Here is a 56,906-nt window from a genome sequence, read left to right as displayed (position 1 = left end):
CCTGGCGGCCGACCGGGCCGTTGGAGACCGGGTCGCGCATGACGCGCCAGGCGGCGACCAGCACGAGCATCGGCACGAACCAGCCGACCTTGCCGACCGTGCCGGCGACCGCTGCTCGCGAGAAGTCCATGACGCCGCCGGGCACCTCGAACCACACGGCGGCTGCGATGACGAAGGCGAGGCCGACCAGGAGCAGGGCCGCCCCGTCGCGGCGCTGCTCGGGCTCGATGTCCTTGGCCCCGCCGACGATGCTGCGCACGACGGCGCCGACACCGTGGGCGATGCCGAGCCAGATCGCGACGAGCGCGCGCGCCAGCGCCGTGAAGCCCTTCGAGACCGGACCGGGCCCGCTGCGGACAGCGCGGGGCGCCGGCCGTCGGCTCGCGGTGCTCTTCTTGGCCGCGCTCTTCTTTGCGGTCGGCTTCTTCGCTGTACTACGTGGTCGCGAGCTGGTGCTTGTCTTTGTTCCGCTGCTGCGGCTGGTGGACGTGCTCCGGCTTCGCGACCGCGTCGGGGAAGACGTACGGGTCGCCATGCTCATGACCCTACTCATTCGTCACATCTGCCACACGGATCACGGGAGCGTGTCGCAGTCCCAAACGTCCCTCTGATTTCGCGGCTCACCACGACCCTCCGAGCAATCGTTATCGCCCGGTGACCATGTGACCCCGGTCACTGGGCACTGGGGGGTAGACCGGCGCCGGACGCGCTCCTAAGGTGCCGGATGGTGCGAGTGGTTTCCCGCTCCCGCCCGGCAATTCATCCGCTTGAAGGGATTCCTCGGTGAAAAATCTCCCCCGGGGCCGCGCAACAGCGCTTGGCCTCGCCCTCATCGCCGCCGGCTTCGCGGCACCCCCGGCGCTCAGCGCCGCGGCCGCTCCAGCGGCCAAGCCCGACCCATCCGTCATCAGCCAGATGCGCTCCACCGCTTCAGGCGGGCTCTCGCTGCGCTCCAACCCCGCCACGGGCGTCGTCGGCTTCGCCAGCGCGACCGGCACCAACCCCGATCTGCTCCCCGGCGTGGCCGCTGAAGGCCGCCAGGGCGCGATCGACAAGGCGACGCACTACCTCGAGCGGTTCGGCAGCGCCTTCGGTGCTCGCCCGAGCGAGCTCAAGCAGTCCAGCGTCTACGGCAACAAGGCCGGCTGGGCCGTCACCTTCAAGCAGTCCTACAAGGGGCTGCCGGTCTACGGTGCCGAGCTCAACGCCCACGTCGACCGCGAGGGCGACCTGACCTCGGTCAACGGCTTCGCCGCCCCGATCGGCTCGCTCAACACCACGCCGCGGGTCACCAAGGAGCAGGCCTCGGCCGCCGCCCTGCGGATGTCGCGGCACCACACGGACAAGAGCGGCGACGGCCTGCCGTCGTACACGAAGGGTGTGAAGGTCCGCTCGATCCAGCTCTCGGTCTACCGGATGGGCTCGACCCGCGGCATCACGGGCGACGCCAAGCTGGCGTGGGTCATCGAGATCTGGAACAAGGCCACGATCCGCGACACGATCATCCTGGACGCGCAGACGGGCAAGTACCTCAACCGCTGGTCGATGATGGCCGACGCGCTCGACCGCGACCTCTACGAGGCCTACATCGACGACAACGGGACGCCCGACGACGACTCGGACGACTTCCTCAACTTCGACCACGTGTGGACCGAGGGTGCGGCCTTCCCGGGTGGTCTCGACGAGGACCAGCAAAACGAGGTGCTCGGCACGGGTGAGGCCTACTGGCTCTTCCGCAACACCTTCGGCTACAACTCCTGGGACGGCAACGGCGGCCGGATGATCACGGTCAACAACGACCCGCGGATCTCCTGCCCCAACGCCAACTGGAACGGCGTCACGACCAACTACTGCAGTGGCGTGACCGGTGACGACACCGTCGCCCACGAGTGGGGCCACGCCTACACCGAGTCGACCTCGGGCCTGATCTACCAGTGGCAGTCCGGCGCGATGAACGAGGCTTACTCCGACATCTGGGGCGAGACCGTCGACATGATCAACCACCGCCAGAACGAGTCGGGCGAGGCACCGGGTGACGTCATCAAGCGCACCGAGGGCTTGTGCTCGGAGTTCACGCGCAGCGACGTCACGATGCAGATCACCGCTCCGGCGGGCGTCGCAGGGCCGTGCACGGCCGCTCCGGCCTCGTTCGGTCCGGTCATCACCCAGTCCGGTGTCGACGGCACCGCGATCGTCGGCAACGACGACGACAGCGACGGCGGTACGACGACCGACGGTTGCTCGCCGTTCGACAACGCCGACATCATCTCCGGCCAGTGGGTCTACGTCGACCGAGGCCTCTGCAGCTTCGCCCAGAAGACGCAGAACGCAGTGGACGCTGGTGCCCTCGGCATCGTCGTCGGTGACCACACCGCCGGCCGTCCCCCGATCTCGATGTCGGGCTCGGCAGAGATCTACGGCGTCATGGTGACCGTCGAGGACGGCGCCAAGTTCAAGTCGGCCGGCGAGCCGGTCTCCTTCCACATCGCCGCAGTGCCCGCTCCCGCCGACAACAGCCACCGTTGGCTGTCGGGCGAGAACGACCCGGCCTTCGGTGGCGCGATCCGCGACATGTGGAACCCCAACTGCTACGGCGACCCGGGCAAGGTGTCCGACGTCGAGTACCAGTGCGCCGAGGACGACCACGGCGGCGTGCACACCAACTCCGGTGTCGTGAACCGCACGTTCGCCATCCTCGTCGACGGTCTGCCGGGCAAGGTCACCTCGATCGGGCTCGACAAGGCGGCGTGGCTGTTCTGGCAGGCCCAGACCAACTACCTCACCCCGACGTCCTACTTCCCCGACCTGGCCGACGCTCTCGTCCAGTCGTGTGAGGACCTCCAGGGCGTGGCGCTGGAGCGGGTGACGGTCGGCAACCCGAGCGACCCCGACGGGTCCGACGGTGGCGTCAACAACCCCGCGGTCATCGACGGCGGCATGACCGCTGCCGACTGTGGCCGGGTGAAGTCGGCGATCCAGGAGACCGAGCTCAAGCTCAACCCGACGGAGCAGTGCGCCTTCCAGCCGCTCCTTCAGCCGGGTGCGCCGAAGCTCGACTGCGGCGACGGCACGGTCACCGAGACCACGTGGTCGGAGGACTTCGAGTCCGGTCTGGACGGATGGACCCAGGACGAGGAGCTCACCTTCCCCGAGGGCTTCGGCTTCGCGTGGGAGACCTCGACGGCACCGAAGCACAGCGGCACGGCCGCCTTCGGCCCCGACCCGGCGGATGCAGGTGACTGCGGCGGCGGCGCCGACGACGTCTCGAGCCGCAACGGCCTCATCACCCCGGACATCACGGTGCCCGCCGGTGACTCGGCACGGCTCTCGTTCGACCACTACGTGGCGACCGAGGCCGGGTTCGACGGTGCCAACGTCAAGGTGAGCGTCAACGGCGGCACCTTCGAGCAGGTCGACAACGCGGCCTACCTCTTCAACGCCCCGGGTGGTGAGCTCGAGACCGCGGCTGGTGGCAACACCAACCCGATGGAGGGCCAGCCGGCCTTCACCGGCACCGACGGCGGCCAGCCGGACGGCTCGTGGGGCACGTCGATCATCGACCTGACCGCGATCGCGTCGGAGGGTGACACCGTCAACTTCCGGTTCGACCTGGGTCGTGACGGCTGCGGCGGTGTCGAGGGCTGGTACCTCGACAACGTCAAGGTCCAGACCTGTGTCGCAGCGCCCGCCGCGACGACCACCGAGGTCGTGAAGATCGACCCCGACCCGGTCATCAAGGGCTCTGCCTTCACGGTGAAGATCAAGGTCTCCGCCGACGGTGGCACCCCGACCGGTGACGTCGTGGTCAAGTTCCACGGCGAGAAGCTCGGGATCGACGACCTCAACGCCCGCGGTGTGGCGAAGATCAAGGTGTTGCGGATCTTCGGCAAGGGCGACCACGACCTGGTCGCGAAGTACCTGGGTGGCGACGACTTCCTGAAGAGCAAGACCGGCTTCACGATCACCGTCGTCCGAGGCTGATCACCTAGCACCACAGCAACAGCCCCCGCTCTCCGCAAGGAGAACGGGGGCTGTTGTCGTTGCCGGTGGTTGAGGTGCGAGCGGAGCGAGCCTCGAAACCAAGGCTCCGATCAGGCCTCGACGACCACCGGGATGATCATCGGGCGCCGCTTGTGGGTGCTGCTGACCCAGCGGCCGATCGTGCGTCGCACGATCTGCTGGAGCTGGTAGGTGTCGTCGTTGCCGTCGCTGAGGAGCTCGTTGACCGCGTCGATGATGGGCTGCTTGATGTCCTCGAACATCGAGTCGTCCCAGGCATGGCCGCGCGCGTGGATCTCGGGACCGGCCGACACCTTCCCGGAGACCGAGTCGACGACCACGATCACCGAGATGAAGCCCTCCTCACCGAGGATCCGACGGTCCTTGAGCTCGGACTCGGTCACGTCGCCGATCGACTGGCCGTCGACGAAGACGTAGCCGACCGGGACCTTGCCGGTCACCGAGGCGACTCCGTCGACGAGGTCGACGACGACGCCGTCCTCGGCATAGACGACGTTCTCGACGCCGGTCTCCTTGGCGAGCGCACCGTTGGCGAGCATGTGCCGGATCTCGCCGTGCACCGGCAAGACGTTGCGCGGGCGCACGATGTTGTAGCAGTAGAGCAGCTCGCCGGCACTGGCGTGACCGCTGACGTGGACGAGCGCATTGCCCTTGTGGACCACGCGGGCGCCCCAGCGGGACAAGCCGTTGATCACCCGGTAGACGGCGTTCTCGTTGCCGGGGATCAGGCTCGAGGCGAGGACGACGGTGTCGCCCTCCTCGAGGTGCACGAAGTGGTGGCTGCGGTTGGCGATGCGGGCCAGGGCGCTCATCGGCTCACCCTGCGATCCGGTGGAGATCAGCACCTGCCGCTCCGGCGGCAGCTCGGCGAGCGCCTTCGCGTCGACCATCACGCCCGGCGGGACCGTCAGGTAGCCGAGGTCGCGGGCGACCGCCATGTTGCGGACCATGGAGCGCCCGACGTAGGCGACCTTGCGGTCGTGCTTCGCCGCGGTGTCGAGGATCTGCTGCACCCGGTGCACGTGGGAGGCGAAGCACGCCACGATGATGCGCTGCTCGGACTCGCGGAAGACGGTGTCGAGGACCGGGGTGATCTTCTTCTCCGCCGTCGTGAAGCCCGGCACCTCGGCGTTGGTCGAGTCGGTGAGGAAGAGGTCGACGCCCTCCTCCCCCAGCCGTGCGAACGCCCGCAGGTCGGTGATCCGGCCGTCGAGCGGCAGCTGGTCCATCTTGAAGTCGCCGGTGTGGAGCACCAGCCCCGCGCCGGTGCGGATCGCGACCGCAAGTGCGTCGGGGATCGAGTGGTTGACCGCCACGAACTCGAGGTCGAAGGGACCGAAGCTGATCCGCTCGCCCTCCTTGACCGTGTGGAACACGGTCTGCTTCAACCGGTGCTCGCGGATCTTCCCGTTGAGCAGCGCCAACGTGAGCTCCGAGCCGACGAGCGGGATGTCCTCCCGCTCCCGCAGGAGGTACGGCGTCGCCCCGATGTGGTCCTCGTGGCCGTGCGTCAGCACCAGCGCCTCGATGTCGTCGAGGCGCTCCCGGATCGGCGTGAAGTCCGGGAGGATCAGGTCGACGCCGGGGTGGTGCTCGTCAGGGAAGAGGACGCCGCAGTCGACGATGAGCAGCCGGCCGTCGTACTCGAACACGGTCATGTTGCGGCCGACCTCGCCAAGGCCGCCCAGCGGGATCACGCGGAGTCCGCCGGCGGGCAGCTCCGGAGGAGCGCCGAGCTCGGGGTGTGGGTGGCTCAACCGAGGACTCCCGCCGCCTCGAGGCCGACGCGGAGGGCAGCGACCTCCGTGTCGTCGAGTGCCACGAGGGGCGAGCGCACCCGGCGGTTGTCGAGGACTCCGATGAGCTCGAGGGCCGCCTTGGCAGCCGTCGCGCCGTAGTTGGGCACGTCCATGATGGCGTCGAGCGCCGGGAGCATGCCGGTGAAGATGTCGAGGGCCGCGGCGGGGTCGCCGTGGTGGTAGGCGTCGTACATCGCGCGGAGGCGATCACCGACCACGTGCCCGGCGACCGACACGAACCCGACGGCACCGTGGGCCAGCCATGCGAGGTTGGCGTGGTCGTCGCCGGAGTAGACGGCGTAGCCCATCTCCTTGATGCGGACCCCGCGGACTACGTCGCCGACGGCGTCCTTGACGGCGACCACCGGCTCCCAGCCGGCGATCTCCTCGTAGGTCTCCAGGGCGATCGTGCTGCCGGTGCGACCCGGCACGTCGTAGAGCATGACGGGCAGCTCGGCCGCGTCGACGACCTGGCGGAAGTGGTGCACGATGCCGCGCTGTCCGGGCTTGTTGTAGTAGGGCGTCACGAGCAGCACGCCGTCGGCGCCGGTCTTGGCGGCCTGCTGGGCCAGCCAGATCGAAGTGCTCGTGTCGTTGGTGCCGACGCCGGCCACCAGCTTGGCCCGGTCGCCGACCGCGTCCTTGACCGCGGCGAGGACCTCTCCGTCCTCCTCCTTGGTGGTCGTGGGCGACTCACCGGTGGTGCCGGAAACCACGAGGCCGTCGTGACCGTGGTCGACGAGGTGACGGGCGACGCGCTGGACGCCGTCGAGGTCCACCGACCCGTCCTCGCGGAAGGGGGTGACCATCGCGGTCAGCACGGTGCCGAAGGGAGCTGAGCTCATGACCCCAGGCTATCGCCTCCCGCCTCGCACTCAGACGTGCGGCATGACCTCCTCGGCAACCAGGTGCAGCTGCTCGTGGTCGGAGAGGTCGAGGGTCTGGAGGTAGATCCGCTGCGCGCCGAGCTCGCCGTAGCGCCCGATCTTGTCGATGACCTCCTGGACAGTCCCGCCCAGGGCGTGCTCTCGCAGGTCGGTGACACTGCGACCAATCACCTCGGCGCGGCGAGCCAGGTCGTCCTCGTCGCGTCCGACGCAGAGGGTCAGGGCGTTGGACCACGTCATCGTGGCCGGATCCCGGCCGATCGCCTCGCAGGACGCGCGGACCCGCGCGAACTGCTCCGCGGTCGTCACCTCGTCCACGAACGGGAGGTTGAACTCGTCGGCGTACTTCGCCGCCAGGGCCGGGGTCCGCACCTTGCCGCGGCCGCCGATGATGATCGGCGGACCGCCACGGCGGCCGCTCTGCTGCACCGGTTTGGGAAGGGCGGGCGAGTCGGAGAGCTGGTAGTGGTGGCCGTCGAAGGCGTACCTCTCCCCCATCGGTGTCGACCAGAGCCCGGTGATGATCTCGAGCTGCTCGGCGTAGCGCTCGAAGCGTTCGACGGCGTCAGGGAAGGGAATGCCGTAGGCGGCGTGCTCCTGGACGAACCAGCCGGCCCCGAGCCCCAGCTCGACCCGGCCCGCGCTCATGGCGTCGACCTGGGCGACCTGGATCGCGAGGATGCCGGGGAGCCGGAAGGTCGCGCTCGTGACGAGGGTGCCGAGGCGGATGTCACGGGTGTCGCGGGCCAGTGCCGCGAGCGTCACCCACGAGTCCGTCGGGCCCGGGAGTCCGCCGCCCGGTCCGATGGCGCGGTAGTGGTCGGAGCGGAAGAACGCACCGAACCCGAGCTCCTCAGCGGTCTGGGCGACGCGCCGGAGGTCGTCGTAGGACGCCCCCTCCTGGGGTTCGGTGAAGACGCGGAGTTCCATGCCCCTACTTAACCGCAGGCGAAAACCCGCTCCCAGGTGACGATGTCGAAGCCTTCACGCGGCTCGCGAGCGACCTCGCGCCACTTCTTGGGGCTGAAAGCCGGGTAGTGCGTATCGCCCTCCGGCGTGGCGTGCACCTCGCTGATGATCTGTACGTCGGCGTAGGGCATCGCCGCGTCGTAGACCGCCGCTCCCCCGCCGATCATGACCTCGCCGTCGAGCGTGTCGGCGAGCTCGAGCGCCTCCAGGACGGTGCGGCAGACGTGGACGCCGTCGGCGTGCCAGTCGGGGTCGCGCGTCAGCACGATCGTGGTCCGGTTGGGCAGCGGCTTGCCGATTCCCTCGTGGGTCGTGCGGCCCAGGATCAGGACGTGGCCCGACGTCGTCGCCTTGAAGTGGGCGAAGTCCTCGGGCAGGTGCCACGGGATGTTGCCCGCGAGCCCGATCACGCCGTTCTCGGCCACGGCGGCGACCATCGTCACCGTCTTGCCACCGGGGCTCATACGGCGATCGGGGCCTTGATGCCGGGGTGCGGGTCGTAGCCCTCGACGGCGATGTCCTCGAGGTCGAACCCGCCGATCTCGGTGATCGCCGAGTTGAGGACCAGCGTCGGCAGCGGGCGAGGGTCGCGGCTCAGCTGCAGCCGCGCCTGCTCGAGGTGGTTGGAGTAGAGGTGCGCGTCGCCGAGCGTGTGCACGAAGTCGCCCACCTGCAGGCCGGTCACCTGGGCGACCATGTGCGTGAGCAGCGCGTAGGACGCGATGTTGAACGGCACGCCGAGGAAGACGTCGGCCGAGCGCTGGTAGAGCTGGCAGCTGAGCCGCCCATCAGCGACGTAGAACTGGAAGAACGCGTGGCACGGGGCCAGCGCCATGTCGGGGATGTCCGCGGGGTTCCACGCGGAGACGATGTGGCGCCGGCTGTCGGGGTTGCTCCGGATCTCCTCGATCACCTGCGCGAGCTGGTCGATGTGGCGACCGTCAGGCGCCGGCCACGAGCGCCACTGGGCGCCGTAGACCGGGCCGAGGTCACCGTTGTCATCGGCCCACTCGTCCCAGATCGTGATGCCGCGGTCCTGCAGCCACTTCACATTGGTGTCGCCGCGGAGGAACCACAGCAGCTCCCCGAAGACCGACCGCGTGTGGATCTTCTTGGTCGTGACCAGCGGGAAGCCGGCGTTGAGGTCGAACCGCATCTGGTGCCCGAACACGCTCAGCGTGCCGGTGCCCGTGCGGTCACCCTTCTCCGTGCCCTCGTCGAGGATCCGTTGGACGAGGTCGAGGTAAGCCTGCACGACGCTCAGACTAGTCCGGCAGGTTCAGGCGCTGAGGGACATCGGGCCGTAGACGGACCGGTCGAGCTCGAAGAGCGTCACCTGGGCGACGCCGGACTCCTTGAGGCCCTCCCAGATCTCACCGATCCAGGACTCGGCGTCGGCCTGGCTGGCGAAGCGCTGGTCGGCGTAGTCCTCGTCGGCGAGGTCGACCTCGGCGCCGGTGGCGTCCTCGAAGCGCCACCACCACGGCCGCTCGGACGGCGTGGGCTGGCGGAAGGCCGGAGGCGGCTCGGGGAGGTTCATCACGACTCCCTCACGGAGGTGTCGACGAAGGGTGGCTTGACGATGGTGAAGACCTCGCGGCGACCGCGGACATCGACCGCCACCTCGGCGTCGTCGTCGACGACGGTCGAGACGAGCGCCATGCCGATGCCCCGCTTGAGGCTCGGCGAGAACGTGCCGGAGGTGACCTCGCCGAGCAGCACGTCGGGGACGAGCGAGATCGACATGTGCGGACGCGGGATCGCGCGGCCGGTGGACTTGATGCCGACGAGCTTGCGCTTGGCGCCGCGCTCCTTCTCGGCGACGACCGCGTCGCGGCCCCAGAACTCGGGCTTCTTCCAGCCGACGGCCCAGCCGAGGCGGGCCTCGTTGGGCGTCACGGTCGGGCCGATGTCCTGACCGTGCAGCGGGTAGCCCATCTCGGTGCGCAGCGTGTCGCGAGCACCGAGGCCGCACGGGAGGATGCCGTGCTCGGCGCCGGCCGCGACGACCGCGTCCCACACCTGGAGGGCGACGCTGCTCGGGGCGATGAGCTCGTAGCCGCGCTCACCGGTGTAGCCGGTGCGGCAGACGATGACGGGCTGGCCCTCGAAGTCGGCCTCGACGAAGGTCAGGTAGTCGTGGCCGGTGGCGAAGCCGGCCGCTGCGAGCACGTCGTCGGACTTGGTGCCCTGCACCGCGAGGACCGCGAAGTCGGCGTGGTGGTTGACGACCTCGACCCCATCAGGGGCGGCTGCGACGAGCCGGTTGAAGACCTCGGTGTTGTTGGCCGCGTTGGGCACCAGCAGCACGTGGTCGTGGTCGCGGTAGTAGCTGAAGATGTCGTCGATGATGCCGCCGGTCTCGGCATCGAGGCAGAGCGTGTACTGCGCCCGACCGGGCCCGATCCGACCGAGGTCGTTGCTGAGCGTGGCGTTGACGAAGTCGGCCGCGCCCGGACCCCGGACGACGATCTTGCCGAGGTGGCTGACGTCGAAGATGCCGACGGCCGATCGCACCGCGTTGTGCTCCTCGACGATGCCGGAATACTGCAGCGGCATCTCCCAGCCGCCGAACTCGGCGAACTTCGCGCCGAGCGCCTCGTGCCGGTCGTGCAACGGCGAGCGCAACAGGGTGGTCGACGGGGCGGCCGACGGGGTGGCGTGCATGTCCTGAACCCTACCCACGACCGCCCGTCTACTCTCCGCCGTATGACGTCCTTCGCCCTCCGCACCGCCAGCCCCGCTCGGACGAAGGCCGAGGCCGTCGTCGTCGGGCTGGTGCCGGGCAGCGGCAAGCGGGCCGGGACCGCGGTCGTCGCCCCGGGCGGCGAGGAGGTCGCGGAGGCCTACGGCCGCAAGCTCGCGCCCCTGCTCGCGACCCTCGGGCTCGGTGGCCGGGCGGGCGAGGTCGCGAAGGTTCCCACCAACGGCACGATCGGCTCGCCGCTCCTAGTGCTGGTCGGGCTGGGCGGCGATCCCGACGAGCTCGCCGTACGACGGGCGGCCGGCGCCGCTGCCCGCGCGGTCACCAACGCCGCCTCGGTCGCCCTAGCCCTCCCGGCCGAGACCCCGGAACTGGTCCGCGCCGTGCTCGAGGGCTACCGGCTGGGCGGCTACTCGTTCACCCGCTACAAGTCCGGCAACGCTCCCAGCGGACCGGCCGAGATCGTGGTGCTGTCCTCGGTCGCCCGCCGCAAGGAGGCCATCGCGGCCTTCGACGACGCCCAGCTCGTCGCCGACGCGGTCGCCGCGGCGAGGGACTGGATCAACACCCCGCCTGCGGACCTGACGCCGGCCCTCTTCGCCGACGCGATCACGACCGCCGTTGCCGACGTGCCCGGTGTCGAGGTCAAGGTCCACGACGAGAAGCAGCTGAAGAAGCTCGGCTGCGGCGGCATCCTGGCCGTCGGCCAGGGGTCGGCTGCTCCCCCGCGCCTCGTGGAGCTCGACTACAACCCCGAGGGCGCGACCGCCCACCTCGCGCTCGTGGGCAAGGGCATCACGTTCGACTCCGGCGGCCTCTGGATCAAGCCCGCCGCGAGCATGCCCACCATGAAGGAGGACATGGCCGGCGCCGCCGCGGTCATCCAGGCCACGCTCACCATCGCGCGACTCGGCCTCCCCGTCCGCGTCACCGCCTACGCCGCGCTCGCGGAGAACATGATCGGCGAGGCAGCCATGCGGCCGGGCGACGTGCTGACGACGTACGACGGCACGACCGTCGAGGTCTCCAACACCGATGCCGAGGGTCGGCTCGTGCTCGCCGACGCCCTCGGGCGGGCGGCCGAGGCGAAGCCCGACCTCCTGGTCGACGTCGCGACCCTGACCGCGCACATGACGATGTCCCTGGGCGACCGCATGTGCGGCGTGATGGGAGACGACGAGGTCGTCGCGCGGGTGCTCGCGGCCGCGACCGCCGGTGGCGAGGAGGCTTGGCCGATGCCGCTGCCCGAGCACATGACCGAGCGGATCCGATCCTCGAAGGTCGCCGACCTCGCGCACTACGACGGCATCCGCTGGGGCGGTGCGCTCTTCGCGGGCGCGTTCCTTCGCGAGTTTACCGGCGGCCTCCCGTGGGCCCACCTCGACATGGCCGGACCGGCGTTCAACAAGGGCGGCCCGTCGGGCCACTGGACCCCGGGCGCGACCGGCTACGGCGTCGCGACCCTGGTGGAGCTGGCGCGCGGACTCGTCTGACCCTGCGGCCCGTCAGTCGCGCGGCTTGTACTGCTCGTAGTCCGCGGCCTTCTGGGCCTTGCGCACCCGCGAGTTGTAGTCGCGCATCCGCTGCGGCACGCCGACGACCGCGGCGTCGTAGGACGGGACCTGGTGCTTGTTGCAGAAGTCGTGCGCCCATTTGACCCCCGGCACTCGCCGACGGGTCCACTCACCATCGTGAGCGACGAGGAGGAGCGTCACCTCGCTCACCGCGGTGCGGGGCTCGACGAAGCCCTCGACGCCGCGACGGGCCGTCACCCACTCGTACAGGTGCGCCTCGTCGACCTTGTCGGACGCACGCACACGGGTCGACCCGGTGCGGGCGGCGTCACGCGCCGGCCCGCTCATCTTGGGTCCCTTGCGGAACCGGTCGAACAACCCCATGCGACCAAGTCTGCAGCATGGGTCCAGCGGCCGAGCGCAGGACCGGCGCTTGTCTACTGACGAGTACGCGGGCCGTTGCGCTCTGCAGGCGGGGTGGTGCAAGGATGGGCGCCTCATCCAAGGAGAGGGAGGACGAGCGGTGGCCGAGGCCGGACGCGACGACGAGGTCGACGTTCTGATCCTGGGCGCGGGGTCAGGCGGATATGCCTGTGCTCTTCGCGCCGCCCAGCTCGGCTTGAGCGTTGCGCTCGTCGAGCAGGGAAAGCTCGGAGGCACCTGCCTCCACGTCGGCTGCATCCCGACCAAGGCGCTGCTTCACGCGGCCGAGGTCGCGGATTCCGCACGGGAGGCCGAGACGTTCGGTGTCCTCGCGAAATACGACGGCATCGACGCCGTTGCGGTGCGCAACTACGCCGACGGCGTCGTTAGCCGGCTCTTCAAGGGCCTCACCGGCCTGATCAAGAGCCGCGGCATCCGCGTCGTCGAGGGTCGTGGTCAGGTGACCGGCCCGCGCCAGGTCACCGTCGATACCGCCGAGGGGCCGGTCGTGCTGACCGGTCGCAACCTGGTCCTCGCGACCGGCTCTGAACCCCGAGCGCTCCCCGGCATCGAGATCGACGGCGACAAGGTCCTGACCTCCGACGACGCGCTGCGACTCGAGCGGGTGCCGCAGACGGCCATCGTGCTCGGCGGCGGCGTGATCGGTTGCGAGTTCGCCAGCGTGTGGCGCTCGTTCGGCGCCGACGTCACCATCGTCGAGGCGCTGCCCCGGCTGCTGCCGCCCGAGGACGCCGCGTCCTCCACTGCGCTCGAGCGGGCCTTCCGCCGCCGCGGCATCACCGCGAAGACGGGCACCTCGGTCACCGCCGTCGCAACCACGGACGAGGGCGTCGTCGTGACGTTGTCCGACGAGAGCGAGCTGCGGGCCGACGTACTCCTGGTGGCGGTGGGTCGCGTGCCGCGCACCGCGGGTCTCGGCTACGAGGAGCAGGGCATCCCGCTCGACCGTGGCTACGTCACGGCCGACGAGCGCTGCCGCACCGGCGTCGAGGGCGTCTACGCCGTCGGCGACATCGTCCCGGGCCTCCAACTCGCGCACCGCGGCTTCCAGCAGGGCATCTTCGTCGCCGAGGAGATCGCCGGCCTCGCGCCGCAAGCGATCGACGAGCGGGGCATCCCGCGGGTCACCTACTCCCGCCCCGAGGTCGCGTCCGTCGGCCTCACCGAGGAGCAGGCCAAGGCAGAATACGGCGACACCGTCACCTCGCTGACCTACGACCTCGCCGGCAACGGCAAGTCCCAGATCCTGCGCACGCAGGGCTTCGTCAAGCTGGTCCGCCAGGCCGACGGACCCGTCGTCGGGGTCCACCTTGTCGGCGAGCGCGTCGGCGAGCTCATCGGTGAGGCCCAGCTGGTCTACGGCTGGGAGGCCTTCCCCGACGACGTCGCGCCGCTGGTCCACGCGCACCCCACCCAGAACGAGGCTCTCGGCGAGGCGTTCCTCGCCCTGGCCGGCAAGCCCCTGCACGCACACAGCTGACCCCCGCAACGAACAACAGAGCGAAGTCGAGGATTTCATGGCCACCGAAGTCACCCTCCCGGCACTCGGCGAGTCCGTCACCGAAGGCACCGTCACCCGCTGGCTCAAGCAGGTCGGCGACGCGATCGCGGTCGACGAGCCGCTGCTCGAGGTCAGCACGGACAAGGTCGACACCGAGATCCCCTCGCCCGTCGCGGGCACGCTGCTGGAGATCCGGGCGTCGGAGGACGACACGGTCGAGGTCGGCGCTGTGCTCGCGGTGATCGGTGAGGCCGGCGAAGGTGGCGGCGCCCCTGCCGCTGAGGCGCCCGCAGCGGAGGCCGCACCGGAGCCCGAGCCCGAGCCGGAGCCGCAGGCCGAGGAGCCCGCTCCCGTCGAGGAGCCCGCCGCGCCCGAGCCCGCCCCGGCTGCCCCCGCCGCGTCCGGTGGTGCCGCCACCGGCACCGCCGTCACGCTCCCCGCGCTGGGCGAGTCCGTGACCGAGGGCACCGTGACCCGCTGGCTCAAGCAGGTCGGCGACGCCGTTGCGGTCGACGAGCCGCTGCTCGAGGTCAGCACCGACAAGGTCGACACCGAGATCCCCTCGCCCGTCGCCGGCACACTGCTGGAGATCAAGGCCGCCGAGGACGAGACCGTCGAGGTGGGCGCCGAGCTCGCCATCATCGGTTCCGGCTCCCCCGCTCCGGCTGCTCCGGCCGCTCCCCCCGCGCCGGCTCCCGAGCCCGTCGCTGCTCCGGAGCCCGAGCCCGAGCCGGCCCCGGCTCCCCCGGCTCCCCCGGCTCCTGCCGCAGCGGCCCCCGCGCCCGCCGCCCCGCCAGCCCCGCCCGCGCCTGCTGCTCCGGCCGCACCCGCCCCGGTCGCCGCCTCGACCGACGGCCCCGGCTACGTCACCCCGCTGGTCCGCAAGCTCGCGGCCCAGCACGGGGTCGACCTCGGCTCGCTGCGCGGTTCCGGTGTCGGTGGTCGGATCCGCAAGCAGGACGTGCTCGACGCGGCTGCTGCCCAGAAGCCCGCTGCTGCGCCTGCCGCTGCGGCCCCCGCGGCTGCCGCCGGAGCGCCCGCTCCGAGCGTCAGCCCCTCGCCGCTGCGCGGCCAGACCGTGGCGGTCAGCCGCCTGCGCAAGATCATCGCCCAGCGGATGGTCGAGTCGGTGCAGATCTCCGCACAGCTCACCCAGGTCGTCGAGGTCGACGTCACCAACATCGCGCGACTGCGCGAGGCGTCGAAGGCTGACTTCCTCGCCCGCGAGGGTGTGAAGCTGTCGTTCCTGCCGTTCTTCGCCAAGGCGTCGATCGACGCCCTGAAGCAGCACCCGTCGCTCAACGCCACGCTCGACATGGACAAGGGTGAGGTCACCTACCACGACCGCGAGAACATCGCGTTCGCCGTCGACACCGAGAAGGGGCTGCTGACCCCGGTGGTCAAGGACGCGGGCGACCTGTCGATCTCCGGCCTGGCCAAGAAGATCGCCGACGTCGCCGGTCGCACCCGCGACAACAAGATCGGCCCCGACGAGCTGTCGGGCGGCACCTTCACGATCACCAACCTCGGCAGCGTCGGCGCCCTCTGGGACACGCCGATCATCAACCAGCCGCAGGTCGCGATCCTCGGGCCCGGTGCCGTCGTGAAGCGCGCGGTCGTCATGGACGACCCCGACCTCGGCGAGACGATCGCGATCCGGCACATGTGCTACCTCGCGCTGACCTACGACCACCGCCTGGTCGACGGTGCCGACGCGGGCCGCTTCCTGCAGGACGTCAAGGCGCGCCTGGAGGCCGCTCAGTTCGAGGTCTGAGCACCCCCACCACGACGCCGACGGCGGCCGTTCCCACTCGGGGACGGCCGCCGTCGGCGTTCGTCAGTCGGTCTCGGTCGTCATCTCGATGTCGATGGTGGTCGTCATCCGGATGCGCTGTCCTGCCGCCTCCATGCCCATCCTGGTGACCCCGTGTGTCGACGCCTTCAGCGGGAGGACCTGCGTCAGCGAGCCCTCGAACCGACCGGTGTTGGTCATCGATCCGTTCGCGAACGTGACGATGCTGCCCGCGTCCGGCGCCTCCAACGTGCCGGTCGTCTCGAGGCTGACCCGGTAGTCCAGGCCGTCGAGCTCGTCGAGGTGATAGGTCGTCGTCTGGACCATCGATGCGCCCGACACATCCGTCGTGCCCACCTTGCGCCAGGTCGCACCCTCGCCGATCGGCTCGTCGGGGAAGGCCATCCCGATCTCGGTCATGCTGCCGGTGAGCTGTTCGAGCATCTGGCGGGTCGTCGGCGGCGCGTCGTCGGGCAGGTCGAAGTCCGTGTCCAGGACCTCGCCCGTGGGTCCGTATTCGAACGTCATGCTCATGCCGTCCAGGCCGCTCATCGCCGACCTCATCGGGTCGACCATTTCGGCGGGCAGGCCCGCGTCGTCGATCTCGATCCCCGCGTAGACGGACTGCACGGTGAAGACGTCGTCCGCGACGTCGACGACCTCCGACGACATGGTCATGGTCATCGGGATCGGCGGGACGGGCACGCCAGGTGCACGCATCGTCAACGTCATCTGCATCGTGGTGGTCGCATGGTCGCCCTCGGTCAGCTGCAGGGCGAGCAACACTCGGTCGCCGTCACCATGGTCCAGGATCGCGACCTCACCCTCAGGGGCGTCGTCGTCGACGGGATCATCGATGCTGGGGTCGGTGGTCGGCGTCGCGCTGGTCGAGGACGGTGTCGCAGGCGCATCCATCGGCGGCGCTGCCTTCCCGCTGGTCGGCTTGCCATCGCAGGCGGCGAGCGCCAACGCGCAGGTGGTGGCGAGTAGGACGGCGCGCAGCCGTGCCCCCCAGTGGTGCTTCACGTTCCAGGTCCTCCCGATGCGGCCCGGCACTCCGAGCGGGCCACAGGTTCTCATATCCGCTCGCGTGGCAGGGTAGGAGCCATGGGTGCACTGACGATCGTCATGGCTGGCGGCTCCGGTTTCCTGGGCACGCACCTCCGGACCGAGCTCGAGCAGCGCGGGCATCAGGTGACAGCTTTGGTGCGACGCCCGACCCAGCAGCCCGACGAGTCGCCATGGGATCCCTACAGTGACCAGGTCGACCGCGAACTGGTGGCGGCGGCCGACGTCGTGATCAACCTGGCGGGCTCACCGACCCTGGGCAACCCGCACTCCAAGAAGTGGTCGCAGTCGCTGCACGACTCACGGGTGCGGACGACCGCGGTCCTCGCCGAGGCGATCGCAGCCGCACCCCAGCCGCCGCTCTTCCTCGCCGGCAACGCCATCGCCTGGTACGGCGACCACGGCGCCACCACCCTGACCGAAGACGCCGACACGCGCGGCCACAGCCTGATGACCAACGTGTGCCGCGACTGGCAGGCCGCGGCACGGCCGGCCGTCGACGCCGGTGCGCGCGTGGCCTACCTCCGCACCACACCCGTCATGGACAAGTCGAGCGCACCGCTGCAGCAGCTGCGCCTGCTCTTCAAGGCCGGGCTCGGCGGCAAGCTGGGCAACGGACGGCAGTACATGCCGATGATCTCGCTGCGCGACTGGGTCGGTGCCGTTGCCTACCTCGCCGAGCACCCCACGGCTGACGGCCCGGTCAACCTCTGCTGCGTCGAGACGCCGACCAACGCGGAGTTCACCCGGGCGCTGGCCGACGCTCTCCACCGACCGGCCTTCGCCGCCGTACCTGGTCCGTTCATCAAGGCCGCCGCCGGCCGCGTCTCGACGGAGCTGCTCGGCTCGCTGAACACGCGACCGCAGGCGCTGCTCGACCTCGGCTATCAGTTCGCCGACCCCGACGTGGCCGCGGTGCTGGCCAGCGGCCTGGCGTAGACCGACGCCACCACCCACCCTCCAGCAGTACGGCGGAACGCCACCCGCCGCGTCGTCAACCCGTCGCTCGGGAGGCTCCGGGCCGGTCCACCGCTGACCGGCACCGCGACCGCATCGGCCAGTCGGTCGGTCACCAGCACCACCAGGCGCCCCGGGGTCCGGACGCGCACGTCGTAGGCGACCACCTGCATCGACATCCGCCGCACCCGGAAGCCGCGGTTCTTCCAGTCGCGAAGCATCGCCACGTCGCGCTCCCCTGCCCGCGCGCCACGCAGGTAGAGCCCTCGCAACGCCGCCACGTCGCCGCGGGCCCAGGCTGCCGAGCGCTCCCTGTCCCACGCGTGCAGCACGGCCAGCGGGTCGGTCGCGCGGGCGCTGACAACGACCTCGTCCGGATCGTCGGGACCGGCCGCGTGACGGGCGAGCGTGGTCGTGACCGTCGCGAGGATCGCAACCACGACGGCGAGGCCGACCATCACGCGCAGCATGCCCCAGTCCTACCGACGATGCCGCCGGAGCGCATCCGGTCATCCACAGGCCGGCGGGTACCCTCGACCCGTGACGGATCTGGACTTCCGGGAGGCCGGCCTCGGGGCCGACGCGATCGACTACCTCGCGGCCTGGGACCTCCAGCGGGAGATCCACGCGGAGGTCGTCGCAGGCGATCGGCCCGCCACCGTGCTGCTCCTCGAGCACCCACCTGTCTTCACCGCTGGCAAGCGCACCGACCCGCACGAGCGCCCGGCTGATCCGGGCGGCGCCCAGGTCATCGACGTCGACCGCGGCGGCAAGATCACGTTCCACGGTCCGGGTCAGCTGGTCGGCTACCCGATCGTCCGGCTGCCCGACCACGTGAAGGTCGTCGACTACGTCCGCCGCGTCGAGGAGGCGCTGATCGCGGTCTGCGCCGACTTCGGCGTCACCACCGCGCGCGTCCCGGGCCGCAGCGGCGTCTGGCTGCAGGCCGACGCCCGCGGACCGGAGCGCAAGATCGCGGCCCTCGGCATCCGGGTCAGCCGCGGCGTCACCATGCACGGCTTCGCGATCAACTGCGACGTGGACCTCGGCTGGTACGACCGCTTCGTCCCCTGCGGCATCGCCGACGCCGGCGTGACGAGCCTCAGCACCGAGCTGGGCCGCGACGTGACCGTGGCCGAGGTGCTGCCGTCGGTGCGCCAGCACCTCAACGAGCTCCTGGCCTGGCAGGCCTACGACGCGACGCCCGACTACGAGGCCCGTCCCGAACCGGGCCATGCCCCGAAGATTCACCTGCTGTCCCCGAGCGCCTGACGGCCACCCAACCTTTTCCGTGGTCAGATCGTCTGGTTGTTCGTGATCGGACGGAAAGAAGGAGTTCTCGGGTGAGCGACCTGGTCATCGAGACCACTGGCCTGCGCAAGGAGTTCCGCAGCGTGCGCGGAGGAAGTCGGGTCGCGGTTCATGGCCTCGACCTCGCCGTGCCGGCGGGCGGCGTCCACGGCTTCCTCGGGCCCAACGGGTCCGGCAAGACGACGACGATCCGGATGCTCCTGGGCCTCGCACGTCCCACGCGCGGCACGATGCGCCTCTTCGGCGAGCCGGTGCCGCAGCGGCTCCCCCAGGTCATCGGCCGGGTCGGCGCGGTGGTGGAGTCGCCGAAGTTCTCCCCCAACTTCAGCGGCCGTCGCAACCTGCAGCTGCTCGCCGGCGCGATCGGCGTGCCGACCACGCGGGTGGACGCCGCCATCGAGACCGTCAAGCTCACCGGCCGCGACAAGGACCGCTACAAGTCCTACTCGCTCGGCATGAAGCAGCGGCTCGCCATCGCGGCGACCCTGCTCAAGGAGCCCGACCTGTTGATCCTCGACGAGCCGACCAACGGCCTCGACCCGGCCGGCATCCGCGAGATCCGCGAGACGATCCGCGACCTCGGCGAGTCCGGCGTGACCGTGCTCCTGAGCTCGCACATTCTCGCCGAGGTGCAGCAGGTCTGTACGTCAGCGACGATCATCGGCAACGGACGCCTGCTCGCCTCGGGGAAGGTCGACGAGCTCCTCGGCGGCGGGTCCTCCTACCGGGTCGTCGTCCCCGACCTGGCCGCGGCGATCCCGGTGCTCACTGCCGCGGGCTACGCGCCCGCGGCGATCGACGGAGTGCTCCACGTCGACTCCGACGAGCCGGCGTCCCTCACGCGCGTCCTCGCCGAGGCCGGCATCTGGTTGTCGGAGCTCACGCCGCTGCGCGCTGACCTCGAGTCCTACTTCCTCCAGCTGACCGAGGCCGACGAGCTCGGCCACGACGTCGCGAGCGAGACGGAGGCGGTGGCATGAGCAGGCTCTTCCGGGTCGAGCTGATCCGTTTCCTCAGCCGCCGGGCGGTGCTGGTCATCCTGGTCCTCGCCGTGGCGATCCCGATGGTCATCGGCGTCGCGACCATCCTCAACACCCGACCGCCGTCCGACGACGCCCTCGCCTCGGCCCAGGCGCAGGCCGACGCGGAGGCGAAGCAGCCCTACATCCAGCGTGACCTCAGGCGGTGCATCAACCACCCGGACGAATGGTTCGGGTCGCAGGTCCCCGATGACGTCGAGTCGGTGTGCGCGGACAACGTGCTCCCCAAGGCGGAGTGGTTCACCTACTGGAACCCCCTCGACCTCGCCTCCCAGCGCGACGAGGGCTCCGGCCTCGCCATCGTGATCCTGCTGTCCATCCTGATGATGCTGGCCGGCACCACCTTCGCCGGCCACGACTGGGCCAGCGGCTCGGTCAGCAACCAGCTGCTCTTCGAGCCCCGTCGGCCGCGGGTCTGGGCCGCGAAGGCCGGCGTCGTGACCGCACTGGCGGCCGCCTTAGCCGCAGCCGTCGTCACCGGGTTCTGGGCCGTCATGGCGCTGGTCGCGCACGGCCGCGACATCGAGACCGGCCACGGGCTGCTCCTCGACTGCTTCCAGAGCGGGTGGCGTGGCGCCGGCATGGCAGGCGCCGCAGCCCTTGCGGGCTACGCCCTCACGATGCTCTTCCGGAGCACGGTCGCGGCGCTCGGCGTACTCCTGGCGGCGAGCGTCGCCGGCGGCATCGTGCTGGCGGTGATCGGCATCGACTCGGTCTGGAACCCGGGCCTCAACGTCGCCGCCGTCATCCTCGACGGCGCCACCTACTGGACCGATGCGCCATGCCCCGGAGGGGCCGAACCGGGCCAGTTCTGCGAGGTCGAGAAGACGTTGCCGATCGGCCGCGCGCTGTGGTTCCTCGGCACCGGACTCGCCCTCTTCGCGGCCGCGTCCGTGGCGTCGTTCCACCGGCGCGACGTGCCCTAGCGGCCGCGTCCGCGGAGGGTGACGGCGAAGCGGGATCCAGACCACCTGCGGAGTACCCTTGCCGACGTGTCAGCGCCCACCCCGGAAGGCCGCAAGCTCCTCCGTCTCGAGGTCCGCAACGCGGAGACCCCGATCGAACGGAAACCCTCCTGGATCAAGACCAGGGCGAAGATGGGGCCGGAATACACGGCCCTGCAGAGCCTGGTGAAGTCCGAGGGTCTGCACACCGTCTGCCAGGAAGCCGGCTGTCCCAACATCTTCGAGTGTTGGGAGGACCGCGAGGCGACGTTCCTCATCGGCGGTGACCAGTGCACGCGACGCTGCGACTTCTGCCAGATCGACACCGGCAAGCCCCAGCCGCTCGACCGTGACGAGCCGCGCCGGGTCGCCGAGTCGGTCCAGAAGATGGAGCTGCGCTACGCCACCATCACCGGCGTCGCCCGCGACGACCTCGAGGATGGCGGTGCCTGGCTCTACGCCGAGACCGTGCGCGCGATCCACGAGCTCAACCCCGGCACTGGTGTCGAGAACCTGATCCCCGACTTCAACGGGCAGCCCGACCTGCTCGCCGAGGTCTTCGAGTCGCGCCCCGAGGTGCTCGCGCACAACGTCGAGACGGTCCCGCGGATCTTCAAGCGGATCCGGCCGGCCTTCCGCTACGAGCGGTCACTCGACGTGATCACCCAGGCGCGGGCTTTCGGACTGGTCACCAAGTCCAACCTGATCCTCGGTATGGGTGAGACTCGCGAGGAGATCAGCCAGGCGATGGTCGACCTCCACGACGCCGGCTGCGAGTTGCTGACGATCACGCAGTACCTCCGCCCGTCGCTACGTCACCACCCCGTCGAGCGCTGGGTGAAGCCCGAGGAGTTCGTGGAGCTCCAGGCCGAGGCGATGGAGCTCGGCTTCGCCGGGGTCCTCTCAGGACCGCTGGTGCGTTCGTCCTACCGCGCCGGACGCCTGTACCGTCAGGCGCTCGAGACCCGTGAAGCCCACACCGAGATGCAGGACAGCCACGCATGAGCAGCAGCACCCCGCCGCTTGACCCGTCGACGATGAGCCGGCGCCGGCAGATCCTCGAGACCTACCGGATGACCAAGCAGGTCGACCGCCGGATCGGCCTCTACATGCTGCTCGCCTTCCTGGTCTTTGGCGGCATCGGCTTCGGCATCTTCTGGGCGCTCCCCGGCAAGGGCACCTTCGCCCTGGTCATGGCCATCATCGGCGGCGTCCTGCTCGGTTTCCTCGGCATGATGATCGTCTTCAGCCGCCGGGCCCAGCGGGCGGCCTATAACCGGCTCGACGGCCAGGTGGGTGCTGGTGCGCGCGCGCTCAGCATGCTGCGCCGCGGCTGGCAGGTCGAGGAGGTCGTCGGCTTCACCAAGCAGCAGGACATGGTCCACCGCGTCGTCGGCCCTCCGGGCATCGTCCTGGTCGGCGAGGGCAACCCCAACCGCCTGCGCCAGCTGATGCTCAGCGAGCGCAAGAAGCACGAGCGCGTCGCCTCCGACTTCCCGGTCCACGAAGTCCTGGTCGGCTCGGGCGACGGCCAGGTGCCGCTCCCCAAGCTGGTGCGCCACATCCAGAAGCTCGGCCGCCAGGTGAAACCGGCTCAGCAGACCGACCTGCTGCAGCGCCTCAAGGCGCTCGACGCCCAGCGCCCGAAGGTCCCGCTCCCCCGTGGTCCGGTGCCGACGAGCATGAAGGGCATGCGCGGCAACCTCAAGGGTCGCTGATGACGGTCGCCCCGGGCAGCTCGGTGGCGTTTCCGACGGCGTCGCTCGCCCAGCGGGCACTCGCGCTGATCGTCGATTGGGCGGCCTCGACGCTGGTCTCCGTCGCGATCGTCGGGGTCACGACGCTCACCGATGGTCACACCACGATCGCCGACCTGCTGCCGCTGATCGTCTACGTGCTCGAGTCGGCGCTCTTCACGCTGTTCTTCGGCGGCTCGTTCGGCAAGCTCGCGACTCGGCTGCGCGTCGTACCGAGCAAGGGCTACGGCACCCTCCACAACCCGCTGACGCTCCTGGCTCGCCAGGCAGCGATCGCGTTCGTCATCCCTCCCCTCGTCTTCCGCGAGGACGGCCGGGGCCTGCACGACCTTATGGCCGGCACCGCGACGGTGACCCTCAGCACCTATCGGCAGCTGACCACCGTCGGCGCCTAAAAACCTGTTACATCCCTGAAACATTCGGGCAATCAAGCGAAATCTGGACACCCTACGGTCACCGGGAAGTCGCTCGCGCGAGCGCGCTTGCCACGACCACCAGGGAGATCCACACATGACTGCGAACCCGACCCGCCTGGGTGCGATCCGCGACATCGAGGCCAACGAGGCTCCGGCCGCGTTCTTTGACGTCGCCGAGAAGACGGGCGCCATCTTCGGCGAGAACGTCTTCTCTCTCTCGGTGATGCAGAAGCGCCTGCCGAAGTCGGTCTTCAAGTCCGTCGCCGCGACGATCCAGAAGGGCGAGAAGCTCGACCCCGCCAACGCCGACATCGTCGCCTCGGCGATGAAGGACTGGGCGATGGAGAAGGGCGTCACGCACTACGCGCACGTCTTCTACCCGCTGACGGGCCTGACCGCCGAGAAGCACGACTCGTTCATGGAGCCGGTCGGCGACGGCACGGCCGTGTGGGAGTTCTCCGGCAAGACGCTGGTCCAGGGCGAGCCCGACGCCTCCTCCTTCCCCAACGGCGGCATCCGCGCCACGTTCGAGGCGCGCGGTTACACCGGCTGGGACGTCCAGTCGCCGGCCTACATCCTCGAGAACCCCAACGGCAACACCCTGTGCATCCCGACGATCTTCGTCTCGATGACCGGTGAGGCGCTGGACCACAAGACCCCGCTGCTGCGCTCGCAGCACGCGATGTCGGAGCAGGCCCAGCGTGTGCTGGCGCTCTTCGGCCACAAGGACATCGACAACGTCGTGTCCTACTGCGGTCCCGAGCAGGAGTACTTCCTGGTCGACACCTCGTTCGTCAACTCGCGCCCCGACCTGCTCAACACGGGCCGCACCCTGTTCGGCGCCAAGCCGCCGAAGGGCCAGGAGTTCGACGACCACTACTTCGGCGCGATCCCCGAGCGGGTCCTGGGCTTCATGCACGACACCGAGCGCGCGCTGTTCAAGCTCGGCGTGCCGGCCAAGACCCGCCACAACGAGGTCGCCCCCGGTCAGTTCGAGATCGCCCCGGTCTTCGAGAAGGCCAACCTCGCCTCCGACCACCAGCAGCTGCTCATGTCGACCTTCAAGTCGATCGCGAAGGTGCACGGCTTCGAGTGCCTCTTCCACGAGAAGCCGTTCGCCGGCGTCAACGGCTCGGGCAAGCACGTCAACTTCTCGTTCGGCAACGGCAACCAGGGCAACTTCCTCAACCCCGGTGACAACCCGCACGACAACGCGCAGTTCCTCGTCTTCTGCGCCGCGGTCATCCGCGCTGTCCACCAGTACGGCGGCCTGCTGCGCCTCTCGATCGCCTCGGCCGGCAATGACCACCGCCTGGGCGCCAACGAGGCCCCGCCGGCGATCATCTCGATCTTCCTCGGCGACCAGCTGCAGGACGTCTTCGAGCAGATCGCCAAGGGCGGTGCCACCTCGTCGAAGCAGAAGGGCGTCCTGTCCGTGGGCGTCGACACCCTGCCCGACCTGACCAAGGACGCCGGCGACCGCAACCGCACCTCGCCGATGGCCTTCACCGGCAACCGTTTCGAGTTCCGCGCCGCGGGCTCGAACCAGACGGTGGCCGCCCCCATGGTCACGATCAACACGATCATGGCCGAGGCCCTCGACTACATCGCGACCGAGCTCGAGGCCGCCATCAGCGCCGGCACCGAGTTCAACGCGGCCGTCCAGTCGGTCCTCGCGAAGATCGTCGAGCAGCACGGTGCGGTGGTCTTCAACGGCAACGGCTACTCCGAGGAGTGGCACGCCGAGGCCGCGCAGCGTGGGCTGAAGAACCTGCGTACGACGGTCGACGCCCTGCCGGAGTACACCTCCCCCGAGGCCCTGAAGCTCTTCTCGACCTACGGCGTCTTCAGCGAGGCCGAGCTCGAGTCCCGCTTCGAGGTCGGCGTGGAGCAGTACGTCATGACGATCAACGTCGAGGCCAACCTCACCGAGGAGATCGCCAAGACCACGATCCTCCCGGCCTCGGTCCGCTACCAGACCGAGCTCGCCTCCAACGTCGCTGCCCTCAAGGCCGCCGGCGTCGAGGCCGACACGACCGACCTGGTCGCCGTGTCGGAGCTGGTCTCCGCCCTGCGCACGAGCATCACCGAGCTCTCCACCGCGCAGGCCGGTGCTCACGGTCACGAGGGGCTCGCTGAGGCGACCTACTACCGCGACGCGGTCCTCCCTGCGATGCTCAAGGTCCGCGAGGCGGCCGACGCCCTCGAGGCCGTCGTCGCCGACGACCTGTGGTCGCTGCCGACCTACCAGGAGATGCTCTTCATCCGCTGATCCCGGCTACGCACGACTGCTGCCCCCGTCCACTCCCTGGGCCGGGGGCAGCAGGCGTTCCCAGAGTTGTTTACATGGACGAAACAATGCGGGGCTGTGCGGGCAATGGGGCATTCGGTAGGTTGCTGACGATTCTCAGTGGCTGACCGATGGCTGGGCGCGCTGGCCCCAGCCGAGGAGGAACGAATGTTCAACAACAGCGAAGAGCTGCTCAAGTTCATCAAGGACGAAGGCGTCGAGATGGTCGACGTCCGTTTCTGTGACCTGCCCGGCATCATGCAGCACTTCACGGTCCCGGTCTCCTCGTTCGACCAGTCGGTCTTCGACGACGGCCTCGGCTTCGACGGGTCCTCGATCCGCGGCTTCCAGGCCATCAACGAGTCCGACATGGCGCTCTTCCCGGACCCGACCACCGCCTACGTCGACCCGTTCCGCAAGGCGAAGACGCTCAACCTGAACTTCTTCATCCACGACCCGATCACGGGCGAGCCCTACAGCCGCGACCCGCGCAACATCGCGAAGAAGGCGCTGGCCTACCTCAACACGACGGGCATCGCGGACACCGCGTACTTCGCTCCCGAGGCTGAGTTCTACATCTTCGACAAGGTCCGCTACTCGACCGGCCCCAACGAGGGCTTCTACCACATCGACTCCGTCGAGGGCTGGTGGAACTCGGGCGCCGAGGGCGACAACCTGGGCTACAAGACCCGCTTCAAGGGCGGCTACTTCCCCGTCGCGCCCTACGACCACTACGGCGACCTGCGCGACGACATGTGCATCAACCTGGAGCAGGTCGGCCTGCAGGTCGAGCGCGGTCACCACGAGGTCGGCACCGCCGGCCAGGCGGAGATCAACTACCGGTTCGACACGCTGCTCAAGGCCGCTGACGATGTCATGAAGTTCAAATACATCATCAAGAACACCGCCTGGGAGCAGAACAAGTCGGTCACCTTCATGCCGAAGCCCATCTTCGGTGACAACGGCTCGGGCATGCACGTGCACCAGTCGCTGTGGAAGGGCGGCGAGCCGCTGTTCTACGACGAGACCGGCTACGGCGGCCTCTCCGACATGGCTCGCTGGTACATCGGCGGCATCCTGAAGCACGCCCCGGCGCTGCTGGCGTTCACCAACCCGACGGTCAACTCCTACCACCGCCTGGTCCCGGGCTTCGAGGCTCCGATCTCGCTGGTCTACTCCTCGCGCAACCGCTCCGCTTCGGTCCGGATCCCGATCACGGGCACCAACCCGAAGGCCAAGCGCATCGAGACCCGCTTCCCCGACCCGTCGGCCAACCCTTACCTCGCGTTCTCCGCTCTGATGCTCGCCGGTCTCGACGGCATCCAGAACAAGACCGAGCCGGCCGCGCCGATCGACAAGGACATCTACGAGCTCCCGCCGGACGAGATGGCCGAGATCGCCCAGGTGCCGACCTCGCTCGGCGCCGTGCTCGAGGCCCTCGAGGCCGACCACGAGTTCCTGACGGTGGGCAACGTCTTCACGCCCGACCTGATCGACACGTGGATCGACTACAAGCGCGAGCACGAGATCGCCCCCGTGCAGCTGCGCCCGCACCCGCACGAGTTCGAGCTCTACTACGACATCTGAGTGGAGGAGCCCTCTGACCTGCGGTATGGGAGGTCAGAGGCTAACTCAGGCCTCACCTGGGCCACAAGCGCCGGCTGAGCCGCCGATCCGTTGATCGGCGGCTCAGCCGCGTTTCGCCCGTCGGTGGACGTCGGAGGTCGGTACGACCACAGTCGCAAGCTCGATGACCTTGGTGTCTCCTCGTTGCGTAGTGCTCAGAGAACAGTCATCAGCGGCAGCAGGTAGCGGCGCGCGAAGTCCCTGCGGACGTCGGGAGACCTCATGTCGAAATGGCTGTCGGGGGTGAGCACGAACGACAACCCCAGCCGGACGAGGACCTCGGCCGTCCCGGCGGCGTCCTCGGAGGAACCGCTCTCGTCGCCCTCCCACAACCAGTGGACGAACACGGCGCTCACCATGCCGATGACCGGGCCAGCATCCACGGTGAGGGACCGCAGGCCGGCATCGGTGTCAGAGCCGAGCACCCGGGCCGTCAGCGGCGATGCGTAGCACGCACCCACGGCTCGGGCGAACCCCTCGACGACGCGCTCATCGGGAGGCAGAGTCTGGATCTCGTCGTAGATCGTGCTGAACGTGTCATGCAGCCACTTGACCGCTGACGCCTGCAGGATCTCGGCCTTGGTGGAGAAGTATCGGTAGACCGTGGTGCGGTGAACGCCCGCACGCGCAGCGATGTTGTCCACGCTCACCCGTCGGATGCCGAAGTCGGTGAACTCCGCCAGGGCCGCGTCGAGGATCTTGGTCGCGGTCGGGTCCTCGGTCGGGGACTCGACGAGCCCCTCCGGAACAGGAGGCGTTGTCATCGGTGCTCCTCGGTCGCAGGTCAGTGGTCAACGGCGACGGCGGGTCAGAGCGCCCAGACCGTTGCGTCGCAGTGCGGTGGCCAGCGCGAGGTACCACGGACGATGCGGGTCGGGGTTGCGACCGGCAGCCATCCGATGGATCTGGTCGGTGTGCCACTGCACGTCCAGCATGCCGTCCAGCTGGCGTACGTCGGCCACCAGCCCGATCAATGGGCGAAGTCCGAGCTCGTGCGACCCGACAGGTTGCTCGGGTGACTGCCCTGAGAGGAGCAATGCACCGGCCGACGGCGTGACGCACAGTGTTCGACCCAGACCGACGAGGTCACAGGCATCGTCCGCGAGGGCGCCCTCCATGGCCTCGATCGTGCGAAAGCCGCCGGTGAGCATGAGCGGCACATCGCCGGTGACGGTGCGCAACCGCTCGGCGTACCTCTGGAAGTAGGCCTCCCTCGCCTGGGTGGAGGCCGAGGCGCCGACCATCACGGGGTTGGCATAGGTGCCACCACTGACCTCGATCAAGTCGATACCCGCGCCCACCAACGCCGCCGCCACGAGCATCGACTCGTCCTCGTCGAACCCACCGCGCTGGAAGTCGGCCGAGTTGAGCTTGATGCCGACGGGGAAGTCGTCGCCGACGGCGGCACGGATCGCCGAGACCACTGCGAGCGCGAACCGCATCCTGTTGTCGAGCGTTCCGCCCCAGTGGTCGTCGCGCTGGTTGGAGAGCGGGGAGAGGAACTGGGAGATCAGGTAGCCGTGGGCGGCGTGGATCTCCACCCCGTCGAATCCCGCGTCCCGGGCGGTCGCCGCCGCCTGCGCGAAGCTCCAGATCGTGGCGCTGATCTCGGCTTCCGACATCGCCCGCGGACGCATGGCCCCCGGGAAGTTCCCCGCGATCGCGCTCGGAGCGATCGGGCGGGTGCGGCTCGCCAGCGCGTTGCCCTGGCGGCCCGGGTGGTTGAGCTGCATCCACACCTGGTTGCCGCCCGCCTTGGCTGCCGCCGCCCAGCGACGGAGTCCCTCGTCGTCGCGGCCAGGCACGACGACGACGTTGCCGGGCTCGGCGACGTAGTCGCCGTCGACCATCACGTTGCCGGTGATCAGCAGACCGCAGCCGCTGTCCTCCGACCACCGCTGCCAGATCCGGACGAGCTTGTCGGTCACCCGGCCCTGGTCGTCGGCCAGCGCTTCACTCAGTGCCGCCTTGGCCAGCCGGTTGTTCAGCGCCCGACCCCGAGCCAGGACGAGCTCCTGCTCGATCAAGGTCGTGGCCGCCTTTGCGGTCGTGCTGGTCATGGCGAGCCTTCTTTCGTCGGGATCCGGGAGGGGGCTACCTCACACTACAATACTATAGGTTTTGTAGTATTGTTCCATCAGGACAGCGTGGTCTCGACGACAAGAAGGTGGTCTCCATGACCGACGGCAATCGCAAGCAGCAGAACGTCTCGCTCTGGCGCCGGGGCGGCGCACCGACCGCTGCCGGGCCACAGGACTTCGGCTGCTACGGGCCCGACAGCATCGCGTGGAAGCTGTTGAGCCACAGCGTCGTTCCCGCCATGACCGTCCAGGTGACCGCCTTGCTCCAGTTCACCCACGCCGGCATGTCAGCGAACATGATCGACCACGACCCGCTGTTCGAGGCCGGCCGCAAGGGGCGCGCCAGGCCCGACATGTTCGTCAACCGACACCGCCGGACCTTCGGCGTCGTCGTACCCGCGATCCTCGGCGACCAGGCCACCGCAGGGCGGATCTGCACGCACCTGCGCCACGTGCACCGCAACATGCAGGGAGTCATCCCTCGAACGGACACCCCCTACGACGCCGCTGGCCCCGAGCTCGTCCTCTTCGGTCACGTGACACTGATGCATGCAGCCCTGATGAGCTACGAGCGCGCCGGCTATCACGGCCTCCGACCGCCGAGCCGGCTGACAGATGCGGAGCGCGACCGGTTCTGGGCCGAGGTCGTCCCGTTCGCCGTCATGATGGGCGCCAACGAAGCCGATGTGCCCCGTTCCGCCGCTGAGGTGGAAGCCTTCTACGAGTCGTGCGAGGCCGACTACTACAACTTCGACCTGATGTTGCGCGAGTCCCTGCGCTCAGTCGGCGACGCACTGCGTCCCTCGCGGTGGCGTCACCCGGTGGCGGCGCTCACTGTCACCTCGCTGACCCTGTCCCACTTCTTGGCGCTCGGCATCATTCCGCCACCGGCCCGCCGGCACGCCGGCATCCCCGCTGGGCTGGACCCCGTGATCGACGTGCTCTTCCATGCTTCCCGGCCCGCGTACGCGGTGCTCGGCATCCCCGCCGTCGGCGACGCCTTGGTCTCCTGGATGGTCGGGCCTGACAGCACCGACCTGATTGCCAACGCCCGGCGGTTGATGGAAGTGGGAGCACAGGACACCGAGAGGTGCGCGGCATGAGTGCGCCGTCGGTCGCGATCATCGGCACCGGCTTCGGCGGGCTCGCCGCCGCGATCGAGCTCAAACAACGGGGCTTCGACGACCTGGTGATCTTCGAGCGTGGCGCAGACGTCGGGGGCGTGTGGCGCGAGAACACCTATCCCGGTGCGGCATGCGACATCCCCTCGCCGTTCTACTCGTTCTCCTTCGCGCCCAACCCTCGGTGGCCACGACGGTTCTCCCAACAGCCCGACATCCTCGACTACCTCCGAGGCATCGCCGACACCTACGACATCCGCCGCCACATCCGGTTCGACACCGAGGTCACCGCCGCGGAGTTCGACGAGGCGAGCAACCGCTGGACCTTGATCACCGACGCCGGAGACGTCGTCCACGTCGACGTGCTCATCTCAGCTGTGGGCCAGCTCTCCCGTCCCGCGTGGCCGGACCTTCCAGGCCGTGACACCTTCTCGGGACCGACCTTCCACTCAGCCCAGTGGGACCACGACGTCGACCTCACGGGCAAACGAGTCGCTGTGATCGGCACCGGCGCGAGCGCGATCCAGTTTGTGCCCGAGATCCAGAAGGAGGTCGGTCAGCTGAGCCTGTTCCAGCGAAGCGCGCCGTACCTCCTCCCCCGCCCCGACACCGAGTTCACCGCACTCCACCACAACGCCTTCGAGAAGGTCCCCCTCACCCAGCTGACCGAGCGCGCGCTGTGGTGGGCGCTCACCGAGACTCTCTCGATCGCCTACCTCCACTCCAAGCCCCTGTCCAAGGTGATCGAGCGCGCCAGCCGCTGGCACATGAGTCGCCAGCTGGCCAGCACCGACCTGATGGACAAGCTGTGGCCCGACTACCCGGTCGGCTGCAAGCGCATCCTCTTCTCCAGCAACTACCTGCCTGCACTGACGCAGCCCAACGTCGACGTCGTCACCGATCGGATCGCTGAAGTGACCCCGACCGGCGTCCGCACCCAGGACGGCGTGCTGCACGAGGTCGACGTCATCATCTACGGCACCGGGTTCACGGCCACGGACTTCCTGGCGCCGATGAAGATCCTGGGACGGGACAGGCGCGACCTGCGTGACCAGTGGAACGATGGCGCCCATGCCTACCTGGGCATGAGCGTCCCGGACTTCCCCAACCTCTTCCTGGTCTACGGGCCCAACACCGGCCTCGGTTCCGGGTCGATCGTCTACATGCTGGAGGCCCAGGCGCGCTACATCGCAGAGGCCGTCGGTCACCTCGAGCCGGGCCAGGCTCTTGCCGTACGGCCCGAGGTCGAGGCCCACTACGACGCGGAGATCCAAAGCGGCCTCGTCGACGGCGTCTGGTCGCAGTGCTCGAGCTGGTACCGCGGCGCCAACGGCCGCATCAGCACGAACTGGCCACACCTCGCTTCGACCTACCGTCGACGGACACGTCAGTTCCGCGCTGGCGACTACGCCGTCATCGACCTCCCGGAGACCCCATGACCACCGAGATCAAGGCCCTTTCGGGCATCCGGTACCACGCCATCGACGGCATCGGCACGATCACCCTCGCCCGGCCCGAGGTGTCCAACGCGATCGACATCCCGACTGCTCTGTCGCTCGAGCAGTCGGCGAGGCACGCCATCGCCGATCCTGACGTCCGCGTCATCGTGATCAACGCGGAGGGCCCGCGCTTTTGTGCTGGCGGCGACGTCGCGGCCATGGCCGCGGCCGTCGACAAGCCTGCTGCCGGCCGCGAGCTGGCCGAACGTCTCGATGCCGCACTGTTGGCACTCGATGCAGCCGAGAAGCCGGTGATCGCCGCGGTTCGGGGCGCGGTTGCCGGAGCAGGACTCGGGGTCGCCTTGGCCTGCGACCTCGTCGTCGCGGCCACGGACGCGAAGTTCCTCGCCGCCTACACCTCCATCGGCATCACCCCCGACTGCGGTGTCTCCTGGTTGCTGCCGCGCGCTGTCGGGCAGCAGCGGGCGCTCGAGCTGGTCTTGACGCGCCGGAAGCTGACCGCGGAAGAGGCTCGATCCTGGGGGCTGGTCACCGCGGTCGTGGACGACTCCGACCTCGATGCCGAGGTGGGGGCCCTCGCCACGCAGCTCGCTGCACTGTCGCCCTTCGCCACCGGTCAGGCCCGACGGTTGATCCGGTCCTCGTGGGACGTCACCCGGAAGGAGGCGACGCTCGACGAGGTGCGCACCGTCACCGAGGCGGTCAGCCGCGCCCTCGGGTGACGCTGAGCCGTGCTGCCCGCGCGTGCAGCTAGAGGTGGCGTGCGATGAGGTCCTTCATGACCTCGTTGGCTCCCGCGTAGATGCGCGCAATGCGCGAGTCGGTCCACATACGGGCAATGGAGTATTCCTCCATGTACCCGTAGCCACCGTGCAGCTGGAGGCACCGGTCGACGACCTGGTTCTGCTGGTCCGTCGTCCAGTACTTCACCATCGCCGCCGTCTTGACGTCGAGCTCACCGCGCACGTGCTGTGCCACCGCATCATCGACAAAGGTGCGGACGACGGCCGCGAGGGTGGCGCACTCGGCGAGCTCGAAGCGCGTGTTCTGCAGGTCGAACAACGGCTTCCCGAACGCCGTACGGGACTTGGTGTACGCCAGCGTCGTCTCGACAGCGGTCTCGATCACCGCGGCTGCGGTGACGCCGCAGATGAGTCTCTCCTGCGGCAGCTGCTCCATCATCTGGAAGAAGCCCTGGCCCTCCTGCGTCCCGAGGAGGTGAGACGCCGGCACGCGCAGGCCGTCGAAGAAGAGCTCTGCGGTGTCGGAGCCGCGCTGGCCGACCTTCTTGAGCACCCGTCCGCGCTGGAAGCCGGGAGTCTCGTCCGATACCTCGGCGACGATCAGGGAGACCCCCTTGGCCCCGAGTTCGGGGTCGGTCTTGGCCGCGATGATCACCAGGTCGCAGTTGTAGCCACTGGTGATGAAGGTCTTGGCCCCGGAGATGACGTACTCGTCCCCTTCCCGGACAGCCTTCGTCGTGATGCCCTGGAGGTCCGAACCGGTGCCGGGCTCCGTCATCGCGATGGCGCCGACCCACTCACCCGACGCGAGCCGGGGCAGCCAGCGACGCTTCATCTCCTCGCAGGCGTAGGCGAGCAGGTAGTGCGGCACGATGCCGGAGTTGACGGCGACCTGCATCGTCGAGTCGCCGACTTTGGCCTGCTCGGTGACCAGGACGGCCTCGTGCGCGAACGTGCCGCCGCCTCCGCCGTACTCCTCGGGGATCGACATGCACAGCAGGCCGAGCTCACCGGCGCGCCGGTAGACACTTCGATCGGCATGGCCCTGGGCCACGAACTCGTCGAGGCGCGGCGCGATCTCCTTCCCGAAGAATTCACGGGCGAGCTCGGCGACCGCGGTGAGCTCGTGGACGGTGGATTCTGTGGTGGTGCTCATCTCGTTCCTTCGGTTGGGGGATCTGGGAGTGGCATCACCACGTGCTCGGTGGCGAGGAACCACTGGACCTCGGCGAAGAGGTCGGCCTCGAGGGCCGCGAGCGCGGCAGCCTCGGAAGATGCGAACGCCGCCTTCTGCGCGGCGACATCGTCGAACCACAGCTCGGCAGCTCCGTCCCACGGCCACGCCCGGGAACCTTGGACGGCGTGGTTCTGCCGGTAGCCGCGCAGACCGGGCAGCCGGACGGCAAGCGTCGCGACGTCGGACCGCCACACCCGGTAGAACTCCTCCGGTGTCATCTCCGGGCGCCGCCGGACCACGCCGACGAGCTTGATCACGCCATCTCCCACATGAGCTTGCGCAGCACTTCAAGGGTCTCCGAGGTTCGAGCCGGCTCCCGCCAGCTCACGTCGAAGGAGAACGACGTAGCCCCAGCGGCGACCAGGTCGCCGAGCCAGTCGGCGTACGACGGCTCGGCCACCTCCAGGGCAGGCCCGGCCACGCGGACCACGATGTCGAGACCAGCGGGATCGCGTCCTGAGTCAGCGCAGCGGTTCCGCAGGTCGTTCACATCGGCCCTCAGACGGGCGGCGTCCGGCCGGCCCCCCGGAGTCGAGACCGCCCAACCGTCGCCGTACTTCACGATCCGCTCGAGCGCCTTTTCCCCCGCCCCACCGATGAGGATCGGTAGCCGCGCCTGCACGGGACGCGGGTGCAGCTCGACGCCAGCCGGCACCTCGAACGGACCGTAGGCTCCCGGTTCCGGCGACCCTGTCCAGCCGGCCCGCAACAGCGCCAGCCCACCATCCATCCGCGCGCCACGGCGGCGGAACGGCACGTCGAGCGCGTCGTACTCCTCCTCGAGCCAGCCGATGCCGGCCCCGAGCGTGATCCGGCCGCCGGAGAGCCTGTCCAGGGTGGCGACCTGCTTGGCCAGGAGGAGCGGATGGCGCAGCGGCAGGATCGCGACCGAGACCCCGAGGCCGATGTGCGAGGTGGCCGCGGCCAGGTAACCCAGGGTGGTGGTCCAGTCGTACCAGTCGGCGTCGGGCGGCAGGAAGAACCGGCCGTCCTCGCTGAACGGGTAGCTCGACTGCGAGTCGCGGACCAGCAGGGCGTGGTCGCTGACCCAGATCGTGTCGAAGCCCAGGTCCTCGACCGTGCGGGCAGCCGTGTCGTACGACGTGCCGCGGGGCGGGCTGGGCGGCAGGTGGACTCCTGAACGGACCATCAGGCGGCGCCCCGTTCCTTGCGAGCCATCAGCGCCGCCCGCCGACAGAGGCAGACGAGGGTGCCGTCCTGCTTGTAAGTGCGGTGCTCGAAGCGGACGATCCCGGCGTCCGGGCGAGACTGCGACGCGCGCTTGGACAGGAACTGTGTCTCCACGCGGAGCGTGTCCCCCACGAAGACAGGAGCCGGGAAGCTGACCTCCTCGAAAGCAAGGTTGCCCAGCGTGGTGCCGAGCGTGGTCTCGGTGACGGGGATGCCGACGGTGAGACCCATCGTGAAGATGCTGTTGACCAGCAGCTGCCCGTACATGCTGCCGGCCGCGAACTCGGCGTCCAGGTGCAGTGGCTGGGTGTTCATGGTGAGGGTGGTGAAGAGCAGGTTGTCGGTCTCGGTCACCGTCCGCCGCAGGTCGTGCGCGATCACCGCACCTTCGATGATCTCTTCGTAGTACAGGCCAGCCATCAGGCTTCTCCGTTCCGTTCCATGACCGCGAGAGCGGTCTTCACGTGGGCGATGTCGACGTGCTCGCCCTCGAAGTCGACGGCCCCCAAGCCGCGTTGAGCAGCGTGCTCGTAGGCCGCGACCAGACGGCGACAACGGTCGAGCTCTTCGCGGCTCGCGCCGTAGACCTCGTTCACCGTCCGGCAGTGCGACGGGTGGATCAGCAGCTGGCCGCGAAACCCGAGCCGGCGGTTCTGGAGCGCGAACCGCTCCAGCCCGCTGAGGTCGTCAATGTCCTGCCAGACCCCGACGAGCGGATGCTCGAGACCGGCTGCGCGACACGCCAGTACCGCGCGACTGCGGTAGTAGACGGTCTCCAAGCCGTCGACGGTCCACTCGAAGCCCAGCTCGCGCTCGACGTCTCCCCCGCGGGCGACGGCGCTTTGCAACGACCAGACCCGGTGGGAGGCGGTGGCCAGGGCCTCGCAGTTCACCACAGACTGGGCGGTCTCGAGCGAAGGGATCAGCTTGATGCGGTTGGGAAGGCTGACGCGCGCCTCGAGCTCGGCGTCACTGACGAGCGCACAGAAGTCGGTGACGTCCTCGGCGGTGCGGACCATCGGCAGGAGCAGTCCGTGCAGCCCATCCATGACGCACGCGTCGACGTCGTCCTGAGCCAGCCCGGTGTCGAGCGCGTTGGGGCGGACCAGGACACCGACCTCGGGGTGGTGCGCGCGCAGCCACCGGATCGAGTCCGCCGCGAGCGCCCGGGCACGCAGCTTCTGCGTCGGCGGCACGGAGTCCTCCAGGTCGAGGATCACGGCTTGGGCACCCGCGGCGACCGCCTTCTGCACCCAGCCATCACGGTGCGCCGGGACGAACAGGTAGGACGCATAGGCCCTCATGACGCCTCCTCCACAGTGGTAGCCGCGAGGTCCGCGACCACGAAGTTCCGACAGACGCCGATGCCCTCGACGTGGGTCTCGAGCACCTGCCCCGCGACGAGGCCGTCGTCCGTCGCGGCACCCACGCCGCCGGGTGTCCCGGTGAGCAGCACGTCCCCCGGTTCGAGGCGGGTGAACTGGCTGACGTAGCTGACGATGTCTGCGGGCGCGAAGACGAGGTCCGAGGTCCGGCCCAGTTGCCGCACCACCCCGTCGAGCAGGCACGTGACCGCCAGGTCGCGGGCATGGTCCACCTCGTCGGGGGTCACCAGTTCCGGGCCGAGGGGTGTGGTCGCGTCGAACGCCTTCCCGGCCAGCCACTGCGTCGTCCGCCGCTGCCAGTCGCGCATCGAGACGTCGTTGGCCACCGTGTAGCCACCGATCGCGCCGAGAGCATCCGCAGGACTCAAGCGGTAGGCCGGCGCACCGATGACGAGCGCCAGTTCGGCCTCCCAGTCGACGTGGGCCGAGACGTCCGGCAGCGGCAGGTCGTCGTAGGCACCGGCCAGGGTGCTGGCGAACTTGGTGAACAGCGTCGGGTGGGTCGGCCGCTCGCGCCCCATCTCCGCGATGTGGTCGGCGTAGTTGAGGCCGACGCAGATCACCCGCGACGGTGTCGGGGAGAGCGGCGCGTGGTCCGCTTCGGCGACCGGAACCCGGCCGATGCCTTCCGACATCCCCGGCAGTTGGTGGAAGAGGTCGGCGACGCCGCTGCGCGCGTACACGACGTACTCGTCGCCATCGCGGCGCGCGAGCCGGGTGCCGTCGAGCCAGCGCAGCGTCGCCCACCTGGTCATGCGTCGTCCTCCTCGATGGACAGCAGGACCTGCGCCGGGGCGACCGAGTCACCGAGGGCGACCTCGAGCGAGGTCACCACGCCGGTGCGGCCGGCGCGCAGCGGGTTCTCCATCTTCATCGCCTCCAGGACGCACACGACCTGGTCGGCCTCGACCCGGTCACCGGCGGCGCAGGCGAGCTTGACGATGGTGCCCTGCATCGGCGAGCGGACGATCCCGTCACTGGAGACCAGGTCCGCACCGCGCTCCGCGGTCTGGAGGACGACCTGCGGCGGCGGTCCGTCGTCGGGCATCCAGTAGGTGCGGCCGTTCACGGTCGCCAGGCGGCGCGGCGGCAGTCCTGCCTCGACAGGTACGTCGGCCAGCCGGTCCAGCGCCCGCGCCATCGTGGACTCGGTCTCGAGCCAGCGGGTCGTGTGCACGTCCTCGACGAAGTGCGGGTGCTCGAGGATCAGGCCGTGCGCGGGTGCGGTGGTCCGGATCCCGCCCACGCCCAGCTCCCGGAGCGCTCGTCGCGCGTTCGCGATCGCGGCGGGGCGGTCCTCGCCCCACACGACGAGCTTCCCGACGAGTCCGTCGTAGTGCTCGCTCACGACGTCGCCGCGCTCGTAACCGGTGTCGAACCGGACGCCGGACGGTGGCTGGAGCGCGGTGATCGGCCCCGGTGTCGGCAGGAAGGAGCCGCCGCGCGGATCCTCGGCGTTGATCCGCAGCTCGATCGCGTGACCGCTCACCGAAAGGTCGGCCTGCTCGAACGAGATCGGCAGGCCGGCAGCGATGCGCAGCTGCTCGGCGACGAGGTCGACCCGACCGGCGGTGCCGATGTCAGCCACCGCCTCGGTGACGGGGTGCTCGACCTGCAGGCGGGTGTTCATCTCGAGGAAGAAGAACTCGTCGTCCTGGGCCAGGAACTCCAGGGTTCCGGCCCCGCGATAGTCGACCGCCTTGGCCAGTGCGATCGATGCCTGGAACATGGCGTCGGCGGTCTCTGCCGAGATCGTGGAGGCCGGTGCCTCCTCGAGGAGCTTCTGGTGCCGGCGCTGCACCGAGCAGTCGCGGGTGCCGACGGCGACGACGGTCCCCAGCTCGTCGGCGAGCACCTGGACCTCGACGTGCCGCGGCCGCTCGAGGTAGCGCTCGACGTAGACCTCCGGCTCGCCGAAATACGCCGTCGCCTCGCGCCGGGCGGACTCGACGGCCGCATCGGCCTCGTCGTCGCCGTGCACCACCCTCATACCGCGGCCACCGCCGCCGTACGAGGCCTTGACCGCGAGCGGGTAACCGTGCCGGGCCGCGAACGCCCGCACGCCGTCGCCGTCCACCACCGGGTGCTCGGAACCGGGGATCGTGGGAACGCCGGCCGCCGTGGCGGCAGCGCGAGCACTGAGCTTGCTCCCCATCAGCTCCATCGCCTCGGCCGGCGGACCGACGAAGACGCCTCCCGCCTGCTGCACGGCCGTGACGAAGTCGGCGTTCTCGGACAGGAAGCCGTAGCCGGGGTGCACCGCCTCAGCCCCGGTCTGCTCGATCGCGGCGACGATCTTGCTCACGTCGAGGTACGACTCGGCCGCGGTCGTGCCGCCGAGCGAGACAACCTCGTCGGCCAGTCGGACGTGGAGGGCTCCGGCGTCGACGTCGGAGTGGACCGCGACCGTGGCGATGCCGAGCTCACGGCAGGTGCGGATCACACGCACCGCGATCTCACCGCGGTTCGCGACCAGGACCGTGCTGAAGGGCGGCGCGGTCATGACGCGTACGCCGAGGCCGGGAGGTCGACGTCAGGGAGGTTGACGACCAAGTTGTCGGGCGTGCGTGCGGTTAGCCAGACCAGCTCGGCGTCCTTGCTGCGGTTGCACTCGATGTGCGGCATCCACGGCGGCACCTGGACGAAATCGCCCTCGTCGAGGTCGTAATACTCCCGGTAGCCCTCGCCGAAGTAGATGCGGGCCTTGCCCTTGAGCACGTAGCCGCCGGTCTCGGCGCCCGCGTGGTGGTGCGGCACCGACCGGTAGGCCGGGTCGTTGAGAACCTTGCCCAGCCAGATCCGGTCTGCACCCATGCCGCGGTGGATCGCGGCGATTCGGGTCGCTCCGGCGCTCTGGTTCGTCTCCACCGTCAGCTCATCGGCGGTGACCCGGATCGGTGCCAGGTCGTGGCGCAGATCGCTCATCCGGTCACCGCCAGCAGTCGTCGGATCTGAGCGACCTGTTCACCGCGGTCCGGGTTCAGCGGAGTGAGCACCACGGTGCTGACGCCGGCGGCCTCGTACTCCTTCACCCGGATAGCGAGGTCGGCCTCGGTGCCGATGAGGTTGACCGCGAGGGCCAGTTCGTCGGGGACCGCGGCCGCCGCCTCGGCTTTGCGGCCCGCGAGGAAACGATCCTGGATCTGGTCTGCTTCACGGCGAAACCCGTAGCGACAGGCCAGCTCGTTGTAGAAGTTCGTGCCCCGTGCGCCCATGCCGCCGATGTAGAGAGCGAGCTGCTCCTTCGCGGGCTGGAGGCGCTCGGGCGTGGCCTCGCCGAGCTCGAAGAGCACCTGCACCGTGGTCTGCAGGGAGCCGAGCTCTGGATCCCGTCGTGTCATTCCGGCGCGGAGCGAGTCTCCCCACACGCCGTCGGCCATGCCCGGGTGGAAGAACAGGGGCAGCCATCCGTCGGCGATCTCGGCGGCCAGCTCCACGTTGCGGAGGCCGATGGCCGCGATCGAGACCGGGATCCGGTTGCGGACCGGATGGTCGATCAGCTTCAACGGTTTCCCGAGGCCGGTGCCCCGGTCGGCTGGCAGCGGAACCGGGTAATGGATCCCGTCGTGCACCAGCGCCTCGCGGCGCCAGACCGACCGGCAGATGTCCACCACTTCGCGGGTGCGGCCGAGCGGGGCGTCGTACGGAACGCCGTGGAATCCCTCGACGACCTGCGGACCGGAGCTGCCCAGGCCCAGGTGGAAGCGGCCGTTCGAGACGAAGTCCAGGCCCGCGGAGCTCATCGCGGTGAGCGCGGGGGTGCGGGTGTAGATCGGCAGGATGCCGGCGAGCAGCTCGACCCGCTCGGTCCGGGCGGCCACGTAGGCGAGATGGCTGATCGCATCGAACGTGTAGGCCTCGCCGGCGAGGACGACGGAGACGCCGGCCCGTTCGAGCTGCGGCAGCAGCGCAACGGTCTCGTGAAAGGCGTTGCCGTGCGGGAGGGTGATGCCGATACGGACCCCGCCCGCGGTCTCCGGGGCCGGTCCGAGCCCCTGGCTCACATGCGGGTTCACGACGCTCCGGTCCGTTCCAGCGGACGGCGCTGGTCGCCGGCGAACTCTGCGACGACCGACTGCGACGTCGGCACGATGCCCGAGTCGGCGGTGCCGAGGACTGGCATCGCCGGACGCGCACGCCCGAGGAGGTCGGTCATCTCCCGAGCGACGTCGTCGGTGGACCAGCGTCGGCCGAGGTCGGTCACGACGCCCTCGTGCCAGCCCTCGTTGACGAAGACCTTGCCGCCGAGCACGGTGAAGGTCCGCCCCGTGACGTGACCGGCCTCCTCGCTGCACAGCCAGGCCAGCAGCGGAGCGGCATTGGCTGGATCCATGATGTCGAACTCGCCGTCGCGCGCGGTCATCGTGTCGGCGAACAGGGTGGCCGTCATCCGGGTGCGGGCATTGGGCGACAGCGAGTTGACCGTCGCGCCGTAGCGTCGGAGCTCCTCAGCAGCGGTGAGCGTGAAGGCGGCGATACCCGCCTTCGCTGCGCTGTAGTTGGCCTGCCCGATGTTGCCGAACAGTCCCGCCGGTGACGTCGTGTTGACGATCCGACCCGAGGCCGGCTGGCCCGACTTGTGGGCTGCGCGCCAATGCCGAGCTGCGGCGCGGGTCAGCAGGAAGGTGCCGCGCAGGTGGACCGCCATGACCGCGTCCCACTCGTCGACGGTCATGTTGACGAGCATGTGGTCGCGCAGGATGCCGGCGTTGTTGACGACCGCGTGCACATCGCCGAACTCCTCGACGGCGGCGGCCAGGAGGTCGTTGACGCCGTCCTCGTCGGTGACGTCGCAGCCCAGCGAGATGGCACGTCCTCCTGCTTCCAGGATCTCGGCCGCCACGTCGGCCGCCGGGTCCTCTCCCCCCAGGGCGAGGTCGTTGACGACGACAGCCGCACCGTGCGCAGCGAACTCCAGCGCGTGAGCGCGGCCAAGACCGCGGCCGGCTCCAGTGATGATCGCGACGCGCTCGTTCAACAGCTTGCTCATGGGTGTCTCCTCAGATCCGTTCGATGATCGTGACGTTGGCCTGACCGCCGCCCTCGCACATGGTCTGCAGGCCGTATCGGCCGCCGGTGCGCTCCAGCGCGCCGAGCAAGGTGGTCATCAGCCGGGCGCCAGTGGCGCCGATCGGGTGCCCGAGCGCGATCGCGCCGCCCTGGACGTTGACCTTGTGCCGGGGGACGTCGAGCTCCTTCATCCAGGCGAGCACGACGCTCGCGAAGGCCTCGTTGATCTCGACCAGGTCGATGTCATCCATCGACAGGCCGCAGCGCGCGAGAGCGCGGCGGGTCGCCGGGATCGGCGCGGTCAGCATCAGCACTGGGTCCTCGCCCAGCACGGACAGGTGGTGGATGCGGGCACGCGGTCGCAGCCCGTGCTCACGAACAGCACGCTCGGAGGCGATCAGCAAGACCGCGGACCCGTCCGAGATCTGGCTCGAAGTGCCGGCGGTGTTGCGCCCACCCTCGCGGAGGGGGGCGAGTGCGGCCAGCTTGTCGCTGGCGGTGTCGCGCCGCGGGCCCTCGTCGACGGACACGCCGCCGTAGGGCTCGATCTCGGCCTCGAACCAGCCGCCGTCGATGGCCTCGAGCGCGTAGGAGTGGCTCTCCAGGGCGAACTTCTCCAGTTCCTCGCGGCCGATGTCCCAGCGCTCGGCGATGGCGTCGGCGGACCAGAACTGGCTGATCTCGGGGGTCCCGTACCGGGCCACGAGACCGGCGCTCTCCCAGGGACCGGGGAGGTCCGGCACGTCGTATCCCTTCATCAGCGGGATCTGGCTCATGCTCTGCACGCCGCCCGCGATGACCAGGTCGGCGGTGCCGCTCATGACTGCCTGCGCGGCGAAGTGCACGGCCTGTTGGCCGGATCCGCATTGCCGGTCGAGAGTGACCCCCGGGACGGTCTCGGGCAGCCCGGCTGCCAGCGCCGCTAGCCGGGCGATGTCGCCGGCCTGCGGTCCGAGCGGATCGAGGCAGCCAAGGATCACGTCGTCGATCGCGGCGGGATCGACGTCGACGCAGCCCGTCAGTGCGCGGATCACATGCGCGGCGAGGTCGCCCGGGTGGACGTGCGCCAGTCCTCCGCCGCGCCGCGCGACGGGCGTGCGGACGGCATCGACGATGAAGGCTTCGGGCATCAGGATCTCCTCAGAAGGACCGGGGCAGGCCGAGGGCCTGCTCGCCGAGGTAGTTGCGGACCATGTCGTTGTTGAGTGGTGCGAACACCCAGAGACGGACGTCGCGCCACCACTGCTGCATCGGGTGCTCGACGCTGAACCCGGCACCGCCCATGACCTCCATGCCCGTCTGGGTGGCCCGGACCGCGGCTTCCGAAGCGGTCAGCTTCGCCATCGAGGACAAGACGTCGGCCCGTCCGCCGGCGACCTCGACACACGCGGCGCGGACCAAGAGACCGCGGGCCGCCTCGACGGCGACGGCAGCCTCGACCAGCCGGTGCTGCACCGCCTGGAACGACCCGACGGTGGATCCGAAGGCCTCACGTTCCGCGACATATCGGGTGGCGTACTCCACTGCGGCACGCCCGGCGCCGATCGCACCCGCCGCGGCGTTGAGCCGCTCGCGATTGAGGACCTCGAGGACCAAGCGGAAGCCGAGGTCGGGCTCACCGACCACGCTCGCTCCCGACACCCGGACCTCGTCGAAGACCACGGTGTTGGTGTCCAGGCCATGAACGGCGACGGTCGGGATCTCGCTGACCTCGATGCCCGACGCCGTCGCGGGGACCAGAAACATCGTGATGCCGTCGATCGACGTGCCGTCGCTGGTGCGGGCCAAGACGACGAAGAAGTCGGCACGCTGGGCGCCGGAGATCCAGCACTTCTCCCCCGTGATCACCCAGTCGTCCCCGTCGCGGCGGGCAGTCGTGCGCATCGCGCGGCCGATGTCGGTCCCGCCGCCGGCTTCGGTGCACGCGAACGCGACCTTTGCCTCCCCCGCGGCCAACGGAGCGAGCCAGGCGGCACGCTGGTCTGCGTCTCCGTGGACGGAGAGGACCTGCACGCCCATGTAGTGCACGACCATGAACACCGCCATCGAGGTCGGGCCCGCGGCCAGCTCCTCGAGGACCACCAGCTGGTCCAGCGCGTTGCCCTCGCCACCCTGGTCCGCGTGGGCGCCGATCGCCAGGGCGCCGAGCTTGGCGAGGTGGGCGTGCAGCTCGTCGTCGAACTCCTCGGCGAGGTCCAGCGGCAGTCGGCGCTCGGGCGGAGCGACGTCTCGAACGATCGCGCGGACGGCTTCGCGAAGGGCCTGGCGCTCGACATTGTCGGCGATCGGGTCGGCAGCGACACCCTGGGCATCGGTCACGAACATGGGGTCGTCCTCTCAGACGGGGTAGACGCCGTTGCGGCGGCGGATCTCTGGTTTGCGACGGTCGCGGTAGACCCGGAAGCGGGAGGCAAGCTCGCCGCGCAGGTCCTCGACGGGCACGACCGCCTCGACGGCGTTCTCGTTGGCGATCTGGAAGACGTCGACCTTCTCGGCGTACTCGGCGCGCAGCGCGGCGACGAAGCGTTGACGCTCGGCCTCGTCCTCGATCGCCATGGCGCGGTTGTAGTGAACGCCGGCGATGGCGGCTTCCGGACCGAGGAGCGCGGGCTTGGCCGTCGGCAGGGCCAGAACGGCGTCGGGGTTCATCGGGCTGCCGGACATGCCGAGGTAGCCGCCGCCGTAGGCCTTGCGGACGATCACAGCGATCCGCGGCACCCGGCTCTCGGCGACCGCGAACAGCATCTTCGCCCCGTGCCGGATGATCCCGTCCCGCTCGGCGACGGTGCCGAGCATGTAGCCAGGAACGTCGACGAGGAAGAGCAAGGGCACGTTGTAGGCGTTACACATCCACACGAACCGCGCGGCCTTGTCGGAGGAGTCGCTGAACAGCACGCCCGCCTTGACCGAGGACTGGTTGGCGACGATGCCGATCGGCGAGCCGTCGATCCGCGCGAAGCCGGTCACCAGCTCGGGTGCGAACAGCTCCTTGTGCTCGAAGAACGAGTCCGCGTCGACGATGCCGTCGATGAGCAGGTGCACGTCGTACGGCGTGGCCTCGTTGGCCGGCACCACGTCCCGCAGCGGACCCACGTCACGGGGCGGTCGCGCAGCCACCCTGGGCGGCTGCTGCTCCCAGCTGGCCGGGAGGTAGGAGAGGTACAGGCGGACCGCGTCGATCGCCTCCACCTCGGTCGCGACCATCACATCGGCCAGGCCCGAGACCCGGGCGTGCAGCTCTGCTCCGCCCATCTCCTCCAGCGAGACGGACTCGCCGGTCACCATCTCGGCCACGCGGGGCGAGCCGATGTAGGCGGTGGCGGTGCCCTTCACCATGATCGTGACGTCGCACAGCGCCGGGACGTAGGCGGCGCCCGCGGGAGACGGGCCGAAGAGGGCGCAGATCTGCGGCACCCGGCCGGAGATCTGGACCTGGTTGTAGAAGATGTTGCCCCACGCATGGCGCCCGGCGTAGCTCTCGAACTGCTCGTCGATGCGGGCGCCGGCGGCGTCGACGAGGTAGACCAGCGGCACGCCGAGCTCGTCGGCGAGCAGCTGCATCCGGGTGATCTTCTCGAAGGTGCGCTTGCCCCAGGCACCGGCCTTGACGGTGTAGTCGTTGGCGATCACGCACACGCGGCGGCCGTCCACGTGACCGACGCAGGTGACCACGCCGTCGGCCGGGAGGTCCTCGAGGTGTCGCGCCAGCAGCCCGTCCTCGAACTCCTCGATGTCATCAAGAAGCAGCTGCAGGCGCTCGCGGACGAGCAGCTTGCCGGCCGCGCGGTGCTTGTCGCGGGCGGCCTGCGGACCGCCGCGGCGCGCCGCGGCGAGACGGCGGTCGAGCTCGTCATACAGGTCGGTGGCCACGCATCGATGATGACGAACAAGCGTTTGTACGTCAAGTGGATGCAAACCAACGAGCACACACCGCGCCGCGGCTCGGAGCTACGAGCGGGTCGACGACACGGGCGTCCGGCGGCTCTCGAAAATGCCGGCGGCGATCACCGATGTGGGGCGGTGGCCCTAACGGATCGGCGCACGAAGAGCGGCGAGGGGCGCGTAGGTACGCACGAGCTGGTCGGCGACCTCGTCCAGACTCAGTGGACCATCCTCGTGGTACCACGACGCAACGTGCGAGCTGATCGCGATGAGGGCGTACGCCGCCATCGTCACGTGGGGGATGTCCGCTCCCTGCGCGACGGCGTCCTCAAGGATGCGGATGAGTCGATCCTCATAGGCGTCGCGCAGCTTCTGGATCTTCCTACGGCTGACCGTCGGAAGGCTCCGCAGCTCAGTGCTGCCGATGAACGACTCCCGCATGTGGGTCCCGTAGTACCCGATCGTCGCCTTCATGAAGGCCTCGAGCCGGAGCAGGGGCTCCTCGACGCCGTCAACAGCGGCATCGACTGCCGATAGCACGCCGTCGAGAGAACTCTTCATGATCGCGAAGAGCAGTGCTTCCTTCGACTCAATGTGGTTGTACAGGCTGCCCACCTGCAGGTCGACCGCGTCCGCGACATCACGCAGGGTCGTGCCGCCGTACCCCCGCTCGAAGAAGAGGTCCTCTGCAGCTCGGTAGATCGCGTCCGAGGTGCTCCCCACCGGACCCCGGGCCTTGCCCTTGGAACGCCCTCGGTTCGTCCTGACCGCCACCCGGCACCTCCTGCTCGCTCACATCCTACGAACCGGTCCCCGCCGCACGCGAGCCACACCGAGTTCGTCGGCGAGCCGCGCCAGCACTGCAGGCACCGACCGACTACGGCAGTTACGCGCGAGCGCGATGGCGCGAGGTCGCGAACTCCAGGGCGTCGACCCACGACGCTCCGCGTTGAATCAGCCCGCGGTACTTCATGATCTCCGAAGGCGCCCGCACGGTAAGTGCCCCGACCAGGCGTTCCCCCGCCCGGTACAACACGACCCAGCGGCCGTCGTCATCGACAGCACCCTCCACCCAGGCCACCTCGTCAGCGTCCGGGACCCCGACGAACTGGATGCGGTCGCCGTACCAGTCCGACCAGTAGTACGGCACGGTCGCGTACGGCTGCGCCCGGGCCGGGTCGAGCGCGTTGCGCACGGCACGTGCGCCCTGCTCCGCTGCCGCGGTCCAGTTCTCCATGCGTTGCAGGGACCCGAACGTCGGATTAGGCCACCGGGCCACGTCGCCGGCGGCGTACACCCCTTCGACGCCGGTCCACAGGGTCTCGTCACACACGATGCCGTTGTCGAGCGTCAGCCCCGAGCCGTCGAGCCACTCGACGGCGGGGACCGACCCGATGCCGGCCACCACGATGGCGGCGGGAAGGGTCCTCCCGTCGGTGAGCACGACGCGCTCGACGTGGCCACCACCCTCGATGGCCTCGACCCCGGTGCCGCAGAGCAGCGTGGTGCCGTTGCGATAGTGCAGGGACGCGATCGCGGCTCCCATGTCTGCGCCGATCGCACGAGCCAACGGGGCGGGAGTCGCCTCGACGATCGTCACGTCGAACCCGCGCTTGCGTGCCGACGAGGCGATCTCCGAGCCGATGAAGCCGCCACCGACCACGACGACGGGTCCACCGTCTGCCAACGCGTCGCGAAGCGCCTCGGCATCGTCGAGGGTGCGCAACGCGTGGACCCCGGACAGCAGCTCCGTGCCGGGCAGGCGGCGAGCGCCAGACCCCGTCGCCAGCACGACCGCGTCGTAGGCCACGCCCCGGTTGCCGATGTACACCGTCTTGGCTGCCGGGTCGAGTGCGGTTGCCGGCGACCCGAGGAGGAGATCGACGTCCAGGTCTTCGATGAAGAACCGCTCGTCGCGGTAGAACGGGCGCGGTGGCGCTAGCTCGTCCTCGCCGCGATCCAGGAACGCCTTCGACAGCGGTGGCCGGTCGTAGGGCAGGTGCTTCTCAGCGCCGATCAGCGTGACCCGGCCGGTGAATCCGTCCTTGCGGGCGGTCTCCACGGCCCGCAGGCCGGCCAGCGAAGCACCAACGACGACGAGGCTCTCCACGCTCACGGCCTCGCGACCGATGGCGTCGTCACCACACTGTGAAGCCGCAGCGCCTCTGTCGGACATGCGGCGACGGCCGCCTCCACGGCTTCCCGCTCCTCGTCGCTCAGCGATTCCTTGAGGAGTACGAGGGCGCCTGAGTCATCAACCTCGAACACGTCCGGGGCCAGGGACTCGCAGATGCCGAGCCCGGTGCACTTCTCGTAGTCGACTGAGATCTTCACGTCACAGGCCTTTCGTTGTCGGGCTCAAACGAGCAGGTCCTCGCGACCGTCGCTCTTCAGGGTCTCGATGTACGCCGGGTAGAGCTTGCGGGTCATCGGAGCGAGTTTGAGCAGCGACGCGATGTTGCCCGAGATCTTGATGTGGCCCTTGGCCATCGCGAGCGGAAGGTTGACCTTGCCCTGCCAGTAGCCGTTGCCGGTGGTGGCGGCCATGGACATGGTCGCGGTCGGCTGCGGCAGGTCGGCAGCCGGGCCCACCCGTCGACTGGCCATGTCCACGACGAACGTGGAGTCCGGCTCGGAGTAGTCGAGCTGCAGCACGATGCCGGTAGCCACGAGCTTCTGCCCGATCTCCGGGTCATTGAATGCCTTCTGGAAGATGCCGCCCAGGTAGTGGCGGACCTCGTCGCTGTTGGCGAATGTCATGGGATTCTCTCGTTCTCGATCGTTGTGGACGTGGGCGTCAGGCCAGCCGGCGCAGCAGCTTGAGCGTCTTCTCCGTGTACGGCGGGTAGACGAACTTGAGGTCCGGCTTGAACCGCTTGACCAGCACGGCCTTGCGGTGACTGAAGGTCTCGAAGCCGAACCTGCCGTGGTAGGCGCCCATGCCGCTGGCTCCGACCCCACCGAGAGGCAGGCCAGGGATCAGGCAGTGCTGGGCGACATGGTTGACGACGACCGCTCCCGCGGATACCTCGTCGATCACCCGCTGCTGGGTCTGCTTCGACCCGGAGAACAGGTAGAAGGCAAGCGGCTTCGGCTTGCGCTTCGCCCCTGCGATCACGTCGTCGAGCGAGTCGTAGGTGACGATCGGGAGGATCGGTCCGAAGATCTCCTCGCTCATCGACGGCTCGTCGGCCGCCGGGTCGAGGATCACGGTCGGCTCGATCGTCAGCGCCGCGCGGTCGTGGCCGCCGCCCGCCACCACCGTGCCCCGGGTGGCGTCGAGGTAGCCCTTGAGCCTGTCGAACTGCCGCTCGTTGACGATCCGCTGGCCGGCATCCGGCAGATCAGAGCGGAACTCCTTGAGCGTCTCGACGATGCGAGAGACCAGTGCGTCCTTGACCGAGGAGTGCACGATCACGTGATCCGGGGCGATGCACATCTGCCCTGAGTTCATCAGCTTCACCCAGGCGATCCGGCGGGCCACGACGTCGAGGTCAGCGTCGGGAGCAACGAGCGCCGGGCACTTGCCGCCGAGCTCCAGGGTCACCGGGGTCAGGCTCGACGCGGCACCGGCCAGGACGAGCCTGCCGACGTCCGTGCCGCCGGTGAAGAGGGCATGGTCGAACCCCAGCCCCAGCAGCTCCTGCGTGACCTCGGGCCCGCCTTCGATCACCTTCACCGCGTCGCTGTCGACGTACTCCGGAAGGCGTCGGGCGAGCACGGCGGAAGTGGCTGGTGCGTGCTCCGACGGCTTGACGACGGCGCAATTGCCAGCCGACAGGGCGGCGACCAGCGGACTCAGGGTCAGGTAGACCGGGTAGTTCCACGGGCCGATGATCAGCACGGTCCCGAGTGGTTCGTACGCGACGCTGGCGCGCCCGGGCAGCTGCGCAAGAGGCAGGCCGACCTTGCTCGGCCTGACCCAGCGCCTGAGGTGCTTGAGCGCGTAGGCGATCTCGCCGTTGGTTCCGGCGATGTCGCCCAGGTAGGACTCGTCAGCACCGCGACCAAGATCTGCGGTCAATGCGTCGGTGAACTCCACCTCGCGCTCCTCGAGCATCGCGGCGATGCCCTTGAGCTGCGCCTCACGCCACGCCAGCGGCCGGGTGCGCGCGGTGTGGTGAACCTCGCGCAGCGTGCCCAGGGTGGCAGCGAGATCGCTGCTGATCGCCGGGCCAGCGGTCGTCTCGATGGTTGTCATGGGATCTCCTCAGTTGGGCAGGTGCTTCAGCGGATGACGACGGGCATGCTGCGCACCGCGCGGACGAAGTTGCCGGTCAGGTAGGTCGGCTCGCCGAGCTCCATCGTGGGAACCCGGTGGAGCAGCTGGTCGAAGATCTCGCGGATCTGCATCTTCGCGAGGAACTGACCCATGCAGAAGTGGGGCCCGCCTGCGCCGAAACCGACGTGCGGATTGGGGTTGCGAGTGATGTCGAAGACGTCGGGATCGGCGTATACCCGCTCATCACGGTTGCCTGAGGAGAAGACCATGGCGACCCACTCGCCCTCCTTGATCTCCTGTCCGCCCAGGACCGTGTCACGCGTCGCTGTGCGCCGGAAGGTCATCACGGGCGTGGCCCAGCGGACGAACTCATCCATGGCGACGTCGATGCGGCCGGCGTAGTCCTCGAGCAGGAGAGCACGCTGCTCAGGGAACTGTTGGAGCGCCCGCGCGGTGAGGCTGATGGTGTGCCGGGTGGTGTCGTTGCCGGCGACCGAGAGCAGCACGAAGAACGATGCGATCTCGTCGTCGGTCAACTTCTGACCGTCCACCTCAGCCTGGACGAGGCCGGTCATCAGGTCGTTCGCGGGCGCGCGACGGCGCTTCTCCGCGAAGTCGTAGCCCAACCGGAGCAGCGCGATCAACGCGTCGTTGAGCACCTCCCCCGGTTCACGCCCGGCGGCGACGTCCTCGTCCGCCCAGGACACCAGCTCGTTCGCCCACGATGCCGCCTCCTGGCGCTGCTGCGCGTCGAAGCCGAGGAGCTCGTTGATGGTCCACATCGGCAGTCGCTTGGACACCAGGTCGACGAAATCACCCTCCCCTACCTCGATCAAGTGGTCCACGATCTCGCGGGCCTGAACCTTGACCTGGGCGTGGATCTGCTCGACGCGCCGCGGAGTGAAGGCGGAGCTGACCAACCTGCGCAGCTGCCCGTGACGCGGGGCGTCCATGCCCAGGAACGAGGCTGCTGCCTCGTTGACGTCCGGCGGCACCTCCTCGAACATGGTGCCCTCGCCGGAGCAGAAGATCGCCGGGTTGAGGCTGACCTCCTTGATCAGCTCTTGGGTGGTCACGACCCAGACGCCGTCGTTCTCCGGAGCCATCATGCCGCCCTCGATCGGACGGTGCCAGCTGATCGGCCGCTCACGACGCAGCTCGCGCCACACCGCGTCGCGACCCTCCGCGGGCTGGTCCCAGAAGCTGTAGGCGGCGACGTCCAGGGGGTCGTACGGCCGTTTGGTGGGAGCGATGGTCACGATCAGACCCTTTCCAGGTAGATCTTCATGAGCTCGCCTTTGACGAGCTTTCCAGTGGCGGAGCGCGGAAGTGAGTCGACGAAGTCGACCGAACGAGGAACCTTGAAGGACGCGAGGCGGTCGTGGACATAGGCCGTGATGTCGGCAGCCAGCTCCGGACTGCCCACGTGTCCCGCGCGGAGCTGGACGACGGCCTTGACCTGCTCGCCGAAGACGGGGTCCGGCACCCCGATCACCGCGACGTCGTAGACGGCAGGATGCAGGGTGAGGACGTTCTCGATCTCTTGGGGATAGATGTTGACGCCGCCGGAGATGATGACGAAGGCCTTGCGGTCGGTGAGGAAGAGGTAGCCGTCCTCGTCGACGTAGCCGAGGTCGCCGACGGCGGACCACAACTCGTGACGCGGGTGGCGGGATGCCGCGGTCTTCGCCGGGTCGTTGTGGTACTCGAACATGACCCGGTCACGCTCGAAGTAGATCGTGCCGACCTCGCCGACCGGAAGGACCTCACCCTCGTCGTCGCAGATGTGGACCGGACCCAGCTTGCTGGTGCCGACCGACCCGCGCTTTCGGAGCCATTCCTCGGTCGTGATGAACGCGAAACCATTGCCCTCGGTGGAGCCGTAGTACTCGAGCAGGATCGGCCCCCAGAGCGCGATCATGGCCTCCTTCACGTCAGGCGGGCAGGGGGCAGCGGCGTGGATGGCCATCCGGAGCGACGACATGTCGAAGCCGGTTCGTGCGTCGTCGGGCAGCTGCAGGATGCGGACGAACATCGTCGGGACGACCTGCAGATGGGTGACGGCGTGGTCCTGGACCGCCCGGAGCAACCCCTCGGCATCGAACTTCTCCATCATCACGACGGTCCCGCCGTGGGCGTGCACGACGCCGCAGAAGCGCAGGGGCGCCGCGTGATAGATCGGTGCCGTGGAGAGGTAGACGGTGTCGGTACCGAAGCCGAACGCCATCGGCGCGATCGCCGTGAACGGTTCGCCAGGCTCGTCCACCTGCAGGGGCAGCAGCGGCGGACGTACGCCCTTCGGCGAGCCCGTGGTGCCGGAGGAGTAGAGCATCTCGCCGCCGCGCGGCATGGCCGCAAGGGGCTCGCCCGCGCCGGCAAGCACCTCCTCGTACGACGCGTGCCCCTCCACGGTGCCGCCGAAGCAGATCCGGTGCGTGACCTCCGTGGTCTGGCCGGCGACCCCGACTGCGAGGCCTTCCAGCTCCGCGGACGCGATGACGACCCGAGCGCCGCTGTCGTTGACGATGTAGGCCGCCTCCCCCGGGGTCAGGTGGTGGTTCACCGTCGTGAGGTAGAGGCCAGAACGCAGCGCGGCCCAGTAGACCTCCAACGCCTCCGGGGTGTTGTCGGTGATCAGCGCGACAACATCGCCAGTGCGCAGGCCGAGGTCGTGCAGTGCCCGAGCAAGTCGGGCGGACCTGTCCTCGAGCTCGCCGTAGGTGAGCGACCGCCCGGAGCCGGACATGATCACGGCCGGCTTGTCGGGTTCGAGTGCTGCAGTCGTGCCCGGATACATGAACTTGCCTCCTGATGATTCCTGTGGCGGCCGCCACGATACGGTAAGTCGACTTACCGTACAAGCGTTTGTTCGTCACGGTTTCGGGATACGTTCGGGGTCCAACGAGTTCTGGTGAGGAGACCCGTGCGCAGGCAGCGGAATCGCGATGACTTCTTCGAGGCGGCGATGCAGATCCTGGCGACCGAGGGCTATGTCGGCCTGAAGCAAGGCAGGCTGTGTGACCTCCTGGGGGTGACCACGGGCTCGTTCTACCGGCACTTTCCGAACTGGCTGGCCTTCAAGACCGACCTCCTCGAGGCGTGGCGCCAGTCGCGCACCCTCGAGCTAGTCGCCATGGCGGACCGACTGCCCGATCCCCTGGTCCGACTCCACGAGCTCCGGAAGGCCACCCTCGACCTTCCTCACCGAGCCGAAGCTGCCATCCGGACCTGGACGGCCAACGACGAGGACGTCGCGGCCGTCCAGCAGGACGTCGACGAGCAGCGACTGGCGGTGACGACCGCGGCCATGCACGAGCTCTTCACCGATCCGGAGACGGCCAGGAACTACGCCCACATGGGGCTATTCCTCCTGGTCGGGTTCGAGCAGCTCGAGCACCCGCACGACGTCGCCCAGCTCGACTGGACCTTCCAGAAGTTTCTCGCTCACGTGCAGGAGCACTGTGACTCGGGGCGGCCAGTCCAGTCCTGAAGCGGTCCCCCAGAAGGGTGCGCATCGCTCGCAATCGGCCGTGGCCCGTCGGGCGCTCTCGGTCGCTGGACGGTCGCTCACCCTCCCACCACACGGTCTCGGTCATCGCCGTGACAAAGGGAAGTGCTGCCGTCATCGACTCACTACCCCACGTGAGGGCTCGGTCCAGGGCAGCATCACTGGGCGCCAGGTTCAACGGCGACAGCGTGGGTGACATCTGGAGGAGGTGGTCGCAGTAGGGCAGGTTCCGCACCATCTGAAGGCTGACCGCACGAGTGATCGGAGTGAGCCACAGGTGCCGCGGGTCGAGTTGCGGGTGGAAGCAGTCCAGCGCGAGGAACGCCGCGTTGCGGCTCCCCAGCCGGCCACGCTGCACCATGATCCAGGCCTGTTCAGCAGGGACGTTGCTCGCAGCGAACCCATCGACCAGCGCAGCAACGTCGCGAGTCGCCATCAGCTCGTCGAGGATCGGCACCATGGCCGGATCCTTCGTCTCGTGGTGCAGAACGCCTGGGATCGCCGCAGAGAACGACGCCGCGTCGACCACGTTCAACTGTCGGGTCAGGTCGTCGCCACCCAGCACGATCGGTTTCACCATGCGCGTGTCGATAAACGAGGCGACCTGCCACAGCCTGCCCACGGCCTGCGGCCCGAGACCACTCGGCCTCACCGGGAGGTTGTCGAGCTGCAGCCGGGCCAGGTCTCGACGCCGGAAGGACGAGGGCAGTCTTGAGAAAAGCTGCCGGTGTACGCCTGCCACGACGACGTCGAACGGGATGACCGTCTCGTGCAGCCGCATCTGGCGGCCATCGTCCCGCTCGAAAATCGGCCCGGCGAACTCGTCGAAACGTAGGGACATGAGGCCGGCAAGACCGTGCCGTCGCGGGGGCTCCGGGCCGAGCAGGCTCCGGTACGTCAGTGACCGGGCGAACTCGACGTACTCGCCTGTCGGCACCGGCAGTTCCCGAGAGAGAACGGCACCAAGGACAGCCCCGATCGATGAGCCCATCAGGTAGTCCGGGAGCAGACCGGCATCGGCAAGCGCCCGGTAGGCGCCGAGGTAGACGAAACCAGCCCCACCGCCTCCGCCCAGCACGAGAACCAGGTTCTTGACGCCGACCTCGGCGTCGAGCTCGGCGGCCGAGAACCTTGAGGAGTGCCGCCGGATGACGTCCCTTCGCCCTTCATCAAGAAGCTGCTCGAGTTCGTAGTAGGCCTCGCGGGACGCGAGCAGCCGACGCGATGGTTCCGTCTCCGTCCGCAGCGGACCTCGGAGCCGAGCGACGACCCTCTCGCGCAGCGGCGCCAGCTCCGCAGTGAGATCGACCTCTCCGCGACCGCTACGCCGCCCCTCACCCGCAGCGCCGGGTTCGAACACGGTCAGGCGGGCGAAGGAGATCAGGTACCGCAGCCGCCGGATCTCGTAGTCCGTCAGCACCTGCGGCTCGTCGACGTTCGCCCTGACCAGGGCACGCTCCATCTGTTGGAGGGTGAGCACGTGGTCGCGAGTTCGTGCATCAGCCGATGCGTCCATCACGATTCGATCCCATCTGTATCTGGGTGGGGTGATCCGAGCCGGGCACGAGCGATCAGCGAGCGGCCCGGGTGGCCCTCCGGCGCGCCGAGACCGCCGGCGCGCTCGGTTCCTCAAAGCGGTAGGCGTTGAACGGGAAGCGATGCTGGGCCAGCCAGGCATTGACGGTGGACGTGGGGCGGAGGACCGCCGAGTCCCCGTGCTCGTCCACGTAGTAGGAGTTCGAACCGGCGCACGAGGGATTGTTGAAGATCGTGTGCCCGACGCGAGCGCGCATCTTCTCCATCCAGTGCTCCTGGGCAACCTGTGAGACCTCGACGCGGGTCGCGCCTCGCCGCCGGCTCTCCTTGATGACCCGCAGCGCGTGGCCGTGGCACAGGTCGAACGTGGCGAAGAGCGACGGTCCGGCCAGCCCGAACGCGCCAGGACTGAGGAACAGGTTCGGGAAGCCGTGCACGGTCACGCCCTGGTAGGACTGCTTGCGGTCTCGGGCCCACAATTCCAGCAAGGTCTCGCCGTCCACGCCGTGGAGGTCGTAGGGCACGTCGAGCACCTTGAAGCCGGTCGCGAGGACCAAGGTGTCGATCTCCCGCTCGACGCCGTCGACGGTGCGGATGCCGGTCGGCGTGATCCGCTCGATGCCGTCAGTGACGAGCTCAACGTTGTCCCGCAGGAACGTCGGGAAGTAGCTGTTCGAGAAGGACGGACGCTTGCAGCCGAAGCCGTACGTCGGAGTGAGCTTGCGTCGCACCTCGGGGTCCGGTACCTGAGAGCGCAGGTGCGCCCGGCACAGCTGCTCGATCGACTTCACCGCGAACGGGACCTGTTTGTTGTAGATGAACGAGAGCAGGAGCGCTTCGGTCGCGGCGCTGGTGCTCAGGCGCGCGGCGGCAGCCGCACCCGGCACGTGGGCCAGCAGACCGCTGGCGAACCGGTTGATCGGCGGGTTCACCTTGGGCAGCACCCAGATCGGGGTCCGCTGGAAGACGGTCAGAGTGCCCACCTCGGGGGCGATCGCGGGGATCACCTGGAGACCGGAAGCGCCGGTGCCGATCACCGCGACGCGCTTGCCGTCGAGGGAGTGTTCGTGGTCCCACTCCATCGTGTAGATGACATGACCTTGGAAGTCGTCCAAGCCGGGGATCGACGGCTTCTGCGGCGTGACGAGCGGTCCGTGTGCCGAGATCAGGTAACGACCGCTCACGCGGTCTCCCGAGGCCAGCTCCAGCACCCAGAGGTGCTCCGACTCGTCGAACCGCGCAGTTCGCACGTCGCTGTGGAACCGTAGGTGGCGGCGCAGGTCGTACTTGTCCGAGCAGTGCTTGGCATAGTCGAGCAGCTCGTTGCCGGGCGCGAAGGTGCGCGACCAGGACGGGTTGGGCTCGAAGGCGTAGCTGTACGTGAAGGAGGGGACGTCGACGGCGACGCCGGGGTAGGTGTTGTCTCTCCAGACTCCCCCTACCTCGTCCTTGCGTTCGAGGATGACGAAGTCGTCGATCCCGGCTTCCTTGAGCTTGATCGCTGCCGCCATGCCGGAGAACCCGGCACCGACGATGACGACCTCGTGGGTCTTGCTCATGACTCGTCCTCCATGGCGCGGATCAGGCGGTGCATCGTTTGTGACGTTGCCGCTGCGGCATCGACCACCACGTTCAAGGGCCCGCGGAACCACGCGTACGGCGTCCAGACGACCGGCGTCATGGTCGACGCGGACCTGTGCTCGATCCCCTCGGCGAGGACGCGGGCGGCGTGGTGCGCGCTCACGCGGTGGTTGAACGGCCACGGCATCATCGCGTCGACCTGGCGGGCGATCGGGTCCTCGTCGAGTGGCCGCACGAACGGTGTCTGCACGAACCCGAAGTACGCGACCCCTGCGCTCGCTCCGTGCGCGGCCAGCTCGATCCGCAGCGCTCGGCCGAGCGCTTCGACCGCGGCCTTGCTCGCCATGTACGACGCCAGTCCGGCACCGGGCGCGAAGGCTGCTGCCGAGGAGACCACCACGACATGACCACGGTTGGCGATGACGTGGTCGAGGGCCGGGTGCACGGTGTTGAAGACGCCGATCAGATTGATGTCGACGACCCGGTCGAACTCGTCCGGCGCAATGGTGCGCAGGGTGCTCGGCCCGGGCGCCACCCCTGCGTTGGCGACCACGACGTCCAGCTGGCCGAAGTGCTCGACCACCTGGTCGACCGCCTTGGCCATCGCCTCGCGGTCCCGTACGTCGACGGCCATCGCCCACGCGTCAGCCGCGCCGAGCCTCTCGGCCGTCGCCTGGATGGCGCCGTCGTTGACGTCGACGAGCGCAACTCGCGCGCCGCGACGGTGCAGGATCTCGACCAGGGCAGCACCGATGCCACTGCCGGCGCCGGTGACCAGGACGACCTTGTCGCACACGTCGTACTTCTCGTTGAACCCGAACATGACGACTCCTTCTTAGAGATCGAGGACCAGCGGACCGGAGCAGCGCGAGACGCAGATGAGCATCGAGTCCTCACGCTCGGAGTCGAG

Annotated in this window: 53 protein-coding genes and 1 pseudogene (2 of these 54 cut by a window edge); 17 read left to right on the top strand and 37 right to left on the bottom strand. The window is 69.1% G+C overall.

All coding sequences use genetic code 11. The features are described 5' to 3' along the window. On the bottom strand, nt 1-535 hold the start of the coding sequence (locus F0U44_RS17615; protein WP_149729669.1) for a DNA translocase FtsK. Its footprint begins 2,069 nt before the window's first position; 535 of the gene's 2,604 nt are visible here — the first part of the coding sequence; it begins with the start codon at nt 533-535; the stop codon falls past the left edge of the window. A 248-nt stretch (nt 536-783) separates the two neighbouring features. Here F0U44_RS17615 and F0U44_RS17610 point away from each other — a divergent pair, with 248 nt between their 5' ends. Further along, entirely contained in the window at nt 784-3,981 is a 3,198-nt protein-coding gene (locus tag F0U44_RS17610; protein ID WP_149729668.1) for a M4 family metallopeptidase, read from the top strand. Between the two features lie 110 nt (nt 3,982-4,091). Here F0U44_RS17610 and F0U44_RS17605 read toward each other — a convergent pair whose 3' ends face one another. The 7 genes from F0U44_RS17605 to gcvT are packed head-to-tail and all read right to left on the bottom strand — an operon-like array spanning nt 4,092 to nt 10,342. Next, nucleotides 4,092-5,777, bottom strand: a complete 1,686-nt coding sequence (locus tag F0U44_RS17605; RefSeq protein ID WP_149729667.1) for a ribonuclease J — start codon at nt 5,775-5,777, stop codon at nt 4,092-4,094. Beyond that, nucleotides 5,774-6,664, bottom strand: coding sequence for a 4-hydroxy-tetrahydrodipicolinate synthase (dapA, locus tag F0U44_RS17600; RefSeq protein WP_149729666.1), 891 nt, complete (start codon nt 6,662-6,664; stop codon nt 5,774-5,776). Before dapA ends, F0U44_RS17605 begins: the two co-directional genes overlap by 4 nt. A gap of 30 nt (nt 6,665-6,694) precedes the next feature. Beyond that, nucleotides 6,695-7,636, bottom strand: a complete 942-nt coding sequence (locus tag F0U44_RS17595) for an LLM class F420-dependent oxidoreductase (RefSeq protein ID WP_149729665.1) — start codon at nt 7,634-7,636, stop codon at nt 6,695-6,697. An 8-nt stretch (nt 7,637-7,644) separates the two neighbouring features. After that, nucleotides 7,645-8,139, bottom strand: a complete 495-nt coding sequence (locus F0U44_RS17590) for a dihydrofolate reductase (protein WP_149729664.1) — start codon at nt 8,137-8,139, stop codon at nt 7,645-7,647. Beyond that, complete coding sequence (locus F0U44_RS17585) at nt 8,136-8,930, bottom strand: thymidylate synthase (protein ID WP_149729663.1); 795 nt, start codon at nt 8,928-8,930, stop codon at nt 8,136-8,138. The genes F0U44_RS17590 and F0U44_RS17585 overlap by 4 nt, the downstream gene beginning before the upstream one ends. Before the next feature lie 24 nt (nt 8,931-8,954). Beyond that, a complete protein-coding gene (locus tag F0U44_RS17580; RefSeq protein WP_149729662.1) occupies nt 8,955-9,215 on the bottom strand; it encodes a hypothetical protein in 261 nt (86 codons plus the stop codon). Next, nucleotides 9,215-10,342 (bottom strand): glycine cleavage system aminomethyltransferase GcvT, encoded by a 1,128-nt coding sequence (gene gcvT / locus F0U44_RS17575; protein WP_149729661.1) that lies wholly within the window; start codon nt 10,340-10,342, stop codon nt 9,215-9,217. Before gcvT ends, F0U44_RS17580 begins: the two co-directional genes overlap by 1 nt. Before the next feature lie 42 nt (nt 10,343-10,384). Between gcvT and F0U44_RS17570 the strand changes: the two genes are divergently transcribed. Next, on the top strand, nt 10,385-11,872 hold the full coding sequence (locus tag F0U44_RS17570) for a leucyl aminopeptidase (protein ID WP_149729660.1): 1,488 nt from the start codon (nt 10,385-10,387) through the stop codon (nt 11,870-11,872). 12 nt (nt 11,873-11,884) lie between these two features. Here the strand turns inward: F0U44_RS17570 and F0U44_RS17565 are convergent, their stop codons facing one another. Then, a complete protein-coding gene (locus F0U44_RS17565; RefSeq protein WP_149729659.1) occupies nt 11,885-12,277 on the bottom strand; it encodes a hypothetical protein in 393 nt (130 codons plus the stop codon). A gap of 139 nt (nt 12,278-12,416) precedes the next feature. Between F0U44_RS17565 and lpdA the strand changes: the two genes are divergently transcribed. Next, nucleotides 12,417-13,817: a dihydrolipoyl dehydrogenase gene (lpdA, locus tag F0U44_RS17560; RefSeq protein WP_246160591.1), complete on the top strand. Its 1,401-nt coding sequence runs from the start codon at nt 12,417-12,419 to the stop codon at nt 13,815-13,817. A 37-nt stretch (nt 13,818-13,854) separates the two neighbouring features. Next, nucleotides 13,855-15,612, top strand: coding sequence for a 2-oxoglutarate dehydrogenase, E2 component, dihydrolipoamide succinyltransferase (gene sucB / locus F0U44_RS17555; RefSeq protein ID WP_149729657.1), 1,758 nt, complete (start codon nt 13,855-13,857; stop codon nt 15,610-15,612). A 63-nt stretch (nt 15,613-15,675) separates the two neighbouring features. Here the strand turns inward: sucB and F0U44_RS17550 are convergent, their stop codons facing one another. Next, nucleotides 15,676-16,656, bottom strand: coding sequence for a hypothetical protein (locus F0U44_RS17550; RefSeq protein ID WP_149729656.1), 981 nt, complete (start codon nt 16,654-16,656; stop codon nt 15,676-15,678). Between the two features lie 81 nt (nt 16,657-16,737). Here F0U44_RS17550 and F0U44_RS17545 point away from each other — a divergent pair, with 81 nt between their 5' ends. Next, nucleotides 16,738-17,637: a TIGR01777 family oxidoreductase gene (locus F0U44_RS17545; RefSeq protein WP_149729655.1), complete on the top strand. Its 900-nt coding sequence runs from the start codon at nt 16,738-16,740 to the stop codon at nt 17,635-17,637. Here F0U44_RS17545 and F0U44_RS17540 read toward each other — a convergent pair. Beyond that, complete coding sequence (locus F0U44_RS17540; RefSeq protein WP_149729654.1) at nt 17,586-18,125, bottom strand: hypothetical protein; 540 nt, start codon at nt 18,123-18,125, stop codon at nt 17,586-17,588. The two genes, F0U44_RS17545 and F0U44_RS17540, sit on opposite strands and share 52 nt — an antisense overlap. A gap of 70 nt (nt 18,126-18,195) precedes the next feature. Between F0U44_RS17540 and lipB the strand changes: the two genes are divergently transcribed. The 8 genes from lipB (at nt 18,196) to glnA (ending at nt 27,000) form a co-directional block, all read left to right on the top strand. After that, on the top strand, nt 18,196-18,927 hold the full coding sequence (gene lipB, locus F0U44_RS17535; protein ID WP_246160590.1) for a lipoyl(octanoyl) transferase LipB: 732 nt from the start codon (nt 18,196-18,198) through the stop codon (nt 18,925-18,927). 71 nt (nt 18,928-18,998) lie between these two features. Further along, nucleotides 18,999-19,946 carry an ABC transporter ATP-binding protein gene (locus F0U44_RS17530; protein ID WP_149729652.1) on the top strand — a complete coding sequence of 316 codons (948 nt, stop codon included), beginning with the start codon at nt 18,999-19,001 and terminating at the stop codon, nt 19,944-19,946. Continuing rightward, complete coding sequence (locus tag F0U44_RS17525; RefSeq protein ID WP_149729651.1) at nt 19,943-20,932, top strand: hypothetical protein; 990 nt, start codon at nt 19,943-19,945, stop codon at nt 20,930-20,932. Before F0U44_RS17530 ends, F0U44_RS17525 begins: the two co-directional genes overlap by 4 nt. Before the next feature lie 66 nt (nt 20,933-20,998). Continuing rightward, nucleotides 20,999-21,955, top strand: coding sequence for a lipoyl synthase (gene lipA / locus F0U44_RS17520; protein ID WP_149729650.1), 957 nt, complete (start codon nt 20,999-21,001; stop codon nt 21,953-21,955). Then, a complete protein-coding gene (locus F0U44_RS17515; RefSeq protein ID WP_149729649.1) occupies nt 21,952-22,668 on the top strand; it encodes a DUF4191 domain-containing protein in 717 nt (238 codons plus the stop codon). Before lipA ends, F0U44_RS17515 begins: the two co-directional genes overlap by 4 nt. Beyond that, the gene (locus F0U44_RS17510; protein ID WP_149729648.1) at nt 22,668-23,102 is read left to right on the top strand and encodes an RDD family protein; all 435 of its coding nucleotides are present in this window, start codon (nt 22,668-22,670) and stop codon (nt 23,100-23,102) included. The genes F0U44_RS17515 and F0U44_RS17510 overlap by 1 nt, the downstream gene beginning before the upstream one ends. A gap of 115 nt (nt 23,103-23,217) precedes the next feature. Further along, nucleotides 23,218-25,395 carry a glutamine synthetase III family protein gene (locus tag F0U44_RS17505; RefSeq protein WP_149729647.1) on the top strand — a complete coding sequence of 726 codons (2,178 nt, stop codon included), beginning with the start codon at nt 23,218-23,220 and terminating at the stop codon, nt 25,393-25,395. 186 nt (nt 25,396-25,581) lie between these two features. Then, a complete protein-coding gene (glnA, locus tag F0U44_RS17500; RefSeq protein WP_149729646.1) occupies nt 25,582-27,000 on the top strand; it encodes a type I glutamate--ammonia ligase in 1,419 nt (472 codons plus the stop codon). 194 nt (nt 27,001-27,194) lie between these two features. Here the strand turns inward: glnA and F0U44_RS17495 are convergent, their stop codons facing one another. Together F0U44_RS17495 and F0U44_RS17490 are read right to left on the bottom strand one after the other, a co-directional pair. Further along, nucleotides 27,195-27,803: a TetR/AcrR family transcriptional regulator gene (locus F0U44_RS17495; protein ID WP_149729645.1), complete on the bottom strand. Its 609-nt coding sequence runs from the start codon at nt 27,801-27,803 to the stop codon at nt 27,195-27,197. A gap of 27 nt (nt 27,804-27,830) precedes the next feature. Next, nucleotides 27,831-29,099: an NADH:flavin oxidoreductase/NADH oxidase family protein gene (locus F0U44_RS17490; RefSeq protein ID WP_149729644.1), complete on the bottom strand. Its 1,269-nt coding sequence runs from the start codon at nt 29,097-29,099 to the stop codon at nt 27,831-27,833. Between the two features lie 116 nt (nt 29,100-29,215). On the opposite strand from F0U44_RS17490, the gene F0U44_RS17485 reads away from it, so the two are divergent. From F0U44_RS17485 to F0U44_RS17475, 3 genes are read left to right on the top strand one after another with little or no spacing between them, the layout of a single operon-like run. Beyond that, nucleotides 29,216-30,223 carry an oxygenase MpaB family protein gene (locus F0U44_RS17485; RefSeq protein ID WP_149729643.1) on the top strand — a complete coding sequence of 336 codons (1,008 nt, stop codon included), beginning with the start codon at nt 29,216-29,218 and terminating at the stop codon, nt 30,221-30,223. Next, nucleotides 30,220-31,680: a flavin-containing monooxygenase gene (locus F0U44_RS17480; RefSeq protein WP_149729642.1), complete on the top strand. Its 1,461-nt coding sequence runs from the start codon at nt 30,220-30,222 to the stop codon at nt 31,678-31,680. The genes F0U44_RS17485 and F0U44_RS17480 overlap by 4 nt, the downstream gene beginning before the upstream one ends. Continuing rightward, nucleotides 31,677-32,423: an enoyl-CoA hydratase/isomerase family protein gene (locus tag F0U44_RS17475; RefSeq protein ID WP_149729641.1), complete on the top strand. Its 747-nt coding sequence runs from the start codon at nt 31,677-31,679 to the stop codon at nt 32,421-32,423. Before F0U44_RS17480 ends, F0U44_RS17475 begins: the two co-directional genes overlap by 4 nt. 28 nt (nt 32,424-32,451) lie before the next feature. Here F0U44_RS17475 and F0U44_RS17470 read toward each other — a convergent pair whose 3' ends face one another. From F0U44_RS17470 to F0U44_RS17375, 20 genes are all read right to left on the bottom strand, one after another. Next, nucleotides 32,452-33,600, bottom strand: a complete 1,149-nt coding sequence (locus F0U44_RS17470; RefSeq protein WP_149729640.1) for an acyl-CoA dehydrogenase family protein — start codon at nt 33,598-33,600, stop codon at nt 32,452-32,454. Further along, nucleotides 33,597-33,938, bottom strand: coding sequence for an EthD family reductase (locus F0U44_RS17465; protein WP_149729639.1), 342 nt, complete (start codon nt 33,936-33,938; stop codon nt 33,597-33,599). Before F0U44_RS17465 ends, F0U44_RS17470 begins: the two co-directional genes overlap by 4 nt. Next, entirely contained in the window at nt 33,935-34,831 is an 897-nt protein-coding gene (locus F0U44_RS17460) for an LLM class F420-dependent oxidoreductase (protein WP_149729638.1), read from the bottom strand. The genes F0U44_RS17465 and F0U44_RS17460 overlap by 4 nt, the downstream gene beginning before the upstream one ends. Beyond that, on the bottom strand, nt 34,831-35,292 hold the full coding sequence (locus F0U44_RS17455; protein ID WP_149729637.1) for a MaoC family dehydratase: 462 nt from the start codon (nt 35,290-35,292) through the stop codon (nt 34,831-34,833). Before F0U44_RS17455 ends, F0U44_RS17460 begins: the two co-directional genes overlap by 1 nt. Beyond that, nucleotides 35,292-36,176, bottom strand: a complete 885-nt coding sequence (locus F0U44_RS17450; protein ID WP_149729636.1) for an HpcH/HpaI aldolase/citrate lyase family protein — start codon at nt 36,174-36,176, stop codon at nt 35,292-35,294. The genes F0U44_RS17455 and F0U44_RS17450 overlap by 1 nt, the downstream gene beginning before the upstream one ends. Beyond that, complete coding sequence (locus F0U44_RS17445) at nt 36,173-37,012, bottom strand: fumarylacetoacetate hydrolase family protein (protein ID WP_149729635.1); 840 nt, start codon at nt 37,010-37,012, stop codon at nt 36,173-36,175. Before F0U44_RS17445 ends, F0U44_RS17450 begins: the two co-directional genes overlap by 4 nt. Next, a complete protein-coding gene (locus F0U44_RS17440) occupies nt 37,009-38,760 on the bottom strand; it encodes an acetyl/propionyl/methylcrotonyl-CoA carboxylase subunit alpha (RefSeq protein WP_149729634.1) in 1,752 nt (583 codons plus the stop codon). Before F0U44_RS17440 ends, F0U44_RS17445 begins: the two co-directional genes overlap by 4 nt. Continuing rightward, nucleotides 38,757-39,182, bottom strand: coding sequence for a cupin domain-containing protein (locus tag F0U44_RS17435; RefSeq protein ID WP_149729633.1), 426 nt, complete (start codon nt 39,180-39,182; stop codon nt 38,757-38,759). Before F0U44_RS17435 ends, F0U44_RS17440 begins: the two co-directional genes overlap by 4 nt. Continuing rightward, nucleotides 39,179-40,273 carry an LLM class F420-dependent oxidoreductase gene (locus F0U44_RS17430; RefSeq protein ID WP_223163736.1) on the bottom strand — a complete coding sequence of 365 codons (1,095 nt, stop codon included), beginning with the start codon at nt 40,271-40,273 and terminating at the stop codon, nt 39,179-39,181. Before F0U44_RS17430 ends, F0U44_RS17435 begins: the two co-directional genes overlap by 4 nt. Next, the gene (locus F0U44_RS17425; protein ID WP_149729632.1) at nt 40,270-41,247 is read right to left on the bottom strand and encodes an SDR family oxidoreductase; all 978 of its coding nucleotides are present in this window, start codon (nt 41,245-41,247) and stop codon (nt 40,270-40,272) included. The genes F0U44_RS17430 and F0U44_RS17425 overlap by 4 nt, the downstream gene beginning before the upstream one ends. A gap of 10 nt (nt 41,248-41,257) precedes the next feature. Beyond that, nucleotides 41,258-42,397, bottom strand: coding sequence for an acetyl-CoA C-acetyltransferase (locus F0U44_RS17420; RefSeq protein WP_149729631.1), 1,140 nt, complete (start codon nt 42,395-42,397; stop codon nt 41,258-41,260). A gap of 10 nt (nt 42,398-42,407) precedes the next feature. Next, nucleotides 42,408-43,592, bottom strand: a complete 1,185-nt coding sequence (locus tag F0U44_RS17415) for an acyl-CoA dehydrogenase family protein (protein WP_149729630.1) — start codon at nt 43,590-43,592, stop codon at nt 42,408-42,410. Nucleotides 43,593-43,604: 12 nt separating this feature from the next. Continuing rightward, nucleotides 43,605-45,137 carry an acyl-CoA carboxylase subunit beta gene (locus tag F0U44_RS17410; protein WP_149729629.1) on the bottom strand — a complete coding sequence of 511 codons (1,533 nt, stop codon included), beginning with the start codon at nt 45,135-45,137 and terminating at the stop codon, nt 43,605-43,607. Between the two features lie 156 nt (nt 45,138-45,293). Beyond that, entirely contained in the window at nt 45,294-45,923 is a 630-nt protein-coding gene (locus F0U44_RS17405; RefSeq protein WP_149729628.1) for a TetR/AcrR family transcriptional regulator, read from the bottom strand. A 112-nt stretch (nt 45,924-46,035) separates the two neighbouring features. After that, entirely contained in the window at nt 46,036-47,259 is a 1,224-nt protein-coding gene (locus F0U44_RS17400; protein ID WP_223163735.1) for an NAD(P)/FAD-dependent oxidoreductase, read from the bottom strand. A gap of 2 nt (nt 47,260-47,261) precedes the next feature. Continuing rightward, nucleotides 47,262-47,483 (bottom strand): ferredoxin, encoded by a 222-nt coding sequence (locus tag F0U44_RS17395; RefSeq protein WP_149729626.1) that lies wholly within the window; start codon nt 47,481-47,483, stop codon nt 47,262-47,264. Nucleotides 47,484-47,507: 24 nt separating this feature from the next. Then, a complete protein-coding gene (locus tag F0U44_RS17390) occupies nt 47,508-47,909 on the bottom strand; it encodes an SCP2 sterol-binding domain-containing protein (protein WP_149729625.1) in 402 nt (133 codons plus the stop codon). Nucleotides 47,910-47,946: 37 nt separating this feature from the next. Further along, the gene (locus F0U44_RS17385; protein WP_149729624.1) at nt 47,947-49,350 is read right to left on the bottom strand and encodes an aldehyde dehydrogenase family protein; all 1,404 of its coding nucleotides are present in this window, start codon (nt 49,348-49,350) and stop codon (nt 47,947-47,949) included. Between the two features lie 26 nt (nt 49,351-49,376). Continuing rightward, nucleotides 49,377-50,630, bottom strand: coding sequence for a cytochrome P450 (locus F0U44_RS17380; protein ID WP_149729623.1), 1,254 nt, complete (start codon nt 50,628-50,630; stop codon nt 49,377-49,379). Between the two features lie 2 nt (nt 50,631-50,632). Further along, a complete protein-coding gene (locus F0U44_RS17375) occupies nt 50,633-52,168 on the bottom strand; it encodes an acyl-CoA synthetase (protein WP_149729622.1) in 1,536 nt (511 codons plus the stop codon). 168 nt (nt 52,169-52,336) lie between these two features. Here F0U44_RS17375 and F0U44_RS23780 point away from each other — a divergent pair. Further along, nucleotides 52,337-52,426, top strand: a pseudogene (locus F0U44_RS23780) (hypothetical protein); the annotation flags it as partial. Between the two features lie 265 nt (nt 52,427-52,691). On the opposite strand, the gene F0U44_RS17365 reads toward F0U44_RS23780, so the two are convergent. From F0U44_RS17365 to F0U44_RS17350, 4 genes are all read right to left on the bottom strand, one after another. After that, nucleotides 52,692-54,341, bottom strand: a complete 1,650-nt coding sequence (locus F0U44_RS17365; RefSeq protein WP_223163734.1) for a patatin-like phospholipase family protein — start codon at nt 54,339-54,341, stop codon at nt 52,692-52,694. Nucleotides 54,342-54,450: 109 nt separating this feature from the next. Then, nucleotides 54,451-55,974, bottom strand: a complete 1,524-nt coding sequence (locus F0U44_RS17360; protein WP_149729620.1) for a flavin-containing monooxygenase — start codon at nt 55,972-55,974, stop codon at nt 54,451-54,453. Then, nucleotides 55,971-56,819 carry an SDR family oxidoreductase gene (locus F0U44_RS17355; protein ID WP_149729619.1) on the bottom strand — a complete coding sequence of 283 codons (849 nt, stop codon included), beginning with the start codon at nt 56,817-56,819 and terminating at the stop codon, nt 55,971-55,973. The genes F0U44_RS17360 and F0U44_RS17355 overlap by 4 nt, the downstream gene beginning before the upstream one ends. A 12-nt stretch (nt 56,820-56,831) precedes the next feature. Further along, a protein-coding gene (locus tag F0U44_RS17350) for a PDR/VanB family oxidoreductase (RefSeq protein WP_149729618.1) crosses the window boundary here: on the bottom strand, nt 56,832-56,906 show its final stretch. Its footprint extends 1,011 nt past the window's final position; the window shows 75 of its 1,086 coding nt (coding positions 1,012-1,086); its start codon lies beyond the right edge, outside the window; it ends in the stop codon at nt 56,832-56,834.

This window comes from Nocardioides humilatus (assembly GCF_008373755.1).
In the GTDB taxonomy this organism is placed as follows: Bacteria; Actinomycetota; Actinomycetes; order Propionibacteriales; family Nocardioidaceae; genus Nocardioides; species Nocardioides humilatus.
The sequence above is the reverse complement of the archived record's forward strand: the minus strand, read 5'-3'. Positions and strand labels throughout refer to the sequence as shown.

What these genes read in the sequence shown, in the direction of transcription:
- dapA (WP_149729666.1), bottom strand. Translation starts at nt 6,664, where the DNA reads ATGAGCTCAGCTCCCTTCGGCACCGTGCTGACCGCGATGGTCACCCCC.
- F0U44_RS17595 (WP_149729665.1), bottom strand. Translation starts at nt 7,636, where the DNA reads ATGGAACTCCGCGTCTTCACCGAACCCCAGGAGGGGGCGTCCTACGAC.
- F0U44_RS17590 (WP_149729664.1), bottom strand. Translation starts at nt 8,139, where the DNA reads ATGAGCCCCGGTGGCAAGACGGTGACGATGGTCGCCGCCGTGGCCGAG.
- F0U44_RS17580 (WP_149729662.1), bottom strand. Translation starts at nt 9,215, where the DNA reads ATGAACCTCCCCGAGCCGCCTCCGGCCTTCCGCCAGCCCACGCCGTCC.
- gcvT (WP_149729661.1), bottom strand. Translation starts at nt 10,342, where the DNA reads ATGCACGCCACCCCGTCGGCCGCCCCGTCGACCACCCTGTTGCGCTCG.
- F0U44_RS17570 (WP_149729660.1), top strand. Translation starts at nt 10,385, where the DNA reads ATGACGTCCTTCGCCCTCCGCACCGCCAGCCCCGCTCGGACGAAGGCC.
- F0U44_RS17565 (WP_149729659.1), bottom strand. Translation starts at nt 12,277, where the DNA reads ATGGGGTTGTTCGACCGGTTCCGCAAGGGACCCAAGATGAGCGGGCCG.
- sucB (WP_149729657.1), top strand. Translation starts at nt 13,855, where the DNA reads ATGGCCACCGAAGTCACCCTCCCGGCACTCGGCGAGTCCGTCACCGAA.
- F0U44_RS17545 (WP_149729655.1), top strand. Translation starts at nt 16,738, where the DNA reads ATGGGTGCACTGACGATCGTCATGGCTGGCGGCTCCGGTTTCCTGGGC.
- F0U44_RS17540 (WP_149729654.1), bottom strand. Translation starts at nt 18,125, where the DNA reads ATGCTGCGCGTGATGGTCGGCCTCGCCGTCGTGGTTGCGATCCTCGCG.
- F0U44_RS17525 (WP_149729651.1), top strand. Translation starts at nt 19,943, where the DNA reads ATGAGCAGGCTCTTCCGGGTCGAGCTGATCCGTTTCCTCAGCCGCCGG.
- F0U44_RS17515 (WP_149729649.1), top strand. Translation starts at nt 21,952, where the DNA reads ATGAGCAGCAGCACCCCGCCGCTTGACCCGTCGACGATGAGCCGGCGC.
- F0U44_RS17510 (WP_149729648.1), top strand. Translation starts at nt 22,668, where the DNA reads ATGACGGTCGCCCCGGGCAGCTCGGTGGCGTTTCCGACGGCGTCGCTC.
- F0U44_RS17505 (WP_149729647.1), top strand. Translation starts at nt 23,218, where the DNA reads ATGACTGCGAACCCGACCCGCCTGGGTGCGATCCGCGACATCGAGGCC.
- glnA (WP_149729646.1), top strand. Translation starts at nt 25,582, where the DNA reads ATGTTCAACAACAGCGAAGAGCTGCTCAAGTTCATCAAGGACGAAGGC.
- F0U44_RS17495 (WP_149729645.1), bottom strand. Translation starts at nt 27,803, where the DNA reads ATGACAACGCCTCCTGTTCCGGAGGGGCTCGTCGAGTCCCCGACCGAG.
- F0U44_RS17490 (WP_149729644.1), bottom strand. Translation starts at nt 29,099, where the DNA reads ATGACCAGCACGACCGCAAAGGCGGCCACGACCTTGATCGAGCAGGAG.
- F0U44_RS17485 (WP_149729643.1), top strand. Translation starts at nt 29,216, where the DNA reads ATGACCGACGGCAATCGCAAGCAGCAGAACGTCTCGCTCTGGCGCCGG.
- F0U44_RS17480 (WP_149729642.1), top strand. Translation starts at nt 30,220, where the DNA reads ATGAGTGCGCCGTCGGTCGCGATCATCGGCACCGGCTTCGGCGGGCTC.
- F0U44_RS17475 (WP_149729641.1), top strand. Translation starts at nt 31,677, where the DNA reads ATGACCACCGAGATCAAGGCCCTTTCGGGCATCCGGTACCACGCCATC.
- F0U44_RS17470 (WP_149729640.1), bottom strand. Translation starts at nt 33,600, where the DNA reads ATGAGCACCACCACAGAATCCACCGTCCACGAGCTCACCGCGGTCGCC.
- F0U44_RS17460 (WP_149729638.1), bottom strand. Translation starts at nt 34,831, where the DNA reads ATGGTCCGTTCAGGAGTCCACCTGCCGCCCAGCCCGCCCCGCGGCACG.
- F0U44_RS17455 (WP_149729637.1), bottom strand. Translation starts at nt 35,292, where the DNA reads ATGGCTGGCCTGTACTACGAAGAGATCATCGAAGGTGCGGTGATCGCG.
- F0U44_RS17450 (WP_149729636.1), bottom strand. Translation starts at nt 36,176, where the DNA reads ATGAGGGCCTATGCGTCCTACCTGTTCGTCCCGGCGCACCGTGATGGC.
- F0U44_RS17445 (WP_149729635.1), bottom strand. Translation starts at nt 37,012, where the DNA reads ATGACCAGGTGGGCGACGCTGCGCTGGCTCGACGGCACCCGGCTCGCG.
- F0U44_RS17440 (WP_149729634.1), bottom strand. Translation starts at nt 38,760, where the DNA reads ATGACCGCGCCGCCCTTCAGCACGGTCCTGGTCGCGAACCGCGGTGAG.
- F0U44_RS17435 (WP_149729633.1), bottom strand. Translation starts at nt 39,182, where the DNA reads ATGAGCGATCTGCGCCACGACCTGGCACCGATCCGGGTCACCGCCGAT.
- F0U44_RS17425 (WP_149729632.1), bottom strand. Translation starts at nt 41,247, where the DNA reads ATGAGCAAGCTGTTGAACGAGCGCGTCGCGATCATCACTGGAGCCGGC.
- F0U44_RS17420 (WP_149729631.1), bottom strand. Translation starts at nt 42,397, where the DNA reads ATGCCCGAAGCCTTCATCGTCGATGCCGTCCGCACGCCCGTCGCGCGG.
- F0U44_RS17415 (WP_149729630.1), bottom strand. Translation starts at nt 43,592, where the DNA reads ATGTTCGTGACCGATGCCCAGGGTGTCGCTGCCGACCCGATCGCCGAC.
- F0U44_RS17390 (WP_149729625.1), bottom strand. Translation starts at nt 47,909, where the DNA reads ATGACATTCGCCAACAGCGACGAGGTCCGCCACTACCTGGGCGGCATC.
- F0U44_RS17385 (WP_149729624.1), bottom strand. Translation starts at nt 49,350, where the DNA reads ATGACAACCATCGAGACGACCGCTGGCCCGGCGATCAGCAGCGATCTC.
- F0U44_RS17375 (WP_149729622.1), bottom strand. Translation starts at nt 52,168, where the DNA reads ATGTATCCGGGCACGACTGCAGCACTCGAACCCGACAAGCCGGCCGTG.
- F0U44_RS17365 (WP_223163734.1), bottom strand. Translation starts at nt 54,341, where the DNA reads ATGGAGCGTGCCCTGGTCAGGGCGAACGTCGACGAGCCGCAGGTGCTG.
- F0U44_RS17360 (WP_149729620.1), bottom strand. Translation starts at nt 55,974, where the DNA reads ATGAGCAAGACCCACGAGGTCGTCATCGTCGGTGCCGGGTTCTCCGGC.
- F0U44_RS17355 (WP_149729619.1), bottom strand. Translation starts at nt 56,819, where the DNA reads ATGTTCGGGTTCAACGAGAAGTACGACGTGTGCGACAAGGTCGTCCTG.